This window comes from uncultured Azonexus sp., from assembly GCF_937982035.1.
GTDB lineage: Bacteria > Pseudomonadota > Gammaproteobacteria > Burkholderiales > Rhodocyclaceae > Azonexus.
Window position 1 is genome coordinate 1 of the sequence record NZ_CALJNI010000015.1, and the last position, 57,051, is coordinate 57,051.

The following is a 57,051-nucleotide window of genomic DNA, read 5'->3' on the forward strand; positions in this document are numbered from 1 at the left end:
GAGCTTGATCTGGGCAGCCTTGGCGACCAGTTCGTCGAGCTTGGCCTTGCCTTCCGGACGCAGGACAGCCTTGTTGAAGTCGAACAGGGCATCAGCGGCGACGGTGATCTTCTCACCGGTCGGCTTCGGGCCGGCGACAGCCGGGGTTGCAGCAGCGCCAGCCTTGCCATCGCAGGCTTCCTTCGGCAGCAGGTCCTTGTCGCATTCGCAACCGGCCTTGTCGGCAGCGGCGCCGGCCGGGGTCCAGTAGCCGGTGCGCCAGCACAGGCCAGCACCCGACTTGGCGACGACGTCGCGCTGGTCGATGACATAGACGCGTTCCTGGGCAATGGCGGAGAAGCCGATGCCGGCCAGCAGGGCAACAGCGATGGATTTCTTGACGAGGTTCATGGTTCTTCCTGTGGAAAGGGTTGTTATTGATATTGCAGCCCGCATTCTATTACGAATCGTCACCAAGACAACAGGCTGGAAAGGACGGGTTTCACGCGCCACGGGATATCATGGTACGACCTGAACCACCGGGCAAGCCCGTTTGTCCCGACAATGCCTTTGAAAACACTGATCCACCGTCTGACCCGATACTTTGGCGATTACCGCCCGACCGGCGACCAGCGCCTGCTTGCCGCACTGGAGGACTTCCGCAATCCAGAAGCCTGCGAGCTTGAACTGCTGCGCCGGCTGATCGCCGCCCTGCGCCCGGAAAACGCCGGCGACGACCAGAGTAACCGTCGCTACGCGCTGATGCTCGAACGACTGGAAGACGATGCGGCATTGCGTGCCGGCTTCCGGCATCACGTCATCCATTTCGTCGGCAGCCGTCGCCTGCTGAGTTTCTTCACCGACAGCGGCATCCTGCCCGGCACCGGTTTCTTTTCCGAATGGTGGCGCATCCTCGGCAACCGCCTGCTGCCCGAAGTGCCCGACGAAAGGCGGATGAAGGACTGCCTGCACCTGATCTTCTCCGACCGCAACGACTGGCGCTGGCTGGAAGCCGTTCCGGCCGAGCTGGCGCACCGCTTCTGGGAAATCCTGGCGCCGCCCGAAACCTTCCGCGAAATGGACCGGCGCGGCGTGCAGGAACAGATGCTCGACGCGCTGCTGCTGCTCGCCCACCGGGTCAGCGGCCTGGGCCTGGAAGGCGAGCTGATGCGTGCCTCGCCCAACCTCGAGGACGATTCGCCGCGCTTCGTCGCGCTCTCGGCCGAAGCGCTGGAATTCGTCCGCAGCTTCCGCGCCGGGCTCGACGGCGACGACAGCAGCTTCGACAACGGCGACCAGTTGCTGGTCATTGTCGACCAGTGCCAGGACACCCTCAACCGGATCCGGAAGCGGGCGCTCACCATCGGCACCAGCCTGCATCTCTCGTACATCCTGACTCGCAGCGAACAAAGCCTGCAGCGCATCACCGAACTCACCCGCATCCTCACCGCCGGCCTGCGCAATGCCCCGCACGAGGTTGCCATCCGCGACTGGACGACCTTCGCCCGCGAAGTTTTCCTGGCGGAAAACCGCCGCCACAGCCTGCGTCACTACATGCAGCAACTGTCCGGCGTGCTGGCAGTGCGCGTCACCGAAAACGCCGCCCGCTCCGGCGAACACTACATCTGCGAAACCCGTACCGACTACCGCCGGATGTGGCGTTCGGCGGCCGGCGCCGGGGTCCTGATCGGCATCATGGCCCTGCTCAAGATCAAGGCGGCGGCACTCGGTGCGCCGCTGTTCGTCGAGGCCTTCCTGTTCAGCATGATTTACGGACTGGGCTTCGTCACCATCTTCCTGCTCGGCTTCACCGTCGCCACCAAGCAGCCGGCCATGACCGCGCAGACGCTGGCCGGGCTGCTCGACGGACTCAAGCCGAACCGCCAGGCCGATCTCGAACGCATTGCCGACGTCGCGGCAGCGGTCAGCCGCAGCCAGCTGGCGGCGATCGGCGGTAACGTCATGGTCGCCCTGCCGGTCGCCGTCCTGGTCAGCCTTGCCGCCGCTTTCCTGTTCGGCGGGCCGGCGGTCGATGCCGCCAAGGCGGCGCACCTGATGGCCGATCTCGACCCGCTGTCGTGGGCCATCCCGCACGCGGCAATCGCCGGCTTCTATCTGTTCCTGTCCGGCCTGATCAGCGGCTATTTCGACAACCGGGCCGCCTACGCCAACATCGGCCCGCGCATCGCCCGCCTCGGCTGGCTGCAGCGCCTGGCCGGCAAGGAACGGGCCGCGCGCACCGGGGACTACATCGAAAACCACCTCGGCGGCATCATGGGGAACTTCCTGTTCGGCTGCATGCTCGGCTCGACCGGCATGATCGGCACCCTGCTCGGCCTGCCGCTGGATATCCGCCACATCGCCTTCTCCTCCGCCAACTTGGGTTACGCCTTCGGCGGTTTCGAGTTCGCCATGGCCTGGCAGGCTTTGCTCTGGGGTGCACTCGGCGTTGCCCTGATCGGGCTGACCAACCTCGGCGTCAGTTTCGCGCTGGCCTTGCGCACAGCCATGGGCGCCCGGCGCATCGCCTTCGCCCACTGGGGGACCTTGCTGGCGGCACTCGGCCGGCGCTTCCGCCAGCAGCCGCGCAGCTTCCTGCTGCCGCCCGAAGAACCACGGGAGGATGGGAGCCACTGATGCACCGCGCTCGCCCCGCCCTGCCCCTGCTGCTTGCCTGCCTGGCGCTGCCGGCGGCGGCGCAGTTGCGGACCGAGGCACCGGCAGCGCTGGCCAGCCGCCTGTCGGCTTTCCTGCAGGCGGAAGCCGGCCCCCAGCGGCTGCAAGCCCAGGCCCGCGACATTCTCGCCACCGAGGGCTACTTCTCGCCGGACATCAACATCGTCGACCACGACGGACTGCAACTGCGTGTCGATCCGGGGCCGCGGACACTGATCGAGCGTGTCGACCTGAATGTCGATGGTCCCATCGACCACGAACGTCGCCAGGCACTGATAACCGGCTGGCGACTGCCGGCCGGCCAGCCCTTCCGCCAGGAAGACTGGAATGCCGCCAAGCAGCAAGTGCTGGCCGAACTGCTGGCCAACGAACATGCCGACGCCCGGCTGGTCGACAGCCGCGCCGACATCGATGCCGAATCGGCGCGCGCCGTGCTTAGCGCCCGCTACGATGCCGGCCCGCGCTACCGCTACGGCGAACTGGAATTCAGCGGCCTGCACCGCTACACGCCGGAACTGGTCGCCCGTTACAACCGCCAGGTCAGGCCGGGCGAGCCCTACCGGGCGGCCGACCTGCAGACCCTGACCGGCATCCTGCAATCGACGCCGTACTTTGCCAGCGTCCGTGCCGAACTCGATACCGCTGCCGCAGAAATCGACGCCGACGGCAACGCCGTCGCCCCGGTCCGCCTGCGGGTCCGCGAGCGCCCCGGCCATCGCGCCGGCTTCGGTATCGGTGCCAGTTCCAATACCGGCGCCCGGGTCGAGGCCAATTACAACACGCCCGACCTCTTCGGCCAGGCCTGGGAATTCGATACCGGCTTGCGTCTCGAACAGAAACGGCAGACCTTCTACAGCGACGTGATCCTGCCGCCCGACGACAAACAGCGCCGGCACAGCATCGGCTTTGTCCGCGAAACCAGCGACATCGAGAAGCTGCGCACCGAACGCCACGCATTGGGCATTCAAAGCGTGCAGCAGCGCGGCAGCGTCGAGCAGCGCCTGTCGCTGAACTGGCAGCGCGAAACCCGCTGGCCCGACGGCAGTGCCGACATCACCAGCCGGGCGCTGGTGCCCAATGCCATGTGGACCTGGCGCCGGATCGACAACCTGCTCGACCCGCGCGCCGGCACGGTACTCCAGTTGAGCGTCGGCGGCGGCGCCAGGGCGGCGTTGTCGGACCAGAATTTCGTCCGCCTGCACGGGCGCATCCAGCACTACCTGCCGGTTGGCCCCCGCGACACCCTGGCCCTGCGCGGCGAACTGGGGCGGACCTTCGCCGACTCGCGCCTGCGCATTCCGCAGGACTACCTGTTTCGCGCCGGCGGCACCGGTTCGGTCCGCGGTTACGCCTATCAGAGCCTGGGCATCAAGGAAGGCGAAGCCACCGTGGGCGGCCGTTACCTGGCGGTGGCCAGCGCCGAGTACACGCACTGGCTGAACGACCACTGGGGCCTGGCGCTGTTTGTCGATGCCGGCGACGCCGTCGATGGACTCAAGGACATCCGCCTTGCCGCCGGTTACGGCCTCGGCGTGCGCTGGCGCAGCCCGGCCGGCCCGATCGGCGCCGACCTCGCTTACGGCGAACGCGAAGGTCGCCTGCAACTGCACTTCTCGCTGGCCATCCCGTTCTGACATGCGCCGCCTGCTACCACTCCTGCTGACCCTGGTCGTCGTCACCGGCGCCGCCGGCTACTGGCTGTTAAATACCGGCGGCGGACTGCAATTCGCCCTGAATCTGGCCGGCATGCTGAGCAGCAATCGCCTGCAGGTCGAGCAGGCTGACGGCCGCCTCGGCGGCCCGCTCACGATCGGCGAACTGCGCTGGCAGGATGGCGACACCACCATCGTCGCCACCGACCTCGCGCTGGCCTGGACACCCGGTGCCCTGCTGCAGCAGCGCCTGCAGATCGAGTCCCTGAGCACGAGCAACCTGAGCATCACGACCCCGGCCAGCGACACCCCGACCGTCGAGCCGGCCGACCTGCAGCTGCCCCTGGCCGTCCATGTCGGGGAATTGCGCATCGCCCACCTGCACCACGGCGGACAGGAAATCGCCCGCGAACTGGTGGCGCGGATCGACAGCGACGGCCGCCACCATCGCATCGACGACCTGCGCCTGCACAGCGGCGATGTCGCCGTACGCGGCCAGGTGCAGCTCGACGGCCAGGCCCCCTTCCCGCTCGAGGGCAGCGGCGAGATCCAGGGGCAACTGGAAGACAAACCGCTGGCGCTGGCGTTTCAAGCGGCGGGGCCGCTGGCCGGCTTCACCGTCAAGCTCGATGCCCGCGCCGGCATCGAAGGCCATGCCCGGGTCAGCCTGAACCCGTTCGCGGCGATGCCGCTGATCGAGGCCGACATCAAGCTCGCCAACATCGACCCGGCGGCCTGGCGCGACGGACTGCCCGACGCCCGCCTCGACCTCGATCTCAAGGTGACACCGGCGGCCGGCGGGGTAAGCGCCCGCTTCGACCTGAACAACCGCCAAGCCGCGCCGCTCGACCGACCGGGATTGCCGATCGAGCGCCTGCAGGGGCAAGCCACCTGGCTGGACGGACAACTGGCGTTTCCCGAACTGCAGGCCCGCCTGGGCGGCGGCGAACTTTCCGGACGCGGCGTCTGGCAGGGCGAACTTGACGACGGCGCGCTGCAACTGGAACTCGCCGTCCGCCAGCTCGACGCCATCCGCCTGCACAGCAGCCTGCGGCCGACCCGGCTGGACGGCCGGCTGAGCGCGACCCTCGGTCAGCAGCGCCAGGACATCCGCGTCGACCTGCGCGACCGCCGTTTCACCTTGCGCGGCACCGCACAACACGCCGCCGACACCCTGACCCTGACGGACGTCGAAATCGCCGCCGGCCAGGCCCGCCTGCTTGCCGCCGGCAGCCTGCAGCTGGCCGAGCAGGCATTCACGGTCGACGCCCGCTTGCAGGAATTCGATCCCGCCCGCTTTGCCGAACTGCCGGGCGCCCGCATCAACGCCAGGCTGCAGGCCAAGGGACGACTGCAGCCGAAACCCGTCATCGACGCCAGCTTTGCCCTCGGCGACAGCCAGTTTCGCGGCCAGCCGCTGGCCGGCCAGGGCGAATTGCGGGTGGACTGGCCGACGCTCAGCGGCATCGACCTGAACCTGGCGCTGGCCGGCAACCGCCTGACCGCCAAGGGCGGTTTCGGCGCCCCCGGCCAGCGGCTGCAGCTCGCCATCGACGCACCCCGGCTGGCCGCCCTCGGCGCCGAAGGCGACCTGAAGGCCGACCTGAATGTGAGCGGCAGCGTCGCCCGACCGCTGGTCGACGGCGAATTGCGCGCCGGCCGCATCGGCCTGCCCGGCGTTTTCCGCGCCGACGGCGTGCATCTATCGGCCAGCCTCGCGGAAGCGGCCGATGCGCCGCTGCAACTCGGGCTGACGCTGCAGCGCCTCGAATCCGGCGCCGGCCAGCGCCTGTTCGCGCCGCTGACCATCCGTGGCGACGGCAGCCGGCGCCAGCACCAAATGACCATCGACGGTCGCCTGGCCGCCGGCGAACGCCTGCAACTGCAGGTCGACGGCAGCGAGCAGGATGGGCGCTGGCAAGGCATGCTGACGCAACTCTCGTTGCTCGCCGACAGCGCCGCCCGCAACCTGCGCCTGCGCAGCCCGGCCGCGCTGCGGGCGAGCGCCGACGGCTGGTCGGTCGGCCCTCTGCAACTGGCCGGCGAGCCCCTCGACTGGCAGGCCACGATCCAGGCCAACGCCGACCGTAAAGCGCTCAAACTCGACCTGCAGGCCAGCGGCTCGCGGATCGGCCGGGTCCAGGCCGGCCTGACCGCCGGCGTGGACGGCCCCTGGCAACTGGCCGCCAGCGCGCCCTGGCAAGGCCAGGCCACGGCCGAAATCGCCGACCTCGGCTGGCTCGGCGAACTGCTCGGCGAGGACTGGCAAACCGGTGGCCGCATCGACGCTCGCCTGCAGCTTGCCGGCAGCCCGGCCCGACCGGCGCTGGCCGGCACCCTGAACGGCCAGGCCCTCAGCCTGCGCCTGCCGGCCCAGGGGCTGGCGCTGGTCGACGGCGAGCTGGCCGCCGACATCGCCGACAATCTGCTGAGCATCCGCCGGCTCAGTTTCAGCAGCGCCCGCCAGCGCGCCCCCCGGCCGTTGCGCATGGCGCTCGGCGAACAGGCCGGCAGCCTGGAAGGACCGGGACGACTCGATGTTTCCGGCGAACTGCGCGTCGCCCCCGGACAGGCCGACGGCCAGGCGGCGCTGACCGTCCGCCTCGACCGCGTCGGCGTCTGGCAACGCCAGGACCAGTGGGTCAGCCTGTCCGGCGAAGGAAAATTGCGCTGGCAGGAAGCCGCGCTCGGCATCGACGGTCGCCTCGCCATCGACGCCGCCTACTGGCAACTGGCGCCGGCCGGCGCCCCGCGACTGTCCGACGACGTCGTCATCCATCGCCCGGGCGACCAGCGATCGCCGGGCCTGCGCCCGAACCTGGCACTCGATGTGCAGACCGATCTCGGCCGCCATTTCCTGTTCGAAGGCGCCGGCCTGAGTACCCGGCTGGCCGGTCAGGTCCGGCTGAGCGCCAGTGGTCGGGACCTGCCCCGGGCCACCGGCACGATCCGCACCCGCGACGGTCGTTTCGAGGCCTACGGCCAACGGCTGGAAATCACCCGCGGCATCCTGACTTTCCAGGGACTGCCCGACAACCCGGCGCTCGACGTGCGCGCCGTGCGTAAAGGCCTGGCAGTCGAACCCGGCGTCCAGTTGTCCGGCACCGCGCAGCGACCGGTGGTGCGCCTGATCTCGGACCCGGACCTGCCGGACCCGGAAAAACTGTCCTGGCTGATCCTTGGTCACGGCCAGGACAGCATGAGTGCCGGCGACGCCAGCCTGCTGCTGTCGGCGGCCGGCGGCTTGCTCGGCAACGACTCGGGCAATCTCGTCCAGCAACTGAAACGCACTTTCGGCATCGACGAATTCGGCGTCCGCCAGGGCAATCTCGACGGCAGCGGCGGCCGTCAGCCGGGCAGCCGCGTCGTTGCCGCCGGCGTCGACACCGGCGCAACGACGGGCAACCAGATCCTCAGCATCGGCAAGCGCCTGTCGTCGTCGGCCACCCTGAGTTATGAGCAGTCGCTGGGCACGGCCGAAAGCATCGTCAAGCTGTCGATCGAACTGACCCGCCAGATCACGCTGATCGGGCGGGCCGGCAGCGACAATGCGCTGGACGTGTTCTACACGCTTACCTGGGGTCTTCCGCCGACATCACGACGTCAGAGTTCTCGGCGTCAGCCGTCGGCAGATACAGAACCAGAAGATTGAGCGCCGGAAAGCGACGGGCAACGCGCTCCGGCAAGGTGCCCAGCGAAGTGCGCCAGGCATAACCGCCGGGACGCACACCGACGAAAAGCAGCAACTGATCCGGCGTCGCCAGTTCGTTCAGGGCGCGCAGCACGCCGCTCCAGGCATCAACCGTCTGCACACGGAATTCGCACTGCGGCCGCAGCGCCAGCAGGCGGGCACGCAACGCCGCCTCGTGCCCGCGCTCGCACAACACCAGCAGCCCGACGCCCAGTTGCCGCGCCAGCCGCGTCACGTTAGCCATGCCGGCAAAGAACCCCTCTTCCAGCTCCGCATGCGGCGGCATGGCGACGATGATCCGGCGGCAGGTATTCAGCGGTGTCGCCAGGCGGGCAGCGAGCAGGCTGTATTGACGATCCTGCAGCAACTGTTCAACCAGCGAGCCGAAGAAGAACTCGGTCCCGGCACTGCGTTGTCGCCAGCCGACGATGGTCAGCGTCGCCCGCAACTCGCGCCGCGCCCGCAGGATGCCGGAGGCCGCGTTGAGGTCGATCCGGGTCAGCGGATGCGCCGGTACATTGGCCGACGACAACTGGCCGACGACACCGGCCAGCAATTTCTCGGAGGCGGCCACGGCTTCGCTCGCCCCTTCACCGTCATCGACCACCGCGACCGGGTAGATCGGCTGCCCGGGCACCGGGTCGCGGATCAGCATGGCCAGATCGAGCAGCGGCCGGGCCGAGCTTGCCGACGAACAGCCAACCAGAATGCGCTGCATGGACTCGGCCATTTCGGGCGGCTGCAGCGCTTCGAGCTGGGCCATGTTGCGGCCGTGCCGGTCGACCAGGATGGGCGCCACGAAACAACTGACCAGAATCATCACGATGGCGCCGTTGACCACCGCATCGTCGAACAGGCCGATCTCGAAACCGACCATGGTCGCCGCCAGCGTGGCCGCCGCCTGCGGGACGCTCAGACCGAACACCACGCGCGCCTGATCGCGGCTGTAACGTAGCAGCGGCCGGGTCGATTCGGCAGCCAGCCACTTGCCGACGAAAACGGTGGCAACCATGCTGATGGCCACGGCCCAGGCCTTGAAGCCGGCCAGAAAGACTCCGAAATCGAGCAGCATGCCGACCGACAGCAGGAAGAAGGGAATGAACAAGGCATCGCCGGTGAACTGGATACGGTTCATCAGCGTACTGTTATGGGGGATCAAGCGGTTGAGGGCCAGGCCGGCGAGGAAGGCGCCAACGATGGGTTCCGAACCGGCCAGATGCGAGACGGCGGCGCAGGTGAACACGGTGGCCAGCACGAACACGAATTCCGCCACGCCGTCGCGGGCGACATGGCGGAAGAACCAGCGGGCCAGCGCCGGTACGCCGAACAGGATCAGGGCGACGTACAGCGACAGCCCCAGCGCCAGGCGCTGACCGAACTGTTCATCGACCTCGCCGCGCGTCATCCCGGCGATCACTGCCAGCACCAGCAGCGCCAGGCTGTCGGTGATGATGGTTCCGCCGACCGCCGTGGTCACTGCCTGGTTGCGGGCGATGCCGAGGCGCGAGGCAATTGGGTACGTCAGCAGCGTATGCGAGGCGAACATGCTGGCCAGCAGGATCGCCGCCGGCCATTCGAAACCGAGCAGATAACGGGCGACCGGCACCCCCAGCCCCATCGGAATGGCAAAAGTCAGCAGGCCGAAGACCAGACTGTGCAGACGATAGCGCTTGAGCACCGCCATGTCGATTTCGAGGGCGGCGGTGAACATGATGTAAAGCAGGCCGACTGTGCCGAACAGCACGAAGGATTGATCCCGGGCCAGCACCCCCAGTGCATTCGGCCCAAGCAAGGCGCCCGCCGCCAGCAAACCGACCATGCCGGGCATGCCGCCAGCGCCCCATGACGATAGGCGCCAGCAGGATGAGGACGGCGACCAGGGCGAAGACGACGACGGGATTGGTGATCGGGAACAGCGCTGTCATTTCATGGTGCAGTGCAAAAACCAGCCCGGATAGTAACCCCATCCGGGATCAGCGCACCACCCTGCCGGCAGACGCCGGCCCTAACCCGTAGCCGAGCCGACGATGTCCGGTCGTAGATGCATCGGCGCATCGACGAAGATGCGCGCGTCCATGAGTCGGGGCGCAGTCGGCATCAAGGGCACGAAGTCCATGCGCGCCAGGATGTCGTGCTGCAGGTCCACACCCGGCGCGATTTCGGTCAGCACCAGCCCGGCCGCGGTCAGTTCGAAGACGCAGCGCTCGGTGATGAAGAGCACCGGCGTGCCGCGCTTGACCGCCTGCGGCCCGGAGAAGGTGCGGTGTTCGACCTGGTCGACGAACTTGACCGCCGAGCCGTCCTGGAGAATTTTCAACTTGCCGCCGTCGACCGCCACTTCAAGTTGACCGGCGGTGAAGGTACCGACGAAGACGACCTTGCGCGCCGATTGCGAGATGTTGATGAAGCCACCGGCACCGGCCAGTCGCGGGCCGAATTTGGAGACATTCAGGTTGCCTTCGCGGTCGGCCTGGGCCAGCCCGAGGAAAGCGAGGTCGAGACCGCCGCCGTCGTAGAAATCGAACTGGCTGGGCTGGTCGATGATCGCCTGGGTGTTGGTGGCGGCGCCGAAGTTCAGGCCACCGGCGGGCACGCCGCCGATGACGCCGGGTTCGGCGGTCAAGGTCATCAGGTCGACGATGCCCTCCTCGGCGGCGACGTCGGCCACGCCCTCGGGCATGCCGATGCCGAGATTGACCACGGCGCCCGGCGTCAGCTCCATCGCCGCGCGGCGGGCGATGATCTTGCGCTCGCTCATCGGCATCGGCTTCAGCGCCGACATCGGCACCCGGATTTCGCCGGCAAAGGCCGGGCTGTACGGCTCGGCGAAGGTCTGCATGTGGTATTCGGGCTTCTCGGCGACCACCACGCAATCGACCAGGATGCCGGGAATCTTGACCTGGCGAGGGTTGAGCGTGCCGCGTTCGGCGATGCGCTCGACCTGGACGATGACGATGCCGCCTGAATTCTTCGCCGCCATGGCGATGGCCTGCGCTTCCAGCGTCAACGCTTCCTTTTCCATGGTCACGTTGCCGTCAGGATCGGCGGTGGTGCCGCGGATGATGCCGACGTGAATCGGGAAAGCCTTGTAGAACAGGTATTCCTCACCGTCGATTTCCATCAGCCGGACCAGTTCGGCGGTCGTCCGTTCGTTCAGCTTGCCGCCGCCGAAGCGCGGATCGACGAAGGTACCGAGACCGGTGCGCGTGATCGTTCCCGGCTTGCCGGCGGCGATGTCGCGGAACAGGTGGGAGATCACGCCCTGCGGCAGGTTGTAGGCGGCGATGCGGTTGGCCACCGCCAGTTCCTGCAGGCGCGGCACCAGCCCCCAGTGACCGCCGATGACCCGGCCGACCAGGCCTTCATGACCGAGGTGGTTGAGCCCGCGTTCCTTGCCGTCGCCCTGGCCGGCGGCATAGACCAGCGTCAGGTCGCGCGGCGCACCCTGGCCATGCACGTCGCCTTCGCGCGTTTCGAGAAAGCGCTGCTCCAGCGCCACGGCGATGTTCTCGGGAAAGCCGATGCCGACGAAACCGCCGGTCGCCACCGTCGCGCCATCGCCGATGCGGGCGACGGCATCGCGTGCCGAAACGATCTTGCCAGCGGGGGAAAGGGATTGCGCCACAGTGCTCATCGAGTTCTCCGGGAAACGACAAACCCCAATGTTCGGGCAGAGCGCGGCATTGCGCCACGCTCGTTTACCCGCATGCGGCGTCAGTTGACCAGCGCTGCCTCGATTTCGGCGAAGGTCCGCGGCAGATCGAAGCCCAGCACCGGCACGCCGAGCGCACGACCGATCTGGGTGGCCGAGAACAGGCCGCGAACGCGCGGCAGGCCGGTGGACGGATCGGTATCCTCAACCAGCACGTGCTGACGACCGAGTTGCTTGAGCGCGTTGAGGATGTCGGCCACGCGGGCGCGCAACACGTCTTCCAGATACAGGGTGTCGATGCTGGCGATCGGCGTCATCAGGTCGGCCACACGCAGTTCATCGCGCTTGCCGCCGCGCGCCTGTGCCACCTGCAAAGGCTTCTCACCGAGGATGTCGCGGGCGGTGATCAGGCCGACGACTTCTTCGTCCTTGCCCAGCACCATCAGCAGGCGGACGCCGCGCGAGATCATGCGCGCATTGGCATCGTCCACCGAGGCTTCGGGACCGATGCTGACCACATTGACCCGGGAAAAATCGGTCATCGCTTCGATCGCCGGCGAATCGGCGGCAATCAGGTTGAAACCGGAAACGCACAGCGAGGCATTTTGCGACAGCTTGTGCGCACGAACGTTAACAGGATGGTTCATGGTGTCTTCCTCCATCAGGATTCTTATTTTTGCGGGGCAAACCGCTTGCCGGGAGTGTCTCGACCAACCCGCACTCCTTGTCCACAGTATTCCGGGAAGCGGGCCCACTTGCAAGCGATTGGCACATTCGCCACAACACCGCTGAAAAGCCTCCGGGCAACTGCGCTTTCGGCTACGCAGACGCGGTATGATTCGCCGCTTTCACCCAGCACCCGCCTACCCAAGCCACCAGCCATGAACCGCCCGACCAGCCGCCTGCGCTCACTGATTCCGACCCGGGAACAGATCATGGCCAATCGCTGGCTCGGCTGGCTGCGCCCCTTCCTGGCCCACCCGCAACTGTGGCGCTGGTCGCGCCGCGGCGTCGCCCTCGGCGTGGCGCTCGGCATCTTCTTCGGGCTGCTGATCCCGATCGCCCAGATCCCCTTCTCCGCCGCTGCAGCCGTCCTGCTGCGCGCCAATGTCCCGGCCGCCGCAGCCAGCACGCTGGTCACCAACCCGGTGACTTTCGGCCCCGTGTATTACGCGGCCTACCGTCTGGGCAGCTGGATATACGGCGACACGCCGCAGGACGAACCGCCGGTACATGAGGATGCCGACCATGAGACCAGTATCTGGGAACGCATCGGCAAACTCGGCCTGCCGCTGATCACCGGCCTGGCCGTCATGGCCACGCTGTTCGGCCTGCTCAGCTATTTCGTGATCAGCGCAGTATGGTACTGGCGGGTCAAGGCCAAACGACGGCGCATGATCCGCTATTACCAGACACGCGACGGCAGGAAGAACGGCGACCCGCAATAGGAAAAGCCCGGCGCGCGGCCGGGCTTTCGAATGATGGTGGAGACAGGCGGGATCGAACCGCCGACCTTCTGATTGCGAACCAGACGCTCTCCCAACTGAGCTATGCCCCCGAAGTGCCCGAATTCTAGCGCAATACTTCGGGCTTATCCATTCTCCGACACCCCGGCAGGTTTCTGGCCTGCGCCGACCGCGGCACGCCGGAGCCGGTCGGCGACGGCCACCCAGTCCGCTCCCGTCGGCAGGGCTTCGACAACGATCAGGTCGACGCCGGCATGATCCATATCGCGCAGCGCGGCGTAGAGGTCGTGAGCGTAGCCGACCGGGTCGGCCGGCAGCATCCGCCAGGCGTGCGGCATGCCGGCCTGCGGCGGCTGGTTGGGGCTGATCACGCCGCAGGTGCCGCCGCGATGGCGCTGGGCGTTGAGGAAGTCGAGCAGGCGCTCGCCAGTGACCACGCGTAGCGGCGTGATCGGCGCGTAATGCGCTTCCAGCGAGCCGGAAACGCGCGGCGCGCCGTGGCTGGTTTCGATCGCCGGCACACGACCGAGCACCGCTTCGAGATGCAACGGCGAGATGTGGCCGGGACGCAGCACCACCGGTTCGCCACGCGAGCAGTCGATGATCGTCGATTCGATGCCGACGGCGCAGGGACCGCCGTCGAGGATCAGCGGCACGGCTTCGCCCAGTTCCTCGGCAACGTGGGCAGCGGTGGTCGGGCTGATGCGGCCGAAGCGGTTGGCCGACGGCGCGGCGATGCCGGCGTGCTCACCTTTGGCGGCGGCAAAACGGCGCAGCAGTTCGAGCGCCACCGGATGGCCGGGGACGCGCAGGCCGACGGTATCCTGGCCGCCGGTGACGGCGTCGGGCACCCAGGCCTGCTTCTTCAGGATCAAGGTCAGCGGGCCGGGCCAGAAGGTTTCCATCAGCTCCCAGGCGACCGCCGGCACCTGCTCGGCCCAGGCCTCGACGGTATCGTGGCCGGCCAGGTGGACGATCAGCGGATGATCGGCCGGGCGGCCCTTGGCAGCGAAAATTTTCGCCACCGCCGCCGGGTTGGCAGCGTCGGCGCCGAGGCCGTAGACGGTCTCGGTCGGCAGCGCGACCAGTTTGCCGGCCAGCAGCAGGTCGACAGCGCGCTGGTAATCCGCTTCGGAAGGCGTCATCAGTCCTTGATGCCGATGGCGGCGCGGGCGGTCAGCGCGGTCTTCTGCACGGCTTCTGGATTGTCGCCGATGACCGTGAAGTGGCCCATCTTGCGGCCCGGGCGGGCGTGGTGCTTGCCGTAGAGGTGCAGCTTCAGGTTGGGGATGGCGTAGAGCACCGACCAGTCGGGTTCGCGGTAGGTATCGCCGTCGTACCACAGGTCGCCGAGCAGGTTGACCATCACCGACGCCGAATGCGCGCGCGGCTCGCCCAGCGGCAGGCCGCACAGCGCGCGCACCTGTTGCTCGAACTGATTGGTGACGCAGGCGTCGATGGTGTAGTGGCCGCTGTTGTGCGGGCGCGGCGCCATTTCGTTGACCAGCAGCTGGCCACGGCTGACGAAGAACTCGACGCCCATGGTGCCGATGTAGCCGAGCTTTTCGGCGATGCGCGCGGCGACGTCTTCGGCGTCGCTCTTCATGCAGCCGGAAGTGCGCGCCGGCACGATGGAGACATCGAGGATGCCGCGCGTGTGCTGGTTCTCGCCGGTCGGGAAGCAGGCGACCTGGCCGTTCTCGTCGCGCGCCAGCACGACCGAAACTTCGTAGTCGAGCGGCAGACGCTGTTCGAGCACGCATTGCTCGCCCTTGAACTGGGCGAAGGCGAGCAGCGCCTCCTCGATGTTGTTGACCGTCGCCTGGCCTTTACCGTCGTAGCCGAAGCGGGCGACCTTGAGGATGGCCGGGAACAGGCTGGCCGGCGCGGCCTTCAGGTCGGCGTCGCTGTTGACCTCGATGAACGGGCCGTGCGGGAAACCGTTGTCGCGCAGGAAAGATTTTTCGCTCACGCGGTGCTGGCAAATGGCCACTGCCGCCGCGTGCGGGCGCACCGGCACGAACTTGGCGAGGTAGTCGAGCGTCGCCGCCGGCACGTTCTCGAATTCGGTGGTGATCGCGGCACAGCCGGCGGCGAATTCGTCGAGCGCGGCGTAGTCGTCGTAGGCGACGCAGAAGTGGCGTTCGGCAATCTGCGCGGCGGGGGAATTCTTGTCCGGATCGAGCACCCAGACCCGGTAGCCCAGTTCGTGGGCGGCGGCAACGAAGAAGCGGCCGAGCTGGCCACCGCCGAGCATGCCCAGCGTGGCGGGCGGCAAGATCGTCGTCTTCATACTTCGGGCAGCTTCATCGCCAGGACCTTCTCGGTCTGGGCGGTACGGAAAGCCTGCAGCTTGGCGTTCAGCGCCGCGTCGCCGTTGGCCAGCATGGCGACGGCGAACAGCGCGGCGTTGGCGGCGCCGGCTTCGCCGATGGCGAAGGTGGCAACCGGGATGCCCTTGGGCATCTGCACGATGCTGTGCAAGGAATCGACGCCGGACAGCGCGCGCGACTGCACCGGCACGCCGAGTACCGGCACCGTCGTCTTGGCGGCAAGCATGCCGGGCAGGTGGGCGGCACCGCCGGCACCGGCGATGATCGCCTGCAGGCCGCGCGGAGCGGCGGTCTCGGCGTATTCAAAGAGCAGGTCGGGCGTGCGGTGGGCGGAAACGACGCGGGCTTCGAAAGCGACGCCGAAGTCCTTGAGGATGACGGCGGCGGCCTGCATGGTCGGCCAGTCGGAGTCGGAACCCATGACGATACCGACGGAGATTTTCTTGTCGCTCATTTGCGGATTCCTGCTTTGCGTTCGGCGGCCTCGATGGTGTTGGCCAGCAGCATGGTGATGGTCATCGGCCCGACGCCGCCTGGCACCGGGGTGATCTGGCCGGCAACGGCGAGGCAGTCGTCGAAGTCTACGTCGCCGCACAGCTTGCCGTCCGGCAGGCGGTTGATGCCGACATCGATGACGACGGCGCCCGGCTTGATCATGTCGCCCTTGACGAACTTCGGCTTGCCGACGGCGGCGACGACGATGTCGGCGCGGCTGGTGTGGAACTTCAGGTCGCGCGTCTTCGAATGGCAGACGGTGACCGTGGCGCCGGCATTGATCAGCAGCATCGCCATGGGTTTACCCACGATGTTGGAGCGGCCGATGACGACGGCTTCCTGGCCGGTCAGGTCGACGTTGCCCTTTTCGAACATCTTCATCACGCCGTACGGCGTGCAGGGGATGAAGCGCGGCGCGCCTTGCGACAGCGCGCCGACGTTCTCGGCGTGGAAGCCGTCGACGTCCTTCTCGGCGGAAATCGCTTCAAGGACCTTTTCTTCGTCGAAGTGCTTGGGCAGCGGCAGTTGCACCAGGATGCCGTGGATGGACGGATCGGCGTTCAGTTCGGCGATCTTGTCGAGGACGACCTGCTGATCGACGTCCTTCTCATAGACGATCTTCTCGGAATGCATGCCGATGGCCAGGCAGCCATTGACCTTGTTCTTCACGTAGACCTGCGAGGCCGGGTCCTCGCCAACCAGAATGACCACCAGACCGGGCTTGTGCCCTTTGGCCGTCAGGGTTTCCACGCGTGCCTTGAAGCTCTGCCGAAGCTCTTCCGCCAGCGCCTTGCCGTCAATGATTTGTGCCGTCATCGTCCATCCGTCAAAAAGAAAAGGGGAAAGGCGGTGGCCTTTCCCTTTGATTCGGCGCGGATTTTACCAGATTACGCGAGCGCTGCTTCAGCCGCGCCCACCGCCGCCCTTCCGGCCTCGAAAGCACGCCGGTTGAGTTCGACCAGTTTCTCGCCCTTGCGCGCAAAACGCTTGAGCACGCAATCGAGCAGGACTTCCGCGCCGAACGGCAGATGATCGGCGATGGCACCGAGCATGACGGTGTTGCCGAGGCGGATGTCGCCGAGTTCCTGGGCAATCGTCGTCGCGTCGAAGGCGACCACCTTGTTGCCGGTCTTGCGGATTTCGGCGAGCGGATCGTCGGGGTAATCGAAGAGGCCGAGTTCAACCACCGGCGGCACCAGCCGGGCGGTGTTCATCAGCGTGATGCCGCCTTTCTTCAGCATGTGCTGCCAGCGCATCGCCTCGGCCGATTCGAAACCGAGCAGCACGTCGGCGCTGCCCGGCGTGATCTGCGGCGACAGCACGCGCTCGCCGAAACGCAGGTGCGAGGAGACGACGCCGCCGCGCTGCGCCATGCCGGCGACTTCGGTTTTCTTGGCATCGTGACCGAGGGCGATGGCCGCTTCGGCGAGGATTTCGGTGGCGGTCATAACGCCCTGGCCACCGATACCGACGACGAGGATATTGGTCGTTGCGCTCATGCCAAACACCCTCCCTTGACGAACTGGATCGGCGCGCTCGGTACGTAGTGCTCGATAGCCTTGGGCGCACAGGGCTGCAGACAGAGGCCACAACCGGTACACACCGACGATTCGATACGGACGAAGGCCAGGTCGACCTCACGGCCGCTGGCCTTGACCTCCTTGCCGCGCCGGGTGACGTGAATGGCCGGACAGCCGACATCGATACAGTTGCCGCAACCGGTGCACTTGTCCTCATCGACTGCGTAGGGCTTGAGCTTGTGGTAGTCCTTGATCAGCACGCAGGGCTGGTCGGTGATGATCACCGACACATCCGGCACCTTGACCTCTTCGCGGATGGTCTTGAACAGCACCGGCAACTCGTACGGATTGACCACGTGAATGCGCTCGTCCTTGACCCCCAGCGCCGACACCAGCTTGGCGAAGTCGATGCGCGGTGCTTCGTCGCCGTGGATGTCGCGGCCGTTGCCCGGGTTGTCCTGACCGCCGGTCATGCCGACAGCGCGGTTGTCGAGCAACAGGACGGTGACGTTGCCTTTGTTGTACACCATGTCGAGCAGACCCTGCATGCCCATGTGCAGGAAAGTCGAATCGCCGATCACGGCGACCACGCGCTTGTCCTTGTCGGACTCGCCGCGGCCCTTGTCCATGCCCAGGGCGATGCCCATCGACGCGCCCATCGAGACGCAGGTATCCATCGCCTGCCAGGGGTGACCGGCACCCAGCGTGTAGCAGCCGATGTCGCCGGAGATGTTGAGGTTGCGCACCTGCGACAGCGTGTAATAGACGCCAAGGTGCGGGCAAGCGACGCACATCGTCGGCGGCCGCGGGAACAGTTGCAGGGCGGCCGTCGCTTCGCTTTCCGGCAGCACTTCGCCGAGCAGCCGGGCAATCGCCGGCCTGAGCACGGCCGGCGACAACTCGCCCTGCAGCGGCAGGATGTCCTTGCCGATGACGGCGATGCCCTGGGCCTTGAGTTCGGTTTCGAGCAGCGGCTCGACTTCCTCGACCACCACCACCTGATCGACCAGCGCCGCCAGTTCGCGGCACTTCTCGAACGGCGCCGGGCAAGAGAAGCCAAGCTTGAGCACCGGGGCATTCGGGAAGGCTTCCTTGACGTGCATGTAGGCCGGACCGGAAGTGATGAAGCCGACGCGGCGGTCGCTGCCCGGCTCGATGAAGTTCAGCGGCGAAGTCTCGGCCAGCGCGCGCAGGTCGCGGTCGCGCTGGAACATCAGCGGAATGCGCTTGCCGGCGTTGCCCGGGACCATCACGTAACGCGCCGGGTCCTTGCGGAAGCCGGCGCCGGTGTGCGGCACGCGCTCACCGACGGTGACGATGGATTTGACGTGATTGATGCGCGTCGTCATGCGCAGGATCACCGGCACCTGGAACTGCTCGGACAGCGCGAAGGCGTCGAGCGTCATCGCGTAGGCTTCCTGCGAATCGGCCGGCTCGAACACCGGCACATGCGCGAAACGCCCCCAGTAGCGGGAATCCTGCTCGTTCTGCGACGACGACAGGCCGACGTCGTCGGCAATGGCGATCACCAGACCACCACTGACGCCGGTCAGGGTCAGCGTCATCAGCGCGTCGGAGGCGACGTTCATGCCGACATGCTTCATGCAGCAGAAGGCGCGCGACCCGGCGTAGGCGGCGCCGATGGCAACTTCCAGCGAGACCTTCTCGTTGACCGACCACTCGGCGTAGAGATCCGGGTAGGTGGCGATTTCTTCCAGCATCTCGGTCGACGGCGTGCCGGGATAGGCCGCAGCCACCTTGACGCCGGCTTCCCAGACGGCGCGGGCGACAGCTTCGTTGCCGGAAAGCAAATGCCGGCTGGCGGCCGGTGCGGGCATGACTGCTGCCATGAAAGCTCCTGATTACAAAGACAAGAGCGGAAATTATAGGAAGGCGGCAGAACTTCGATTTGATACAACGCAAGCAAGGCTGCATTAGTTTTTTGTCTCATATCGGATTGCATAAAAAATCCCGCAAACCAATCGCGCAATATTGCACGATGCGAATTTTGTTTTTACAATGCGCAACAGAAACTAGGTGTAAACACGGGGTGTGATCCTCCGTGCAAAGCGTTAAAGTTGTCCTGCTGAGCCAGCAGGACAGAATGAAAACCCACGTAGGAGACAAACCATGGCCGACCAGCCGAACACCCTGCCCGCCGACCAGGACCCGCAGGAAACCCGGGAATGGATCGACGCACTCGAAGGCGTCATTAGCAACGAAGGCGCCGAACGCGCCCATTACCTGATCGAAACGCTGATCGGTCAGGCCCGCGAGGACGGTATCGACATCCCGTACTCCGCCAACACCGAATACATCAACACCATCCGCGCCGACCAGCAGCCCAAGTACCCGGGCGATCCGGACATGGAGATCAAGATTCACTCCTACATCCGCTGGAACGCCATGGCCATGGTCGTGCGTGCCAACAAGCACACCAACGTCGGCGGCCACATCGCCTCCTTCGCCTCCGCCGCCGCGCTGTACGACGTCGGCTTCTCGCATTTCTGGCGCAGCATCAACGACCCGTCCGGCGGCGACCTGATCTTCTTCCAGGGCCACTCGGTGCCGGGCGTCTATTCGCGCGCCTTCATGCTCGGTCGCCTGACCGAAGAGCAGATGGACAACTTCCGCCAGGAAACCGACGGCAAGGGCATCTCGTCCTATCCGCACCCCTGGCTGATGCCGGACTTCTGGCAGTTCCCGACCGTCTCGATGGGCCTCGGCCCGATCCAGGCCATCTACCAGGCCCGCTTCATGAAGTACCTGGACTCGCGCGGTCTGGCCAAGGCCGGCGACCGCAAGGTGTGGGCCTTCCTCGGTGACGGCGAGACTGACGAAGTCGAATCGCTCGGCGCCATCGGCATGGCCGGCCGCGAGAAGCTGGACAACCTGATCTTCGTCATCAACTGCAACCTGCAGCGCCTCGACGGTCCGGTGCGCGGCAACGGCAAGATCATCCAGGAACTCGAAGCCGAATTCCGCGGCGCCGGCTGGAACGTCATCAAGCTGATCTGGGGCACCCACTGGGACGCCCTGTTCAACCGCGACAAGAAGGGCATCCTCAAGAAGCGCATGATGGAACTGTGCGACGGCGAGTACCAGACCTTCAAGGCCAAGAACGGCGCCTACGTCCGCGAGCATTTCTTCAACACGCCGGAACTGCGCGAACTGGTCGCCGACTGGACCGACGACGACGTCTGGAACCTGAACCGCGGCGGCCACGACATCTTCAAGATATTCGCCGCCTACAACGCCGCCGTCACCCACAAGGGTGCGCCGACGCTGATCCTGGCCAAGACCATCAAGGGCTTCGGCATGGGCCAGGCCGGCGAGGCCATGAACATTTCCCACCAGCAGAAGAAGATGGACAAGGAGCAGATCGCCCGCTTCCGCGACCGCTTCGGCCTGCCGGTGCCGGACGACAAGCTGGAGGAACTGCCTTACCTGAAGTTCCCGGAAGACTCGGCCGAGTACAAGTACATGCAGGCGCGCCGCGCCGCGCTCGGCGGCTACCTGCCGCAACGCCGCCGCAAGGCCGAGCCGCTGGCGGTGCCGTCGCTCGACGCGTTCACCGCCCTGCTCAAGGCTTCCGGCGAAGGCCGCGAACTGTCGACGACGATGGCCATCGTGCGCATCATGAACATGCTGCTCAAGGACAAGAATGTCGGCAAGAACGTCGTCCCCATCGTCCCGGACGAGTCGCGCACCTTCGGCATGGAAGGCATGTTCCGCGCCGTCGGCATCTGGAACCAGGAAGGCCAGAACTACGTTCCGGAAGACCACGACCAGCTGATGTTCTACAAGGAGTCGAAGACCGGCCAGGTGCTGCAGGAAGGCATCAACGAAGCCGGTGCGATGAGCGACTGGATCGCCGCCGCCACGTCGTACTCGGTGCATAACGTCCAGACCATTCCGTTCTACATCTGCTATTCGATGTTCGGCCTGCAGCGCACGCTGGACCTGTGCTGGGCTGCCGGCGACCAACGCGCCCGCGGCTTCCTGATCGGCGGCACCGCCGGCCGCACCACGCTGAACGGCGAAGGCCTGCAGCACGAAGACGGCCACAGCCTGATCCTGTCGCAACTGATCCCGAACTGCATTTCCTACGACCCGACCTTCCAGTACGAAGTCGCCGTGATCGCCCAGGACGGCATGCGCCGCATGTTCCAGGAACAGGAAGACGTGTTCTATTACCTGACGGTGATGAACGAGAACTACGAGCACCCGGAAATGCCGGCCGGCGCCGAAGCCGACATCATCAAGGGCATGTATTCGTTCAAGCAGGGCGGCGATTCGGCCGGCCCGCGCGTGCAACTGCTCGGTTCCGGCACCATCTTCCGCGAAGTCATCGCCGCCGCCGAACTGCTCAAGCAGGACTGGGGCGTCGAGGCCGACATCTGGGGTTGCCCGAGCTTCAACGAACTGGCCCGCAACGGTCAGGACGTCGCCCGCTGGAACCTGCTGCATCCGCTGGAAGAGCCGAAGCTGTCGCACGTCGAGCAGAAGCTGGCTGGCGCCAAGGGACCGGTCGTCGCTGCTACCGACTACATCCGGATGTTCGCAGAGCAGATTCGGCCCTTCGTCAAGGCGCCGTACGTCACGCTGGGCACCGACGGCTTCGGTCGCTCCGACACCCGCGAGAAGCTGCGTCATTTCTTCGAGGTCGACCGTCACTGGGTGACGCTGGCTGCCCTCAAGGCGCTGGCCGACAACGGCGAGATCGCCCGTGAAAAGGTCGCGGCCGCGCTGGTCAAGTACAACCTGGATCCGGCCAAGCCGAATCCGATGTCGGTTTAAGAAGGGAGCGACGACATGAGCCAGATCATTGAAGTCAAGGTTCCCGATATCGGTGATTTCGACGAAGTCCCGGTCATCGAACTGTTCGTCAAAGTCGGCGACACGATCAATGTCGACGACGCCATCGTCACCCTCGAATCCGACAAGGCCACCATGGATGTGCCGAGCACGGTTGCCGGCACGGTCAAGGAAGTGCTGGTGCAAGTCGGTTCCAAGGTGGCCGAAGGCGCCCTGCTGATCAAGGTCGAAGCTGGCGCGGCTGCCGCTGTTGAAGCGGCTCCCGCCCCCGCTGCGACACCGGCCCCCGCCGCTGCGCCGGCCGCTCCGGCGGCTGCACCTGCCCCGGCTGCCGCCGGCGGCCTGGTCGAGGTCAAGGTGCCGGATATCGGCGATTTTGCGGAGGTCCCGGTTATCGAGTTGTACGTCAAGGTTGGCGACAGCATCAAGATCGACGATGCGATCGCCACGCTCGAATCCGATAAGGCGACGATGGATGTTCCGTCCACCGTCGCCGGCACGGTCAAGGAAGTGCTGGTCCAGATTGGCTCCAAGGTCGGCGAAGGCACGGTCCTGATCAAGGTCGAAACCGGTGCCGGCGCAGCTGCCCCGGCTGCCGCGGCGCAAGCTGCCACGCCGGCGCCAGTTGCTGCACCGGTTGCCGCAGCACCCGCTGCCGCACCGGCCGCCGCGCCCGTCGCACTGGCCCCGGCCCTGCCGGTCGGCGGCAAGGTGCACGCCTCGCCATCGGTTCGCGCCTATGCCCGCGAGCTCGGCGTCGACCTGACCAAGGTCAGCGCTTCCGGGCCCAAGGGTCGTATCGTCAAGGAAGACCTGACCAAGTACGTCAAGGGCGTGATGTCCGGCGCCACTGCCGCCCCGGCGGCTGCCGCCGGCGCCAGCCTGGGTGGCGGGCTCGACCTGCTGCCCTGGCCGAAGGTCGATTTCAGCAAGTTCGGCGAGATCGAGGTCAAGCCGCTGTCGCGGATCAAGAAGATTTCCGGCCAGAACCTGTCGCGCAACTGGGTCATGATTCCGGCCGTGACCTATCACGAAGACGCCGACATCACCGACCTGGAAGCCTTCCGCGTCCTGCTCAACAAGGAAAACGAGAAGGGCAGCGGCGCCAAGCTGACCATGCTGGCCTTCCTGGTCAAGGCCTGCGTCAAGGCACTGGAGAAGTTCCCCGAGTTCAACGCCTCGCTCGACGGCGACAATCTGGTGCTGAAGAAGTACTTCAACATCGGCTTCGCTGCCGACACGCCGAACGGTCTGGTCGTGCCGGTGATCAAGAACGCCGACAAGAAGTCGGTGTTCGAGATCGCCCAGGAATCCGGCGACCTCGCCAAGCAGGCCCGTGACGGCAAGCTCAAGCCGGCCGACATGCAGGGCGCCTGCTTCACCATCTCGTCGCTCGGCGGCATCGGCGGCACCTACTTCGCGCCGATTGTGAACGCCCCGGAAGTCGCCATCCTCGGCGTCAACAAGTCGACGATGAAGCCGGTCTGGGACGGCAAGCAATTCGTGCCGCGCCTGACCCTGCCGCTGTCGCTGACCGCCGACCACCGCGTCATCGACGGCGCGCTGGCGACCCGCTTCAACGTCTATATCGCACAACTGCTGGCCGACTTCCGTCGCGTCGCGCTGTAAGGGGGAATGACCATGAGCAATCTGGTTGAAGTGAAAGTCCCGGACATCGGCGATTTCGACAGCGTGCCGGTCATCGACCTGTTCGTGAAGGTCGGCGACACGATCAAGGTGGACGACGCTATCGTCACCCTGGAATCGGACAAGGCCACCATGGACGTACCGTCCACGGTCGCCGGCACGGTCAAGGAAGTGCTGGTGCAGGTCGGTTCCAAGGTCAGCGAAGGTGCGCTGCTGATCAAGGTCGAGGCCGGTGCAGCCACCGCCGCCAGCGCCCCGGCGCCGGCCGCGGCAACCCCGGCAGCGGCCCCCATGGCCGCACCGGCTGCCGCCAGCCACGGCGGCAGCGCCGACATCGAGTGCGAGATGCTCGTCCTCGGCGCCGGCCCCGGCGGCTATTCCGCCGCTTTCCGTTCGGCCGATCTGGGCATGAAGACGGTCATCGTCGAACGCTATTCGACGCTCGGCGGTGTCTGCCTGAACGTCGGCTGCATCCCGTCCAAGGCACTGCTGCACGTCACCGCCGTCATGGACGAAACCAGCCACCTGGCCGACGCCGGTGTCACTTTCGCCGCGCCGCAGGTCGATATCGACAAGCTGCGCGCACACAAGGACAAGGTCGTCGGCAAGCTGACCGGCGGTCTGGCCGGCATGGCCAAGGGGCGCAAGGTCGACATCGTGCGCGGCTACGGCCATTTCCTCGACCCGCATCACCTTGAAGTCGAGGAAACCACCGGCAGCGGCCAGGACAAGACCGGCAGCAAGAAGGTCATCAAGTTCCAGAAGTGCATCATCGCCGCCGGTTCGGCAGCGGTGCATCTGCCCTTCATCCCGCGCGACCCGCGCATCGTCGATTCGACCGGCGCGCTGGAACTGCGCTTCGTGCCGGAGAAGATGCTGGTCATCGGCGGCGGCATCATCGGCCTGGAAATGGCCACCGTCTATTCAACGCTGGGCGCCAGGGTCGATGTCGTCGAAATGGGCGACGCGCTGATGCAGGGCCCGGACCGCGATGCGGTCAAGGTCTGGGAAAAGCAGAACCTGTCGCGCTTCGACAAGATCATGCTGAAGACCAAGACAGTCGCGGTCGACGCCAAGGACGACGGCCTCTGGGTCAAGTTCGAGGGCGAAGGCGCGCCAGCCGAAGCGGTCAGGTACGACCTGATCCTGCAAGCGGCAGGCCGCTCGCCGAACGGCAAGAAGTTCGCCGCCGACAAGGCCGGCGTGATTGTCGACGAGCGCGGTTTCATCCCGGTCGACAAGCAGATGCGGACCAATGTCCCGCACATCTTCGCCATCGGCGATCTGGTCGGCCAGCCGATGCTGGCGCACAAGGCGGTGCATGAAGCGCACGTCGCCGCCGAAGTCGCCGCCGGCCACAAGGCCGCTTTCGACGCCCAGGTCATCCCCGGCGTGGCGTATACCCATCCGGAAGTGGCGTGGGTCGGCTACACCGAGGATCAGGCGAAGAAGGAAGGCCGCAAGGTCGAAACCGCCAAGTTCCCCTGGGCGGCCAGCGGTCGCGCCATCGCCAACGGCGCCGACTACGGCTTCACCAAGCTGATCTTCGATGCCGAAACGCACCGCGTCATCGGCGGCGCCATCGTCGGCCCGTCGGCCGGCGACATGATCGGCGAAGTCTGCCTGGCGATCGAGATGGGCTGCGACGCCGTCGACATCGGCAAGACCATCCACCCGCATCCCACCCTGGGCGAAACCGTCGGCATGGCCGCCGAAGTTGCCCACGGCTCCTGCACGGACGTTCCCGCGCCGCGCAAGAAGTAAGGTCCTCTGCGTTACGCTAAGTTGTTGTATTAGCGTTCGTCTTCGGCGACGGCTCACCCCGTCGCCTTTTTTTTGTGTTGTCGCGGCAACTGGACGTTTCACAGGGTTGAGCCAGCGAAAGCCACAGGTGATGAACCGTAATCATGCCTGCTGGCGTCGAACCACCCTGCAGGCAGAACATTCGTTCATGTGTTGACTGATAGACCGGATCGCCCGAGGCCGTTGGGATTAGCGCTTGAAGCATGCCATGTAGCGCTAACTCAGTGGCAAGCTGAGCATCGCTCAAGCATGTCGCCAACCCACCCGGCAGCGAGCAAATATTACGCACGTAGCCAACCATCATGGACCTGTCCACCGCCCAAGCATAATCGCCGTTTACGAAGCGGATCAAACCCGCTCGGCAATAAATGCTCGGTAAGGGATGGATGCTGTCGATCGGTTTGCATTCGATGAAGATGGCTGCTGGAACCGAATTGGCTGTCGGAATCTGGCCGCGCAGGGGGCGAAAGGCAAGATCGGGCTGTTTATCCAGATGCCGGCCATCAAAATTCCGCATGTTTCCCTCTCTGACAGAGGTTTCGAATTTCGATAATCCGGGAATAGCCGCTTCGCCGGCGGCATGAAACTCCCCAAGAATCATGTAAAGGCGCTCGGTAATTTCGTCCTCGGTTGCGGCACATATCGAGAAAGTGCCGGCCTGCACTTCTTGCTGCAAGAGCCGCCAGGCCATGGAGAGGGCATTCTGAACAACGACAAGCAGGGATGGAGCAATCTGTGCGGGAGAGTCTGGGGCTGCTGGTCGCGACCAGTTCCGGGTCATCAGGCCACTCATCGTTTGGCACGCTCCTCAAGCAAGGCTCCGTGCGCCCACAGGATATCGGAGGCCAGCAGTCTGGTCTGGGTGTGGGTCCAGTAGCGTCGCTGATCGAGCAGGCCGATGACAATCAGCGGCTGATGAGCGTCAACGACGGTGATACGGCTGACGGCAAGGTCGTCGGCATGCTTGATCCATGTGGGTGGCAAAGCCTCTGGCAGCGTGCATTGCCCGAGGCAGACAGCGATGAATTTCCAGGGAAGTCGGCTATCGCCCGCAAGTTGCTGGACATGGACCTGATATCCACTTGCAGCCAACACGCTGGATAGCTCCTCGGCCAGACGAGCGCGGAATTGCTCGGCGCAGTGCTGACTTACCGGGCTGGAAGCGAACTGTTTGATTGCAGGGAAAGGCGAACGCGTCGCGAGCGTGTCTCCGATGGTTTCCCGATCGTAATGGCCGAGACCATAGATCGCAGCAACCGTCTGATCCAGTTCAGCCCAATCGGGTTGGCGATCAAGCAGGGCGACCGCGCAGCGATCGATTTGCTCGCGGCAGCTTGCGTTGAAGCATTCCGGCGCGACAAACGGGAAACTCTCGATATCGCGCAATTGTAAGGATTCACGCTCAACGCCAAATTTGGCGCTGGTCATTAGCGCCCAATATTCGAATAGCTGGCTGTGCATCAGCACAAGCAGGTACTTGGCCAGGAATTCGCCATCAGGGTGATTGGCGGCGGAGAAACCGTAATACGATTCCGAATAGGCGATGTTCGAAAGGCTGAGCAGTGCGCGACCTTGATTGCGGTCTGATTTGTATCCTTCGCGGACCAAAACTAATGGTGCCCGATAGATTTCCGGGCTCCGTGGCCATTGCAAGCCGCCAGGCTGGTAGGGCGTCAGCGTATCAGTCTGGACCACAAAAGGATGCCTCTCATAGCGGGCACCCAGCGTCGGGTAACCCTCAAGAAACGAGTCATCATCTGTTCGCTTGGCGACTTGATACCCCTGCCCACGTAGCAATCCGTGCTCGTGATTCCAGTATTCACCGAGGGAAGTCTTTGCCCGTTCGTGAATGCGCTGAACAATAGCGGCATCAAGCACGGAACCCCGATACAAGGTCTTGATCAGCGCCGCTTGTTTGGTAACCAGATCAAGTGCGATCGGCACAGCATCACTGGCATCAATCCGCATGCGTCCTTTTTCGCTGAGTCCGGGTTGATCGTCGGGGCTGACCAGAACGAACTGATCTCCAGCCTGAGGCACTTGATTGTCCGCAAACAGCAGACAGAAAGGCTGATCGACATTGGGCCAAACCCGGGTCTGACGAACGGATGCGCCATTCAGAATACCGGTGATGGACAAAGCCCGGAAAATCGCGCTACGGGCAGAAAATCCGGCTGGCGACATCTTGAACAGCCAACGCCCCGCCAAGGCCAGTGCGATACGTCCACCCGGCCTTGCCCAATCCATGGCCCCCCATATGAAGGGCAGGTCGGTCACCTGATCCGGATTTTTATAGGTACGGTAGAGATCGAGCAGACCCCGTTGTGCGGCGATGGCACGGCAGCGTTTTGTAAACGTCCGGTCTATCGCGGCATAGGCGGGCTTGAGGCTGGTCCAAGGTGGATTGCCGATGACCAGATCGAAGGCTGAACGATATTGCGCCGACACATGATCGCCCATGCTACCGGCCATGGGGCGGATAGAGCACGGATCGGCATCAGGATCGGCAACGTCAATCAAGACCTTGCCCTCCAGTTTGCTGAAAGTCAGTTCTTCGACCGGGGCTGGGTCGGGGTCGAGCTCCAGCGCGGTGAGATACAAGGCCAAGGCGGCAAGCATGCGCGCGTGGGCATTGATGTCAAAGCCGACCAATTGCTCATTCAATATGTGCCGCAAGGCAGCGCGTTCAGGGCGTCGCCCAGTTTCCGCAAAATACAGTTCTGCGAGCTTGCGGAAGCTCGCAACCAGAAAGACACCCGCGCCGCATGCCGGGTCGAGCACCCTTGCCGCCGCACCGGCCGGATGCCGATGGAAAGCTTCGTCAACCATGTATTCGGCAATATGCGCCGGGGTGTAATAGACGCTGGTATCGTGCCGAGTCTCTGCATCGAAGCGGCACATCAACTCTTCGTAAGTTTCGCTCAGGAGACCGATTGGCAGATGGTCAAAATCCAGGTCTCCCCAGTTCAGCGACCGTTGTGAAGCACCGGGAGCGCGCGGCATGTCCAGACCGAGGATGGCCTCAAGGGGACGACTGAGGCCTTGCCCAAGCTGCAGAAAAAGATAGCGAAAATATTCCCGGTAATTCTGCGTGGGCAGTTTCAGCAGGTCGCCATTGAAGGTCTGGTCCAGCCAGGCGTTGGTTTCAACCAGGCAATCTTCACTGGCGAAACACATCTCCAGTGATTGCGCACTGGGTGAAATGGCGCTCAGATGATGTTGCTTGATAATCCCGCGCCCTATCAGGTAGCGGAAAAACAGGGCTCGTCCGGTCAACGCGATGCTTTCGCTGGTCGACATGCCCATCTCTTTCAATTCCTGACTGGCGTCCGTCATCAGCCCGAAGAGCACGCTACGCAGCAGCAGTTCAGACGGCTGGGCCAGATTTTCACCGTAAGCGAGCCTGGCGAGGACACCGAGGGCATCGGCTTGGTCGGCGAAAAAGGAGACAGGCTTGGAATCCGGTACGGGACGGAGATCCGTTGCGTAGATATCCAGGCGACCGAGGCGCAGCACGCCAAGCCAAGCGGGGTCGCCACGCATGGCCAACTTGCGGCGTAGCTCGGCGATATAACGAGCGCTGTCGGCCAAGCCGCTCAGTCGTGCCACATCAACGACATAGAGCAGCGCTTGCGCTTTGTTTTCTATAACCGTGTCGACCATGGGAGATGAGCCACCGCGAATGAGGTCGACATAACGCAGCAGACGAGGATCGTCCTGGCGGTGCAGTTCGACACAATCAACCGGACGTGCGCCGAAGTCTCCGAGTCGGTCGAGGGTTGTTCTCATCTAGCTTGGACAAGCACATCAGCAACCAGCGGCAATTCGCGCTGGGGCGGAGCGATACCGAGGTATACATTGATACGGTTACGCTCTTCCGCCATATCCAGAACCCAACCAGGTTCGCAAATCGGCGCGGCATCAATTCTGCGCGTCATTCCGTCCTCAAGGCGAATGAAAACCCATTCCTCAACACTTACAGCCTTTGGCTCAGACAGGTAACGATGAATACCGCCGGATAATCGCCCCAGCAATCGGCTCTTGACGCAAAAGCGATCTTCCAGCGTTTGCAGGACAGCCATGGCGAGCAAGTCGGCAATGTCGAAGCGACGCGCGCTCCGCTCCGTAGTTTCAATCAGGGAAAAAGGAGGCAACTGAGTCCACGCATGGGCGCGCGATCGGCATAGACCACCCAGAGCGCTACACACATCCTTGACGGTAAAGGAAAGGGACCGAGCCATATCTGCCTAAAATTCCATTCAAATCTGTCAGAATTCTAAAGCAGTTTACATTACCCGTACAGCGTTCCATGTCAATGACAAATTTATCGTCGATACCAAGCGAGACCCCCGGAGCCCCCCCTTGAGTGTGACAGTCAGGAATGGGAGCTCTTCAGAGCGTTTGTTCAACTCAACCATGAAGTTCAAAAATTGCACTCTGGAGAGGGTCTGGAGATAATACTTTTCCCCGGAGCCCAAAAACAACCATGACGCCTGTAGCACTGACCCCACGCCGCTCCGCCGCAGAGCAGCAGCGACTCGAAGCCACGCTGCGCGAGATGTTCGAACACCGCATCAGTTTCAACGAAGTGCTCGGCCTCAAGGTCGCTTCCTTCGATCCAGCCGCACCGCAACTGGTTTTCGACATGCGCCCCGAACTGGTCGGCCATTACCTCTACGGCCGGCTGCACGGCGGCGCCATTGCCGCCGTCCTCGATACCGTCGGCGGTTTTGCAGCCGTTGTCGGCATCGCCGAGAAGTTCGCCGGCGAATCCGCTGAGCAGGTGGCGCACCGCTTCGGCCGCATCGGCACCATCGACCTGCGCACCGACTTCCTGCATCAGGGCATCGGCAAGCAATTCACGGCCACCGGACGGATCACCCGCCTCGGCGGGCGCATCGCCTCGATCCAGATGACACTGGAGAATGAAAGCGGGCTGCTGATCGCAACCGGCAGCGCCGCTTACGTGGTCAGTTAAATCAGCGCCACCGACTGCTCGCCGCGTTCATAGACGACGTTGGCACGGCCGACGATCAGCGGGTCGAGATTGCCGATCCGCGACGTGTCCTTGTTCGTGTACGGCAGTTTGTGCAGCACGTAGCGCAGGGCATTCAGGCGTGCGCGCTTCTTGCAGTTCGACTTGATCACCGTCCACGGCGAATCCGCCGTATCGGTGTGGAAGAACATCGCTTCCTTGGCCTTGGTGTAGTCGTGCCACTTGTCGAGCGAAGCCATGTCGATCGGCGACAGCTTCCACTGCTTGAGCGGGTGCACCTTGCGCTCGCGGAAGCGACGGCGTTGTTCCTCCTGGCTGACCGAGAACCAGAACTTGATCAGGTGGGTGCCGTTGCGCACCAGCATGCGTTCGAACTCCGGCGCCTGACGGACGAATTCACCGTACTCCTGGTCGGAACAGAAGCCCATCACGCGCTCGACGCCGGCCCGGTTGTACCAGGAACGGTCGAACAGAACGATCTCGCCGTTGGTCGGCAGATGCTGCACGTAACGCTGGAAATACCATTGACCGCGCTCGATTTCGGACGGCTTCTCCAGCGCGACGACGCGGGCGCCCCGTGGATTCAGGTGTTCCATGAACCGCTTGATGGTCCCCCCTTTGCCCGCCGCGTCGCGGCCTTCGAACAGGATCACCACCTTCTGCCCGGTTTCCTTGACCCAGGCCTGCAGCTTCAGCAACTCGACCTGCAGCCGGTATTTCTGGCGCTCGTAATTCGCCCGCTGCATCAGGTTCTTGTACGGATAACCGCCTTCGCGCCAATCCTTGGCCAGTTCCTCGTCGGGATTGACGATGCCGTCGTCGACGGCAATGCGCTGCTGCTTGAGCAGGCTCTTGAGCATCGTCAGCGCTTCCTCGGCCGGCGAATTGGCGAGAATATCGCGCATCGCCGCCATTTTGGCTTCCTGGGCCGCATCGACGGCGTTGTGCACGGAAAAGCCCTCGATCCCGGCCGGCGTTTGCACCGGCGGCACGTCGCCGCTGGCGACCGCGCGTTGACGGGTGGTACGGGTGCGCGTTGCTGGTGCTGCGGCCGTGGTGGTAGTGGCCGTCTTCTTTTTCGCTGTAACCATGGATGCCCCTTGTCTGGATTGCCAAAGGGTCTATTTCACGCCGATGGGCGGCGCTTGTCTAGTCCAGCAATTCGACCGGTATCACCGCGCGCAGCACGGTCTGCGTTTCGCCCTGGCGCAGGCGGTTGCTCAACCACCAGACCGCCCCCTTCTTGATGCTCCAGTCAGCCTCCTGCCCGGCCAGCAGCAGCGAGGCCAGCCGCCCGAGCGAGGGCTGGTGGCCGACGATCAGCACCGAACCGCGCGCATCGGGCCAGCCCGACGCGGCGATCAGTTCCGACACACAGGCATCGGGGCCGATCTTGCGCTGGGTCTCGAACGGCAGCTTCAGCGCCTGCGCCGTCTGCTGGGTACGGACCGCCGGACTGACGACGATGCGCAAATCCTTGGGCATGTTTTCATGCAGCCAGGACGCCATGCGCCTGGCCTGCTTTTCACCGCGTTCGGTCAAGCGGCGTTTCAGATCGTCTTCACCGTCCTCGGCTTCGGCGTGGCGCCACAGCAGCAGATCCATGGTCATCTCCGGAAAAGCCGGCATCATGCCAGCGCAATGTTACGTCGGCATTGCACCGGGCAATCAGACGAACAGATCGGGCTGCGGCTCGCGCAAGCTGTCGCGACTCACCGTCAGGCGTACATTGACGCCTTTGCGCCCGATGGCATCGACCACCATCCGCCCCGCCCTCGCCTCGGCGACGACGATCACGTTGCGCGTCTGCGCCCGCGTCCTGCCGACGTAGAGCGCCAGACTGCCGGGTTGCGGATTCCACTTGATCATGGCTGCATCATAGCGAGGGCAAAACCCGCTGTCAGCCCCCCGGCATCGAGCGGGGAAGCCGCTAAAGCAAAAGCCCCCGACTGCAGGGCAATCAGGGGCTTCTGGAATTCTGGTGGCCAATCGCGGAATCGAACCACGGACACGCGGATTTTCAATCCGCTGCTCTACCAACTGAGCTAATTGGCCTAAAGAGCGCGCATTATAGCGATAGCCCCGGGGCTCCGCAAGGGCGTTTCGCAGATTTTCAGGACTCCCGGCGTCAGGGACCGAGGGGTGGCGACTGCCGGTAGAGTTCGGCGTAGTCTTCCGGCGGGTTCGGCGGCGGCAGCGGCGGGTACCAGGTGGCGAAGGCCACCCGGGCGACCGCGCCCTTGCCGCGCGGATTCGGGCGCAGCGTGGCGCGGGCATCGTGCTGGTTGGCGATTTCCTGAACGATGGCCAGGCCCAGGCCACTACCCTCGCCAGCGGCGTCGTCGACGCGGTAGAAACGCTCGAACACCAGTTCCGCCTGTTCGGGCGAAATCCCCACGCCGTCATCCTCGACTTCAAGCAGCACGGTCTTGCCGGTATCGATGATGCGGCAGGTCACGTGGCCGCCCGGCGGCGTGTAGCGGATGGCGTTGTCGATCAGGTTCTTGGCCAGCTCACGCAACAGGAAGGGATTGCCGGTGATCATGGCCTTGCCGGGCGACTCGAAACCCAGGTCGATGCTCTTTTCCAGCGCAACGATGACCCAGTCCTCGACCACCTCGCGAACCAGCAGGGCCAGGTCGGTCGGTTCGTGTTTCTGCTGGCCGATTTCGCTGCCTTCGGTCCGCGCCAGCGTCAGCAACTGGTTGACCAGGCGACCGGCCCGGTCGACGCCGGTGGCGATCTGGCGCAAGGCGTGGCGCAGGGCGGCCGGGTCGGTTTCGCGGACGGCAAACTGGGCCTGGGTCTTCAGCCCGGTCAAGGGCGTACGCATCTGGTGGGCGGCGTCGGCGACGAAACGCTGCTGTGCCTCGACGTTGCGCTTCATCCGCTCGAGCATTTCGTTGAACGCCTCGACCAGCGGCTCCAGCTCTTCCGGCACCCGGCGCGTGGCAATCGGCGACAGGTCGCCCGGATCGCGGTCCTCGATGGTGTTGCGCAGCCGGGTCAGCGGCCGCAGGCCGCGCGACAGGCCGAACCAGACCAGCATGACGGCCAGCGGGATGATGATGAATTGCGGCAGGATCACGCTGGCGACGATGCGGTTGGCCAGTTGCGTGCGCTTCTCGGTCGTCTCGGCGACCTCGACCAGCACCCACTCCTCGACCGGGGCCTGCGGCTCGGCGATGAAGGAATAGGCGACGCGGATATCCTGGCCCTTGTACTCCATGTCGCGGAAGTAGATTTCGCCGGGCACCATCTCGGCTTGCCTGGGGAATTCGGGCACCGGCAAATCGAGGTCGCCGGCGAGCAGCTTCTTGTCCTGGGTCAGGACGTGGAAATAGACGCTGTCGAGTTCGTCGGCCCGCAGCATGGCGCGCGTTGTCGCATGCAGCGACAGTACCGGCTTGCCATCGACCAGTTGCACCTGCCGGCTGATGGTGGCGACGTGCTCGCGCAGGGACTGGTCGTAGGGAAAGTTGGCGACGTTGTTGGCGAAGTAGTGCGTGAAGGCGATGCTCAACGGCCAGACGAACAGCAAGGGCGCGAGCATCCAGTCGAGGATCTCGCCGAACAGCGAGCGCTCGGTCTCCGGCGACAGCGGACCGCTGGCGCCGGGCGGATTACTCGCCTTGCGGTCGTTCAAGGCAATAGCCCAGGCCACGCACGGTGGCAATCTTGACGCCACCGGGTTCCAGCTTCTTGCGCAGGCGATGGACGTACACCTCGATCGCGTTGTGGCTCACTTCCTCACCCCAGCCGCACAGGTGATCGACCAGCTGATCCTTGCTCACCAGTCGCCCCATGCGCGACAGCAAGACTTCGAGCAGACCGACCTCGCGCGCCGACAACTCCAGCGGCGAACCGTCGATATTGGCCACCCGGCCGACCTGGTCGTAACTCAGCGAACCGCACTGGATGGTCGGCGCCGTCCCTGCCGAGCGCCGCGTCAGGGCGCGGACCCGGGCTTCTAGTTCGGCCAGCTCGAACGGCTTGACCATGTAATCGTCGGCGCCCAGGTCGAGGCCCTTGACCCGGTCGTGGGTGCCGTCGAGCGCGGTCAGGATCAGCACCGGCAACTGCGAGTTGCGCGAACGCAGGCGCTTGAGCACTTCCAGGCCGGACAGCTTGGGCAGGCCGAGATCGAGGATCAGCAGGTCGTATTCGACGGTCAGCAACGCGGTGTCGGCATCCACTCCGTTGGCCGCCCAATCCACCGCATAGCCGGCCTGGCGCAAGGACCGGCTCAGGCCGTCGGCGATGATCGCATCGTCTTCGGCAATCAGAATTCGCATGTTCGACACTCCCCCCAGGAGGCGTAAGCATTTTGTAAGCCTGCCCCATTAATCTGGACGGGCTGTTCTCCTTTTATGGTCTTAGGAGTTCGAGGCGCAAGCCCCGACTCAGGGGGTGGTCCGATCCTGCACTGGACAGCCCCCTACCGTTTTTTTCCGGCGACCGGAATCCCGACAAGTCTAGCAAATAACAAAAGCGTCGGGATCGCCGCTGCGTCGAATTGACGCGGCTACTGATGCGGCCGCAAGGCAACGTGACCGATACCGGTTTCCGAACGGATCAGCTGATCCTGGAACAACAGCCGCTCGCGCGCCGCCTGCGGCGAACGATCAAGCAGCGACAGCAGCCAGATGGCCACGAAGGCCAGCGGCATCGAGACAATCGCCGGCGAAGCATACGGGAACGGTGCCGAGCCGACCGGGTTGTGCAGTGCACTTTCCCAGACCACCGGCGACAGCAGCGTCAGTACCACCGCCGTGGCCAACCCGAGAAAACCGCCGACGGTCGCCCCGCGCGTGGTGCAGTCCTTCCACAGCACCGCCATGAACAGCACCGGAAAGTTGGCCGAACAGGCAATCGAGAAAGCCAGCATCACCAGGAAAGCGACATTCTCGTGTTCGAAGACAATGCCGAGGATGACGGCAACCACGCCGAGGGAAAAGGCGGTCAGCTTGGAAACCCGGCGTTCGTCGCTGGCCCGGACATTGCCCTTGCGCCACACCGTGGCATAGAGATCGTGCGACACGGCCGAGGCGCCGGACAGGGTCAGACCAGCCACCACCGCCAGGATCGTGGTGAAGGCCACGGCCGAAATGAAGCCCAGGAAAAGATCGCCACCCAGCGCGCTGGCCAGGTGCACCGCCGCCATGTTGGCGCCCCCCTGCAAACCACCGGCAACCTTGCCGCCGACGAAATACGGGCCGGGGTTGCCGATCAGGCTGACGATGGCGCCAAAGCCGATGATGAAGGTCAGCACGTAGAAATAACCGATCCACAGCGTCGCCCAGGCCACCGACTTGCGCGCCTCGCGGGCATTGGCGACGGTGAAGAAACGCATCAGGATGTGCGGCAGACCCGCCGTACCGAACATCAGCGCCATGCCGACGGAGATCGCCGACACCGGATCCTTGATCAAGCCGCCGGGTGCCATCAGCGCGTCCTTCAGCACATGCAGGTCGCTAGCCCGGGCAAACAGGGCCTCGGGGTTGAAGCCGACATGGAACATCACCGCCAGCGCCATCAGCGTGGTACCGGCGAGCAGGAAAACCGCCTTGTTGATCATCACCCAGGTCGTCGACGTCATGCCGCCGAGCAGCACGTACATCATCATCACGATGCCGACCATGATCACCGCATAGGCGTACTCCAGCCCGAACAGGATTTTCACCAGCTGGCCGGCCCCGACCATCTGTGCGGTCAGGTAGAAAAGCACGACGACCAGCGAACCGACCGCGGCGAAGGTGCGCACCGGACGTTGCGCGAAACGGTAGGCAGCGACGTCGGCAAAGGTGAACTTGCCCAGGTTGCGCAGGCGCTCGGCCATCAGGAAGGTGATCACCGGCCAGCCGACCAGCCAGCCGACCGAGAAGATCAGCCCATCGAAGCCGCTGACGAAAACCAGGCCGGAAATCCCCAGGAAGGACGCCGCCGACATGTAGTCGCCGGCAATCGCCAGGCCGTTCTGGAAGCCGGAAATCCCGCCACCAGGGGAATACAGGTCGGCCGAAGAGCGACTGCGCACGGTCGCCAGGCGCGTCATCCACAAGGTGGCGCCGACGAAGAAGATGAAGGTGGTGATCGCCGACCAGTTGGTCGGCTGGCGCGGCCCGAGGCCGACCGAGGGCATGGCCAGCGCGGCACCGGCAGTTGCCAGTGCGCAGGCAGCAAGAATCAGGAAACGGACGGACGGGCTCATTTCAATGCCTGGCGGCGGATTTCGGTCGTTTCGGCATCGAACTCCCGGTTTGCCCGGCGCACGTAGATGGCCGTCAGGACGACGGTGAGCACGATGATCGCCAGCCCGAACAGCACGCCGGTGTTGGTCGCCATGCCGTCAAATAGCGGCAGCGCCAGCCATTTCGGCGAGAAGGCCAGCACCAGGATGTAGGAAAAATAAGCCATGACGATCAGGGCTGCCAGGAAAAAAGCGAAGCGGTTCCGTTTTCTGACCAGGGCCAGAAATCGCGGATTTTCACGGATATGGCCGCAACTCGCAGCTTGCTTCTGCATGAAACCGACTCCATCGGACCACCGGCCCGGCGACGCAAAGGCCGCAAGAATAGCGCATTCCGGCGCATGTTGCGATGCCGCAAAAAGCGGGCGAAAAAAAGCCCCGCCGAAGCGGGGCCTTTGACTGGCGCGAGGCCGGCCGGGTATTACATACCCATGCCGCCCATGCCACCCATACCGCCCATGCCGCCCATGTCGGGCATGCCGCCGGCCGGCTTGTCTTCGACCAGTTCAGCCACCATGCACTCGGTGGTCAGCATCAGGCCGGCCACGGAGGCGGCGTTCTGCAGTGCGGTGCGGGTCACCTTGGTCGGATCCAGCACGCCCATTTCGACCATGTCGCCGTACTCGCCGGAAGCGGCGTTGTAACCGTAGTTACCCTTGCCGCGAACGACCTTGTCGACCACCACGGACGGCTCGTCGCCGGCGTTGGCAACGATTTCGCGCAGCGGGGCTTCGATGGCCTTGAGGATCAGCTTGATGCCGGCGTCCTGGTCGTGGTTCTCGCCCTTCAGGGTCTTGACCGCGGAACGGGCACGCAGCAGGGCAACGCCGCCGCCAGGAACGATGCCTTCTTCAACGGCGGCACGGGTGGCGTGCAGCGCGTCTTCGACACGGGCCTTCTTTTCCTTCATTTCGACTTCGGTGGCAGCGCCAACCTTGATCACGGCAACACCGCCGGCCAGCTTGGCCACGCGTTCCTGCAGCTTTTCGCGGTCGTAGTCGGAGGTCGCTTCCTCGATCTGCACGCGGATCTGCTTGACGCGGGCCTGGATCGAAGCTTCGTCGCCGGCGCCGTCGATGATGGTGGTGTTTTCCTTGGCGATCTCGACACGCTTGGCCTGACCCAGATCCTTCAGGTCAGCCTTTTCCAGCGACAGGCCGGTCTCTTCGGAGATCACGGTGCCGCCGGTCAGGATGGCGATGTCTTCCAGCATGGCCTTGCGACGGTCGCCGAAGCCCGGGGCCTTGACGGCAACGGTCTTCAGGATGCCGCGGATGTTGTTGACGACCAGGGTAGCCAGCGCTTCGCCATCGACGTCTTCGGCGATGATCAGCAGCGGACGCGAGGACTTGGCAACCTGTTCCAGCACCGGCAGCAGATCGCGGATGTTGGAGATCTTCTTGTCGAAGAGCAGGATGAACGGGTTGTCGAGCAGGGCAACCTGCTTGTCCGGGTTGTTGATGAAGTACGGCGACAGGTAGCCGCGGTCGAACTGCATGCCTTCGACGACGTCGAGTTCGTTGGCCAGGGACTTGCCGTCTTCAACGGTGATGACGCCTTCCTTGCCGACCTTTTCCATGGCTTCGGCAATGATGTCGCCGATCGAGGAATCGGAGTTGGCCGAGATCGAACCGACCTGGGCGATTTCCTTGGTCGTCGTGCACGGCTTGGAGATGGCCTTCAGCTCTTCGATGGTGGCGGCGACAGCCTTGTCGATGCCGCGCTTCTGGTCCATCGGGTTCATGCCGGCGGCAACGTACTTCATGCCTTCGCGGACGATGGCTTGAGCCAGCACGGTGGCGGTGGTGGTACCGTCACCGGCGATGTCGGAGGTCTTGGAAGCGACTTCCTTGACCATCTGCGCGCCCATGTTGGCGAACTTGTCCTTCAGTTCGATTTCCTTGGCGACGGAAACGCCGTCCTTGGTCACGGTCGGGCCGCCGAACGAACGCTCGAGCACGACATTGCGGCCCTTCGGGCCGAGGGTCACCTTGACCGCGTCGGCCAGGATGTTGATGCCTTCGACCATACGGGCGCGGGCGGAATCACCGAATTTGACTTCTTTGGCTGCCATGTGAATAGCTCCTGAAAATTGTTCTGTTGAAAGGTCGGATGCAGGAATTACTTCTGCAGCACGCCCATGATGTCTTCTTCACGCATGACCAGGACTTCCTGGCCATCGACCTTGACGGCCTGGCCGGCGTACTTGCCGAACAGGACACGGTCGCCGACCTTGACGTCGGGAACGATGTACTTGCCGGCGTCGTCACGCTTGCCCGGGCCGACGGCCAGCACTTCACCCTGATCCGGCTTCTCGCCGGCGGAATCGGGGATGACGATGCCGGAGGCAGTGGTACGCTCGGCTTCGACGCGCTTGACGATCACACGGTCGTGCAAAGGACGGATGTTCATGGATATCGCTCCTGTAGTTTTATCTGCAAAACACTGAAATTGGCCGGGCACGCGGCTGCGGCACCGGGACCGGCGCGGGCATCTGTTAGCACTCGTCGCCGGTGAGTGCTAATAATAGTGACGCCCTTGGCCGATTTCAAGGGCAGGGCGGAAGTTTTTTCTTTTCCGGCTTCCGCCCGCCTGGCGATTTACCAGCTCGGTTCGCGCTCCGGCGTCGCCGTGATGCGGTGGATGCTCAAGTCGGCACCCTGGTATTCCTCTTCCTGGTCGAGACGCAGGCCGAAAGCGCGCTTCAGGCCGCCATAGACGGCAAAACCGCCGAGCAGGGCGACGCCGATTGCCAGCAGGGTCATCAGCAGTTGCGACATGAAGGCGACGCCGCCGGCGCCGCCGAGCGCGGTGCTGCCGAAGATGCCGACGGCGATGCCGCCCCAGGCGCCGCACAGACCGTGCAGCGGCCAGACGCCGAGGACGTCGTCGATCTTCCAGCGGTTCTGGGTCAGCGTGAACAGGATCACGAACATCGCGCCGGCGATGGCGCCGATGACCAGCGCGCCCATCGGATGCACCAGATCGGAACCGGCGCAGATGGCGACCAGACCGGCCAGCGGGCCGTTGTGGACGAAGCCGGGGTCGTTCTTGCCGAGCACCAGCGCCGCCAGCGTGCCGCCGACCATGGCCATCAGCGAGTTGATCGCGACTAGGCCGGAAATGTTCTCGATGGTCTGCGCGCTCATCACGTTGAAGCCGAACCAGCCTACCGTCAGGATCCAGGCGCCGAGCGCCAGGAAAGGAATCGACGAAGGCGGATGCGCCGACATCCGGCCGTCCTTGGTGTAACGGCCATAACGCGCACCAAGAAGAAGCACCGCCGGCAGCGCGATCCAGCCGCCCATCGCATGCACCACGACGGAGCCGGCGAAGTCGTGGAAGGGCGCACCAAAAGTGGCCGTCAGCCAGTCCTGGATGCCGAAGGCACCATTCCAGGCGATCCCCTCGAAGAAGGGGTAGACGAAGCCGACCAGCATGAAGGTGGCCGCCAGTTGCGGGTAGAAGCGCGCGCGCTCGGCGATCCCGCCCGAAATGATGGCCGGAATCGCGGCGGCGAAGGTGAGCAGGAAGAAGAACTTGGTCAGTTCATAGCCGTTCTTCTCCATCAGCGTCTCGACACCGCTGAAGAAATGAACACCGTAGGCGATGCCGTAGCCGATGAAGAAGTAGGCAATCGTCGACACGCCGAAGTCGGTCAGGATCTTGACCAGGGCGTTGACCTGATTCTTCTTGCGTACCGTGCCGACCTCGAGGAAGGCGAAGCCGGCGTGCATGGCCAGCACCATGATGCCGCCCAGAAGAATGAACAATACGTTGCTGCCAGAGTGCAAAGTTTCCATGGGACCCCCAGAAAATAATCTGGGAGCCGGAAAAGCAAGCACCATTCCAGTGCATGAAATCCGTTTCAAATCAGTGCATTGGAAAATGCACCAAAACAAAACGCGCACCGCAAGCGTGCATGACGCGGGGCAAACGCCCCGGTATCGTGCATCAACTCAGTCGAGCGGATGTCCCGGCGGCAGCAGAACCCACATCCGGCCGTCCTGTTTCATGCGGCCGGCCAGGGCGCCCGGCTCCTTGCCGAAGCCCCAGAAGAAATCGGCGCGCACTGCACCACGGATGGCACCGCCGGTGTCCTGCGCCATCACCAGCCGGTTCAGCGGCTGCGCCGAATTGGGGCGCGTCGTCGCCAGGAAGACCGGCGCTCCCAGCGGAATCGAGCGCGGATCAATGGCGATGCTGCGCTCGGGCGTCAGCGGTACGCCGAGGGCGCCGATCGGACCGTCGTCGCTGGCCGGCATCTCGCGGAAGAAGACATAGCTCGGATTGCTGTTGAGCAACTCGTCGAGACGCGCCGGATTGGCCCGCGCCCAGGCCTGGATGCCCTGCATCGACGCTTCTTCCAGCTTCAGGTCGCCGCGCTCGACGAGCAGGCGGCCGATCGAACGATACGGATGACCGTTCTGGTCAGCGTAATTGACCCGCATCGTGCTGCCATCGGGCAGACGGATGCGGCCGGAACCCTGGATCTGCAGGAAGAACAGTTCGATCGGATCATCGACCCAGGCCAGCGTCTTCGCCGGCAATTTGTCATTGGCCAGGATGTCGCCGCGCGTCCAGTAGGGCACGACCTTGTTGCCCTCGACCCGGCCGCGCACGCGCTTGCCCTTGAGTTCCGGAAAAAGGTCGCCCAGTTCGATGGTCAGCAGGTTCTCCGGCACGCCATGCACCGGGAACGCAAAGCGCTTGCCCGGCGTGCGGCTGCCCAGCAGCAGCGGTTCGTAATAGCCGGTGACCATGCCGCTGACCGCCGACGTGTCGGCCGTCGACACCGCGTAAGGTTGCAGGCGGGCCTCGAAGAACTGGCGCACGGCAGCATCCGACTTGCCGTCGACCGCATCGATCCCGGTGCAGATCTCGCGCCAGAACTGACCGGTATTGCGCCGCTGCAATCCGCGACAGGACTGGACGAAGGCCGGCCAGGCCGCCGCATGCTGATCGGTCTTCCAGCCCGGCAGATCGTCCCAGCTCGCCGGCGAGAACACGCGCGAGAAGGCCGGCGGCTGCACCGGCGTTTCGACGGCCGGACACGCCGGGCAGGACGCGCAGGGCGGACAGGCCGGCGCCTTTTCTCCGGACGGCGCGGACAGGCCGGGCAGGGTCGAACACCCGGCCAGCAGCAGGGCGAGAGCAAACAGGACAACTTGGCTTTTTGACATGGCTTTGGTTAGAGTGGGCAGCTTTGCCGCACAGTATACCTGCCACCATGATCGACTCCGCCCAACTCGAACGCCTGCTGACCCGCGCCGAGCATGTGCTCGGCCGCCTCGAAGCCACGCTGCCACCGGCCCCGCCCCTGCCCGACTGGCACGCCGCCGTGGCATTCCGCTGGCGCAAGAGCGGCGCCCGCGGCTGGTTGCAGGGCGTCGGCAAGCCGCACCCGATCCGCCTCAGCGACATCGAGACCGTCGACGACCAGAAAGCCCGCATCGTCGCCAACACCCGCCAGTTCGTCGCCGGCCAGGGCGCCAACAACGTGCTGCTGACCGGCGCCCGCGGCTGCGGCAAGTCCTCGCTGGTCAAGGCCGTGCTCAACGAATTCTCGGCCGACGGCCTGCGCCTGATCGAGGTCGACAAGCACGACCTGATCGACCTGCCGGACATCGTCGACCTGGTCGACGGCCGGCCGGAAAAATTCATCATCTTCTGCGACGACCTGTCGTTCGAAGCCGGCGAAACCGCCTACAAGGCCCTGAAATCGGTACTCGACGGCTCGGTCGCGGCGCCACCGGACAACGTCCTGATCTACGCCACCTCCAACCGCCGCCACCTGATGCCCGAATACATGTCGGAAAACCTGGAAACCCAGCGCGTCGGCGACGAAATCCACCCCGGCGAGGCGGTCGAGGAGAAAGTCTCGCTGTCCGAACGCTTCGGCCTGTGGATTTCCTTCTACCCCTTCTCGCAGGACGATTACCTGGCCGTCTTCGCGCATTGGGCGCGGCAGTTCGGCATTAGCGACGCAGTGATCGCCGCCAGCGAACGCGAAGCGCTGAACTGGGCACTGTCACGCGGGTCGCGCTCGGGCCGCGTCGCCTGGCAATTCGCCCGCGACCTGGCCGGGCGCCAGCCGGCATGAGCGCCATCGTCGAAGTCGCGGCCGCCGTGATGCTGCGCGCCGACGGTCGCGAATTCCTGCTCGCCCAGCGTCCGGAAGGCAAGGTCTACGCCGGCTACTGGGAGTTTCCCGGCGGCAAGGTCGAGGCCGGCGAAAGCGTGCGCGACGCACTGGTGCGCGAACTGCACGAAGAACTGGGGATCACCGTCACCGTCTGCCACCCCTGGCTGACCCGCGTGTTCACCTACCCGCATGCGACGGTCCGCCTCAATTTCTGGCGCGTCACCGCCTGGACCGGCGAAATCGGCATCACCGCCCCGCTCGAACACAGTGCCGTGGACTGGCAGGAACGTGGCCGCCCGGCCACCGTGGCGCCCGTGCTGCCGGCCAACGACCCCATCCTGAAAGCCCTGGCCCTGCCCGACACGATGCTCATCTCGATGGCCGAGGAAAGCGGCACCGAGGCCTGGCTGGCCCGCCTCGAACGGCGACTGGGCGTCGGCCCGGCGCCGCTGATCCAGGTCCGCGACAAATCCCTGCCGGCCGCGCAGCGGGCGGCTTTCGCCGCTGCCGTGGTCGACCTCGCCCGGCGCCACGGCGCACCGGTGGTCATCAACGACGATATCGAACTGGCAAAGCTTTGCGGTGCCGACGGCGTGCACCTTTCGGCGGCAGCGCTGGCCGCCTGCGCACAACGTCCGGATTTCGCCTGGGTCGGCGCTTCCTGCCACACGGCAGAGGAAATTGCCCGGGCCGGCGAACTAGAACTGGATTACGCGCTGTTCGGCCCGGTCCTGGCGACGCCGACCCACCCCGAGCATCCCGGCATCGGCTGGCGCCGCTTCGCCGATTACCGCGCCGGCAACCGGCTGCCGGTGTTCGCCCTGGGCGGCATGCGCGAAACCCTGCGCGACAGCGCCATACACCACGGCGCCCACGGCATTGCGCTGATGCGCGGCTGGTAGGTCAGCGTTTGCTTTCGAGGAAATCGACGCCGGGCGCGGCGGTTTCCTCGTCGGTCGGCTGGCCGGGAATGGTGTAGCTGCCGCTGGCCCAGGCGCCCAGATCGATCTGCTTGCAGCGCTCGGAACAGAACGGGCGCCACTTGTTCTCGGGCGCCCACAGGGAATCCTGGCCGCACTGCGGGCAGCGGACGATACGCGGCTTGGTCATGGGTGGAAAATCAGAGGTTGCAGAAGGTCAGGTCGAACTCGACATCGCGGTCGCAGCCACGGGCCTTCAGCTCGTTGAGCGGCGGCTTGGTGAAGCGGATGTTGAGGAAGTACTTGTTGGCGCTGACTTCGGGGACGGCGGCCTCCTCGGGATCGACTTCGACGCGCACCATCTGCGCCGAGGTCCCGCCGAGATTGAGCTGGAATTGCCCATGCACGGCGACATGGCGCTTGGGTCGGCCGCTCGAACGCAACAGACGCAGGACGATGGCCGAGGCGTCGCGCAGCGCGAACATCGGCTTGCTCCAGCCTTCCAGCGCCGCCCGCCGGGTTTGCGGGTCGCGGTGCAGCCACCAGTGATACGAGGGCAGGTCGAATTCGCAGACGCCGCCGGGAATGGCGGCGCGGCTCTTGATGCTCATCAGCCAGTCGTTGTCGCGCAGGTACTGGCCGATCTTGCCGTTCATGCCGAGCAGCGCGGCCGACGACTGCTCGATCTCGTAGAGCGCGCCGGACAGGGCTTCTTCGGAAATATCGGGGTTGTTGCGAAAGGCCAGCAGGGTCTGCCGCTGCCGTTCGAGTTCCTGGATCAGGTCCATCTTGAGGTCGGCACGCCCCGATGCCTCGAGGATTTCGAACAGGGCGACAAGCGCCGCATGGTGTTCGTGCTGACCGTCCGCCCGGGCGAAGTAAGCCGTCTTCTCGAAGAGGTCTTCGAGACGCAACAGCGTGCGGATGCGCTCGTTGAACGGATATTCGTAGGTAATCACTCGGCCCGGTTCCGGATATCGGAAAATTGTGCTGAATTCTGAGCCATTTGCATGCAAATCTCAACAGTTTGCATTAGGTTTTTTCAGGGCAGAGGCGAGATATTTCCGATGCAGGGCAGCGATCTGTACGTCGAGATTTGCCTTGTCACCGCCGTTGTCGATGACATCGTCGGCAATCGCCAGGCGCTGCCGGCGACTGGCCTGGGCCGCCAGAATGGCTTCGACCTCGGCCCGCGACAGCCCGTTGCGCGCCATGACGCGTTCGATCTGCAGGCTTTCCGGACAATCGACGACGGCGATGCGGTCGCAGCGTTCGCGGTACTGCCCCGACTCGACCAGCAGCGGCACCGCCAGGATCACGTAGGGCGCCGTCGCGGCGCGGCAACGCTGATCCGACAGCTCGCGGATCAGCGGATGGAGGATGGATTCGAGGCGCGTGCGCGCCGAGGCGTCGGCAAAGACCAGACGGCGCATCGCCGCCCGATCCAGCGCCCCGTCCGGAGTGGCGATAGCGTCGCCGAAAGCCTGCCGCAGCAGCGGCATGGCCGCGCCATCGGCAGCCGTCAGTTCATGGGCGATGGCATCGGTATCGACCAGCGCCGCCCCCGCCTCGACAAAGCGGTCGGCCACCGTCGTCTTGCCGCTGCCGATCCCGCCCGTCAGACCGACGACGTAATGACTCACTCGCAGTCTTTCGGCGGATTCTTGGGCAAGGCTTCGGCCAGCGCCGCCAGCAACGCATCCTTGCGCCCGGCCGGGCCGCGCAGTTCGACCTGCAGGTTGCCCTCCTTGTCCGGCCGCGCGCCCACCCGCGCCGACCGCACGCCCTGTGCCTTCAATTTGGCCAGATGTTCCTGCGCCCCCTTCTCGGTACTGAAGATGCCGAGCGAAATGGCGTTGCGCGACGCCCCTTCCTGGACAATGAAATACTCGCTGACGCCCAGCGCCTTCAATTCCTGCGCCTTCTTCTCGGCGGCAGCACGATTGGCCAGCGGCGGCATATGCACCCACCAGCCGCTGCCTTCGCCGGCAACCGCAGCCTGCGCCAGCGTGAAGTCGGCAAAGCCGCCACCGACAACCCGCCCGACGCGCTCCGCCTCAACCTTGGCCAGCGAAGCCCAGCGCAGGCAGATCGGCGCCACCACCTCGGTCGTGGCAACTTCGACCGGCACCGGCTCGACCGGCGCCGCCTGAGGTGCAGCAGGCGCCGGCGGCTCGCCGCTGGCGACGATGCGGATCCGCTCGGGATGCAACTGCAGCCCGACCCGGTTGCTCTCGCTGCTCCCGCCCGTATCGATCAACCCCGTCGAAAACGCGTAGAACAACAGGTTGGCGAGAACAAGGAGGAAGACGAGGATTTTCACGATTTCAGCCGACCTTGGGCAGGTGCTTCAGCGATTCGACGATGGCTTCGGCCGGATACTCGTAGTCTTCCAGCTTGCCGGAGAAATACTTGTCGTACGACGCCATGTCGAAGTGGCCGTGACCGGTCAGGCAGAACAGTAGCGTCTTGGCTTCGCCGGTGGCCTTGCAGCGCAGCGCCTCGTCGATGGTCGCGCGAATCGCGTGGCAGGATTCCGGCGCCGGGATGATGCCTTCGGCGCGGGCGAACTGGACGCCGGCCTCGAAGGTGCCGACCTGCGGCACGGCGATGGCGTCGAGCAGTTTTTCATGGAACAGCTGCGAAAGCAGCGGCGAAGCACCGTGGTAACGCAGGCCGCCGGCGTGGATGCCGGGCGGCATGAAGTCGTGGCCAAGCGTGTACATCTTCATGATCGGCGTGTAGCCGGAAGCATCGCCGTAATCGTAGGTGTAGGCGCCCTTGGTCAGCGTCGGGCAGGAAGTCGGCTCGACCGCGACGCAGCGCAGGTTGGCCGCCCGCTTGTCGCCGGCCGCCTTGTCGGCGAGGAAGGGGAAGGCGATGCCGCCGAAGCTGGAACCGCCGCCACAGGGCCCGAAGATCACGTCCGGGTAGAGGCCGATCTTGTCGAACTGCTTCTTGGCTTCGAGACCGATCACGGTCTGGTGCAGGAGCACGTGGTTGAGCACCGAACCCAGCGTGTAGCAGGTGTTCGGGTCGGCGGCGGCTTCCTCGACGGCTTCCGAGATCGCCAGGCCGAGCGAGCCCTGGCAGTCCGGGTCGGCGGCCAGCGCGGCGCGGCCGGCATTGGTCAGGTTGGTCGGCGAAGCGAAGACCTCGGCGCCCCAGGTCTGCATCATCGAGCGGCGGAACGGCTTCTGCTGGTAGCTGACGTTGACCATGAACACGCGCACCGGCAGGCCGAACATCTGACCGGCATAGGAAATCGACGAACCCCACTGGCCGGCGCCGGTTTCGGTGGTCAGCTTCTTGGTGCCGGCGAGCTTGTTGTAGAAGGCCTGCGGCACGGCGGAATTGGGCTTGTGCGAACCGGCCGGCGACACGCCTTCATACTTGAAGAAAATTTTGGCCGGCGTGCCCAGCATCTGCTCCAGACGCAGCGCGCGGCACAGCGGCGCCGGGCGCCATTGCGCATAAATCTGGCGAACTTCCTCGGGAATCGGAATCCAGCGCTCGGCGCTCATTTCCTGTTCGAGGATGGGGTCGGGGAAGATCGCTCCCATCGCCTCCGGCGGCACCGGGTTGCCGTCCGGCCCGAGCGGCGGCGCTGGCGGGTTGGGCATGTCGGCGACGACGTTGTACCAGTGGGTGGGGATTTCTTCTTGTTCTAGGTTGATGCGCAACGGTGTCATGTTTTTTCTCTCTCCCTGCGGTCTGTGCCGCAAAGGCGCTAAATTACTCCAAAACCCCGCCCGGACCAAGGGCACAAGGATTAAAGTAGCGCCTGTTTTCGCCCTGCAATTTCGCTGTCCATGAACCTCGAATCCCTGCGCTGCCACCCCGACGGCACCCCGCCCGACGGCCTTGCCGTCGCGGTCGCCATCCGGCGCACCGACGATGGCGGCTTGCGCCTCGATTACCGGCTGACACGGGCCTTCGTGAACCTGCTGCTGCCGGCGACCACAACACCCGCACGGACCGACGAACTGTGGCGCCACACCTGTTGCGAAGCCTTCATCGCCCCGGCAGGCGGCAGCACTTACCGCGAATTCAATTTCTCGCCCTCCAATTGCTGGGCCATCTACGACTTTGCCGATTACCGCCAGGCCTCGGCCTTGCCGCCAATCGACACGCCCCCGCGCATCGCCTGCCGGCGCGACGGCGACGACCTGTGGCTGTGCGCCGAACTGCCGGCGACCCTGCTGCCCGTCGGCGCCGCCCGCCTCGGCCTGACCGTCGTCGCCGAAACCCTGGCCGGCGACAAAAGCTACTGGGCGCTCGCCCACGCCGGTGAACGCCCCGATTTCCACCTTGCCGCCAGCTTCACGCTGCCCCTGCCATGACGCAAAAACTCCTGTTCGGCATCGACCGCCTGATCACCGACCGCGAACTGCGCCGCCCGCTCGCCGGCCGCCGCCTCGCCCTGCTCGCCCACCCGGCCTCGGTCACCGCCGACCTGACGCACAGCCTCGACGCGCTCGCCGCCCTGCCCGACCTCAAGATCACCGCCGCTTTCGGCCCGCAACACGGGATCAAGGGCAACAAGCAGGACAACATGGTCGAGTCGCCGGACTTCGTCGATCCGCAGCACGGCATTCCAATCTTCAGCCTGTACGGCGAAGTGCGCCGGCCGACCGAGGCGATGATGGACACCTTCGATGTGCTGCTGGTCGACCTGCAGGACCTCGGCTGCCGCATCTACACCTTCATCACCACGCTGCGCTACGTGCTCGAAGCCGCCGCCGCACACGGCAAGAGCGTCTGGGTACTCGACCGCCCCAACCCGGCCGGCCGCCCGGTCGAGGGCTTCACCCTGCGCGCCGGCTGGGAGAGCTTCGTCGGCGCCGGACCGATGCCGATGCGCCACGGCCTGACCATGGGCGAACTCGGTCACTGGTTCATCGCCCAACTCAAACTCGATGTCGATTACCACGTCATCGAAATGCACGGCTGGCAGCCCGAGGCGGCGCCCGGTTACGGCTGGCCGCTCGGCGAGCGGACCTGGGTCAACCCCAGCCCGAACGCGCCCAACCTCTCGATGGCCCGCGCCTACGCCGGCACGGTGATGCTCGAAGGCACGACGCTGAGCGAAGGCCGCGGCACGACCCGACCGCTCGAGTTCCTGTTCGGCGCCCCGGACATCGACGCGGCGGCGGTGCTGGCCGAGATGCGAGCGCTCGCGCCCGACTGGCTCGACGGCTGCAAGCTGCGCGCCTGCTGGTTCGAACCGACCTTCCACAAATTCCACGGCCAGCTCTGCCAGGCGCTGCAAATCCACACCGAAGGCCCGTATTACGACCACGCCGCGTTCAAGCCCTGGCGCCTGCAGGCGCTGGCCTTCAAGGCGATCCGCCGCCTTTACCCGGACTACCCGATCTGGCGCGATTTCGGCTACGAATACGAATTCGAGCGTCTGGCCATCGACCTGATCAACGGCTCGCCGCTGCTGCGCGAATGGGTGGACGATCCGGCCGCAACCCCGGCCGACCTGGACGCCGCCGTACTGGCCGACGAAAACGCCTGGCTGGCCGAGCGCGAGGCTTTCCTGCTTTATCGTTGACCATCGTGATTGCTGCACTAAAAGCAATCAGCCCGTAGATGAGTTAAATTCTGCGCATGGCACCTACCGTTTTCCGCTCGGGGCAATTCCGGTTTTTCTTTTTTTCCCGCGAAGAACCCCGTATCCACGTTCATGTCGCCCATCCCGATGGCGAGGCAAAGTTCTGGCTGACGCCGACGGTCCATCTGGCAACATCCATGGGCCTTAGCTCGATGCAGATTCGCGAAGCGCAAGCCCTCATCGAAACCCGTCTAGAGGAGATCCAGCATGCCTGGCACAGTCATTTCGGCGCCTGAAGTCACCCACATCTCGCGGCACGGTCTGTGGCTGCTGTTGGGGGACGAAGAGCTCATGCTTCCCTTCGAGCAATTCCCCTGGTTTCGCCAGGCCTCCGTCGAGCAGATATCACAGGTCGAAGCGCCGACGCCCGAGCACCTCTATTGGCCGGCACTGGACATTGACCTCGCTGTGGCCTCGATTCGCCACCCGGAAGCTTTTCCGCTAATCGCGAAATAGGCTTTTGACCCCCGAACTCGCCGCCCCGCTGCACGCCATCGAGACGCATCCGCTGCAGACGGCCATCGTCGCCGTCTTTGCCGTCGTCTACCTCGGCATGTTCCTCGGCGGCCTGCCCAAACTGAAGCTCGACCGCAGCGGCGTCGCGCTGCTCGGCGGCATCGCCGTCGTCGGCATCGGCGCGATGAGCACCGAGGAAGCGGCGCGCGCCGTGCATCTGCCGACCATCCTGCTGCTGTTCGCCTTCATGGTCGTTTCGGCGCAGATGCGCCTGGGCGGTTTCTACACCGAAGTCACCCGCCGCGTCGCCGCGCTGCCGCTCGCCGAACCCTGGCTGCTCGGCGCCCTGATCTTCGTTGCCGGCGCGCTGTCGGCGGTGTTTTCCAACGACATCGTCTGCCTGGCGATGACGCCGGTGGTCGCCCGCCTGTGCATCGAACGCCGGCTCGACCCGGTGCCTTTCCTGGTCGGCCTGGCCTGCGCCGCCAACATCGGCTCGGCGGCAACGCTGATCGGCAATCCGCAGAACATGCTGATCGGCTCGGTGCTGCAACTGCATTTCGCCGACTACCTGATCAAGGCGCTGCCGCCGGTCGTCCTCGGCCTGCTCGCGCTGTGGGCCTGGCTGGTCTTCGCCCCGCGCCGCGCCACCGAGGCGCCCACCGCCGCCCCGGCCGACGAGACCCTGCCCGCTTTCGACCGCCTGCAAACGGCCAAGGGTCTGACCGTCGCCGGCTGCCTGCTGTTCATCTTCCTGTTCACCGACTGGCCGCGCGAAGTCGCTGCCCTGGTCGGCGCCGGCCTGCTGCTGCTCTCGCGCCGCTTCCATTCCTCGCACGTGATGGGCTTTGTCGACTGGGAACTGCTGGTCCTCTTCGTCGGCCTGTTCGTCGTCAACCACGCCTTCGAAACCACCGGCCTGGCCGCCGCCGCAGTTGCCTGGCTGGGCGGCCACGGCATCCACCTCGGCGACACCGGCCCGCTGTTCGCCATCGGCGTCGGCCTGTCCAACCTGGTCTCCAACGTCCCGGCGGTGATGCTCCTGCTACCGCACCTTAAAACCCCGGACGCCGGCCTCACCCTGGCCCTGGTCAGCACCCTGGCCGGCAACCTGCTGCTGGTCGGCTCGATCGCCAACCTCATCGTCGTCGACCTCGCCCGTAAACAGGGCATCGCCATCGACTGGCGCCAGCACGCCCGCATCGGCGTCCCGGTCACCCTGCTGACGCTGGCGATTACCTGGGGCTGGCTGAGCCTGTAGACGCCGTTCCGCATGATGCTGGCCTATCCCCGGCAAATATTGCAGAATCATCCCCGTCATCCACACCATCGCCTGGCGACAGCACTGCCGGACGAACCACCGGGGAAGCACCGCATGGACTACACACCCGCCACCGGCGATGCCGACAAGTCGGCCAAGACGCTGACCACCGTCATCTACGCCCTCTACGCCGCCTCCTTCCTGATCGGCATCACGGCCATCGCCGCCATCGTCATCAACTACATCAAACGCGGCGAAGTCGCCGGCACCTGGCTCGAAAGCCACTTCCGCTGGCAGATCCGCACCTTCTGGTTCGGCCTGCTCTGGGGCATCATCGGCGCCATCCTCTTCGTGGTCGCCATCGGCTGGTTCATCCTCGTCGCCAACGCCGTCTGGATCATCTACCGCATCGTCAAGGGCTGGCTGAACCTGAACGACGGGAAGCCGATGTATTGAAGCCGATGGACAGCCTGTTCACCAGCAACGCCATGTCCACCAGTATATGCGGCGCCACACAGGCAACACCGCGTTTCACAGCCATCCATGCTTCGAGCTAAATCGCGTATGCGTTCGGTAGCTACGTGTGGAGAGACTCTTCGGCAGACATGTCACCCAGGATATCTGGCGCAATCCCAGGATGCTTGGCGGATATGACGTCGACTTTAAGTTAAGACCTATCTATGGAACGTTTGCTATGACGGCAGATAATATTGCCTTGCTAAATGCAGTATTGACCCTTGCATTGGTTCTGCTCACAGGAGTGTATGTTTTTCTTACGCACCGCTTAGTTGTCCAAACAAAGGAGACGAGCCGAGAAAACGCCGCAATCCAGACACTTCAGGCTCGCTTGGCATATTTCCCAAAGCTCTCCTGTCGGACAAATTGGATAAGCGACCGCATCGTAGTGACGATTTCCAATCCTTGTGACCATCCAGCCTACGATGTCGAAGTATTCGCCATCCACTGCTACGACGAAAATGACATTGATATCGCGACGTTTTCAGTCAAATACATAACTGAGGAAGGCCGCAGGCTCGGGATTTCTCCCACAGAAGAGGGCTTTTATGGTGTTTTCAATACCATGGCTTACGCAGACTTTCCGGGGCGAAAGAAAGTTGAAGTTATCCTCGACACACCGATGATGCCCCCCTGTTTCCATATCCTTATTCAATTCAAGGATGTCGTCAGCTATAACTACGCTCAAACCTATTGGTTTTTCTCGGACCCGCCAAACGATCCACACAGCTACAAACTTGGCTCGATGAGACCTTCTGTCCCGATGCCAATTCCTAGGATAGATAGAGATTGGGATAATTTTTCGACGTTTGTAATGGCCGACAAGAGCAACGTTGAGCACCATGTCGACCGTGAGTTTCTTGATTTTTTCAAGGCAAGCTTTCCGTCAGGCTATTTAAAGAACACAACACACGGCATTGAAGATAGGGGGCGCTGGCATGATTTATAAGGCACCTAACAATTCGTTCCAGCAGACGATCAGCCAGCTATGCTGCCTGACCGCCGCTGAACTCCGCCGTTTCCCGCCGCATAGCTGATCGCCCCACATCGCCTCCGGACCGCACCGCCCGATTGTCGTCCTTCCGGCAGTTCGGCCATAATGGGCCACCTCCCGGAATCGAGACGATGGAAGCCCAGCGCAGCAATCCCGCCCTGCATCGCGTGCCCCGCTACATCCGCCAGCGTCGCTGGTGGCTGATCCCGCTGTTGCTGTGGATCGGCGGCAGCGCGCTGTATTTTCAGGGGCACATGCACGACATGCGGCAGCAACTTACCGCTGTCGGGATCGAGGGGGCGCGCAACATGTTCCGCATGGTGGTGCTGACGCGTAACTGGAATTCCTCGCATGGCGGGGTCTATGTGCCGGTCACGCCGCAGATCCAGCCCAACCCCTACCTCGACCATCCGCGCCGCGACGTGACGACGACCGACGGGGTGGCGATGACGATGATCAATCCGGCCTACATGACCCGCCTGATCGGCGAGATGGCGGCGGCGGACGATTCGACGGTATTCCGCCTGACCAGCCTGAAACCGATCCGCCCGGCCAACCAGGCTGATCCCTGGGAGAGCCGCCAGTTGGAACGCTTCGAGCAGGGAGTGAGTGAAAGTTGGTCGGTCGAGAACAGCGAAGGCGGCAGCCGGCAATTGCGTTACATGGCGCCGCTGGTGGTCAAGGAAAGCTGCCTGGCCTGCCATGCCGTTCAGGGCTACCGCGTCGGCGACATCCGGGGCGGCATCAGCGTGACCCAGGATTACACGCCAATCGACACCGCGATCGCCCGGCATCGTGGGGAACTGATCAAGACCACGCTGGCCGCCTGCCTGCTGATCTCCCTGCTCGGCTGGGCGCTGCTGGAGCAGTTGCGCCGGCGCTGGATCGAACTGGCCGGCAAGATCGACGAGGTGGAATCGACCCACCGGCAACTGCTGCAATCGGAAAAGCTGGCGGCCATCGGTCAGTTGGCGGCAGGCGTCGCGCATGAAATCAACAATCCGGTCGGCTTCGTCAATTCCAACCTCGGCACGCTCGGCAAGTACGGCCAGCAGATGATCGACCTGCTCGACAAGTGCCGCAGGGGCGAAGCCGGCGAGGCCGATTTCGCAGCCTTCGACTACGACTACCTGCGTGGCGACCTGCCCGCCCTGCTGCAGGAATCGCGCGACGGACTCGAGCGCGTGAGGCGCATCGTCGCCGATCTCAAGGATTTCGCGCGCATCGACCAGAGCGACGCGGAGGACTTCGACCTCGACCGGGGGCTGGAGAGCACGCTCAACGTGGTCTGGAACGAACTGAAGTACAAGGCGACGGTGACCCGCGAATTCGGCAAACCGCCGCCCGTGCGTTGCATCGGCGCGCAGATCAACCAGGTGGCGCTCAACCTCTTGGTCAATGCCGGCCAGGCGATTGTCGAGCACGGCACGATCACCGTGCGTAGCGGCTTCAACGACGAAACGGTGTGGTTCGAGGTGATCGATAGCGGCTGCGGCATGTCGGCCGAGGTGTTGCCGCACATTTTCGAGCCCTTCTACACGACCCGGCCGGCCGGCAAGGGAACCGGCCTGGGGCTGGCCCTGGCCTACGACATCGTGCGCAAGCACGGCGGTCGCATCGAGGTGGACAGCGAACTCGGCCGCGGCAGCCGCTTCCGCGTCACGCTGCCGCGAACCGACCGCGCCTGATCAGTCGAAGCGACGCAGCGACAGGCTGACCGACAACTGCGCGCCGAGCCAGCCGAGAATGCCGCCGGCGGCGCAGAGCGCGGCGATTTCCCGCACCCCCGGCGCATGCAGCACGAAACTGCCGCCGTACAGCGCGGCCAGTTCGCCGACCGGACCGGCCAGCAGATGCAGGGCGGCGAATATCAGGCCGCTGGCCACCAGCCCGCCAAGCACGCCCTGCAGCACGCCGAAATAATGGAAGGGGCGGCGGATGAAGGCGTCGGTGGCACCGATCATCCGCGCCACTTCGATTTCGGCGGCCTGGGCCAGCACCTGCAGGCGGATGGTGTTGAAGGTCACCGCCACCAGACCGGCGCCGAACAGGCCGGCGAGCATCAGCACGGTCAGCTTGCCGAGCCGCAGGAAGGCGTCGAAGCGCTTGACCCAGGCCGAATCGAGCTGGGCATGCGCGACCTTCGGCCAGCTGGCGAGTTCCTGACGCAGTACGTCGAGGGCTTCCGGCGAGGCGTCGGCAGGCTCGACGATGAAGGCGTCGGGCAGCGGATTGCGCGGCAGGCTGGCAACGATTTCGGCCATTTCCTCGCTTTTCTGCAGGCGCTTGAGCGCTTCGTCGCGCGGCACGAAGGTGAAACGGATGCCGGACAGGGTCTGCAGGCGGCTTTCGATTTCGGCGATGTCCTTGCGCGCCGCGCCGACTTCCATGAAGACGCTGATTTCCTGGACGCCGGAGGCGCTGCGGCCGAGTTCGCGCAGATTATCGAGAACGACGTAGCCGAAGGCCGGCAGGGTCAGCGCAATGCCGATGGCGAGCAGCGACAGCAGGGTGTTGAACGGTGCCGCCAGCAGGCGGCGCACCGACAGCGCCAAGGCGGCGCGATGTTGTGACAGCCAGCGTCTCATACCACCCTCCCGTGATCGAGGCGCAGCGCGTTGCCCTGGCAATGCTGAATCCACGACTGATCGTGGGTGGCGACGACGATGGTCACGCCGACCCGGTGGAAATCGGCGAACAGCGTGCGGATGTCCTGCGCCGATGCGCTGTCGAGATTGGCCGTGGGCTCGTCGGCGAGCAGCACGGTCGGCCGGTTGACCACGGCGCGGGCGATGGCCAGACGCTGTTGCTCACCGCCGGAGAGGGCAATCGGGTTGGCTTTTTCGCGCGCCAGCAGGCCGACCTTGTCGAGCGCCGCCTGCGCCCGGCGAACGGCCTCGCGGTGCGGCAAGCCGACGATCTGCAGTGGCAGCATCACGTTGTCGAGGGCGCTGCGGTCGAACAGCAGTTTCTGGTCCTGGAAGATCATGCCGAAATGGCGGCGCACGTAAGGAATGGCGCTACGGCGCAGGGCCGAGAGATTCTGCCCGTTGACCACCAGGCTGCCGGAAGTCGGCCGCTCGATCGAGGCGATCAGCTTGACCAGCGTGGTCTTGCCGGCGCCGGAATGGCCGGTGATCAGCACCATTTCGCCGGCACCGATCTGGAAGCTGACCCCGGACAGGGCTTCGAAGCCGCCGGGATAGCGTTTGGTCAGGCTGTTGGCAACGATCATTGGTCGAACAGGGCATCCACGAAATCGCGCGCCGAGAACGGACGCAGGTCGTCGATCTGCTCGCCGACACCGATGAAGCGGATCGGCTTCGGGCACTGGCGGGCAATCGCCGCAACGACGCCACCCTTGGCGGTGCCGTCGAGCTTGGTCAGGACCAGGCCGGTGACGTTGATCGCCTTGTCGAAGGCCTTGACCTGCTGCAGCGCGTTCTGGCCGATGTTGGCGTCGAGCACCAGCAGGGTTTCGTGCGGGCCGTCCGGCTCGACCTTCTGGATGACGCGGCGAACCTTGGCGATTTCGTCCATCAGGTGCAGTTGCGTCGGTAGGCGACCGGCCGTGTCGGCCAGCACGACATCGATGCCGCGGGCCTTGGCGGCGGAAATGGCGTCGAAGATGACTGCCGCCGGATCGCCCGATTCCTGGGCGATGACGGTGACGTTGTTGCGTTCGCCCCAGGTCTGCAACTGCTCGCGAGCGGCGGCGCGGAAGGTGTCGCCGGCGGCCAGCAGCACGCTCTTGCCCTGGCTCTGGAAATACTTGGCCAGCTTGCCGATCGAGGTCGTCTTGCCGGCGCCGTTCACCCCGGCGATCATGATCACGTAGGGTTTGTGGGTACTCACATCGAGCGCCTGTTCGAGCGGCGCGAGAATCGTGTAAAGCGCATCCGACAGGGCCTGCTGGATGGCCTCCGGGGTTTCCAGCTTGTCGCGCTTGGCCGCCTTCTTGAGTTCGTCGAGCAGGTGGGTGGTCGCCTCGATGCCGACGTCGGAGGTCAGCAGCAGGGTTTCCAGCTCTTCGAGCAGTTCGTCGTCGACCTTGCCGCGCGAGAAGATGGACTTGAGCTTGCCGCCCCACTGGGCGCGGGTCCGGGCCAGGCCCTTGAACAGGCGTTCGCGCCAGGAAGCCGGGGCCGGGGTTTCGGTCGT

49 protein-coding genes, 2 tRNA genes and 1 pseudogene (1 of these 52 only partly in view) are annotated in these 57,051 nt (G+C 64.7%); 18 read left to right on the top strand and 34 right to left on the bottom strand.

All coding sequences use genetic code 11. The features are described 5' to 3' along the window. A pseudogene (locus tag Q0799_RS10770) lies at window positions 1-390 on the bottom strand (OmpA family protein); the annotation flags it as partial. A 159-nt stretch (window positions 391-549) separates the two neighbouring features. Here Q0799_RS10770 and Q0799_RS10775 point away from each other — a divergent pair. Genes Q0799_RS10775 through Q0799_RS10785 form a run of 3 tightly spaced genes read left to right on the top strand, consistent with a single transcriptional unit; the run spans window position 550 to window position 7,959 of the window. Continuing rightward, the gene (locus tag Q0799_RS10775) at window positions 550-2,616 is read left to right on the top strand and encodes a site-specific recombinase (protein ID WP_298398190.1); all 2,067 of its coding nucleotides are present in this window, start codon (window positions 550-552) and stop codon (window positions 2,614-2,616) included. After that, window positions 2,616-4,289, top strand: a complete 1,674-nt coding sequence (locus Q0799_RS10780) for an autotransporter assembly complex family protein (protein WP_298398192.1) — start codon at window positions 2,616-2,618, stop codon at window positions 4,287-4,289. The genes Q0799_RS10775 and Q0799_RS10780 overlap by 1 nt, the downstream gene beginning before the upstream one ends. 1 nt (window position 4,290) lies before the next feature. After that, entirely contained in the window at window positions 4,291-7,959 is a 3,669-nt protein-coding gene (locus Q0799_RS10785) for a translocation/assembly module TamB domain-containing protein (RefSeq protein ID WP_298398194.1), read from the top strand. On the opposite strand, the gene Q0799_RS10790 is transcribed toward Q0799_RS10785, so the two are convergent. From Q0799_RS10790 to Q0799_RS10800, 3 genes are all read right to left on the bottom strand, one after another. Then, a complete protein-coding gene (locus tag Q0799_RS10790; RefSeq protein ID WP_298398196.1) occupies window positions 7,880-9,826 on the bottom strand; it encodes a cation:proton antiporter in 1,947 nt (648 codons plus the stop codon). The genes Q0799_RS10785 and Q0799_RS10790 overlap by 80 nt on opposite strands. A 177-nt stretch (window positions 9,827-10,003) precedes the next feature. Further along, window positions 10,004-11,632, bottom strand: a complete 1,629-nt coding sequence (locus Q0799_RS10795; protein ID WP_298398198.1) for an acyl CoA:acetate/3-ketoacid CoA transferase — start codon at window positions 11,630-11,632, stop codon at window positions 10,004-10,006. 80 nt (window positions 11,633-11,712) lie between these two features. Next, window positions 11,713-12,297 carry a CBS domain-containing protein gene (locus tag Q0799_RS10800; RefSeq protein ID WP_298398200.1) on the bottom strand — a complete coding sequence of 195 codons (585 nt, stop codon included), beginning with the start codon at window positions 12,295-12,297 and terminating at the stop codon, window positions 11,713-11,715. 234 nt (window positions 12,298-12,531) lie between these two features. On the opposite strand from Q0799_RS10800, the gene Q0799_RS10805 reads away from it, so the two are divergent. After that, a complete protein-coding gene (locus Q0799_RS10805) occupies window positions 12,532-13,098 on the top strand; it encodes a DUF2062 domain-containing protein (RefSeq protein WP_298398202.1) in 567 nt (188 codons plus the stop codon). A gap of 34 nt (window positions 13,099-13,132) precedes the next feature. Here the strand turns inward: Q0799_RS10805 and Q0799_RS10810 are convergent. The 7 genes from Q0799_RS10810 to Q0799_RS10840 form a co-directional block, all read right to left on the bottom strand. Continuing rightward, window positions 13,133-13,208 (bottom strand) — tRNA-Ala (locus Q0799_RS10810). Window positions 13,209-13,241: 33 nt separating this feature from the next. Further along, a complete protein-coding gene (locus Q0799_RS10815; protein ID WP_298398204.1) occupies window positions 13,242-14,261 on the bottom strand; it encodes an L-threonylcarbamoyladenylate synthase in 1,020 nt (339 codons plus the stop codon). Further along, a complete protein-coding gene (locus Q0799_RS10820; RefSeq protein WP_298398206.1) occupies window positions 14,261-15,409 on the bottom strand; it encodes a 5-(carboxyamino)imidazole ribonucleotide synthase in 1,149 nt (382 codons plus the stop codon). The genes Q0799_RS10815 and Q0799_RS10820 overlap by 1 nt, the downstream gene beginning before the upstream one ends. Then, window positions 15,406-15,903, bottom strand: coding sequence for a 5-(carboxyamino)imidazole ribonucleotide mutase (gene purE, locus Q0799_RS10825; protein ID WP_298398208.1), 498 nt, complete (start codon window positions 15,901-15,903; stop codon window positions 15,406-15,408). Before purE ends, Q0799_RS10820 begins: the two co-directional genes overlap by 4 nt. Next, window positions 15,900-16,760 carry a bifunctional methylenetetrahydrofolate dehydrogenase/methenyltetrahydrofolate cyclohydrolase FolD gene (gene folD / locus Q0799_RS10830; protein ID WP_298398210.1) on the bottom strand — a complete coding sequence of 287 codons (861 nt, stop codon included), beginning with the start codon at window positions 16,758-16,760 and terminating at the stop codon, window positions 15,900-15,902. The genes purE and folD overlap by 4 nt, the downstream gene beginning before the upstream one ends. A 71-nt stretch (window positions 16,761-16,831) precedes the next feature. Continuing rightward, window positions 16,832-17,443, bottom strand: coding sequence for an indolepyruvate oxidoreductase subunit beta (locus Q0799_RS10835; protein ID WP_028994868.1), 612 nt, complete (start codon window positions 17,441-17,443; stop codon window positions 16,832-16,834). Next, window positions 17,440-19,314 carry a thiamine pyrophosphate-dependent enzyme gene (locus tag Q0799_RS10840; RefSeq protein WP_298398214.1) on the bottom strand — a complete coding sequence of 625 codons (1,875 nt, stop codon included), beginning with the start codon at window positions 19,312-19,314 and terminating at the stop codon, window positions 17,440-17,442. The genes Q0799_RS10835 and Q0799_RS10840 overlap by 4 nt, the downstream gene beginning before the upstream one ends. Window positions 19,315-19,594: 280 nt before the next feature. Here Q0799_RS10840 and aceE point away from each other — a divergent pair, with 280 nt between their 5' ends. The 3 genes from aceE to lpdA are packed head-to-tail and all read left to right on the top strand — an operon-like array spanning window position 19,595 to window position 25,693. Then, window positions 19,595-22,264, top strand: a complete 2,670-nt coding sequence (gene aceE / locus Q0799_RS10845; RefSeq protein ID WP_298398216.1) for a pyruvate dehydrogenase (acetyl-transferring), homodimeric type — start codon at window positions 19,595-19,597, stop codon at window positions 22,262-22,264. A 15-nt stretch (window positions 22,265-22,279) separates the two neighbouring features. Further along, on the top strand, window positions 22,280-23,911 hold the full coding sequence (aceF, locus tag Q0799_RS10850) for a dihydrolipoyllysine-residue acetyltransferase (protein ID WP_298398218.1): 1,632 nt from the start codon (window positions 22,280-22,282) through the stop codon (window positions 23,909-23,911). Window positions 23,912-23,923: 12 nt separating this feature from the next. After that, window positions 23,924-25,693, top strand: coding sequence for a dihydrolipoyl dehydrogenase (gene lpdA / locus Q0799_RS10855; RefSeq protein ID WP_298398220.1), 1,770 nt, complete (start codon window positions 23,924-23,926; stop codon window positions 25,691-25,693). A 16-nt stretch (window positions 25,694-25,709) separates the two neighbouring features. Here the strand turns inward: lpdA and Q0799_RS10860 are convergent, their stop codons facing one another. The 3 genes from Q0799_RS10860 to Q0799_RS10870 are packed head-to-tail and all read right to left on the bottom strand — an operon-like array spanning window position 25,710 to window position 29,814. Further along, a complete protein-coding gene (locus Q0799_RS10860; RefSeq protein ID WP_157272466.1) occupies window positions 25,710-26,525 on the bottom strand; it encodes a hypothetical protein in 816 nt (271 codons plus the stop codon). Beyond that, the gene (locus tag Q0799_RS10865) at window positions 26,522-29,521 is read right to left on the bottom strand and encodes an N-6 DNA methylase (RefSeq protein ID WP_298398224.1); all 3,000 of its coding nucleotides are present in this window, start codon (window positions 29,519-29,521) and stop codon (window positions 26,522-26,524) included. Before Q0799_RS10865 ends, Q0799_RS10860 begins: the two co-directional genes overlap by 4 nt. Next, complete coding sequence (locus Q0799_RS10870) at window positions 29,518-29,814, bottom strand: hypothetical protein (RefSeq protein ID WP_298398225.1); 297 nt, start codon at window positions 29,812-29,814, stop codon at window positions 29,518-29,520. Before Q0799_RS10870 ends, Q0799_RS10865 begins: the two co-directional genes overlap by 4 nt. A 404-nt stretch (window positions 29,815-30,218) precedes the next feature. Between Q0799_RS10870 and Q0799_RS10875 the strand changes: the two genes are divergently transcribed. Then, window positions 30,219-30,710, top strand: a complete 492-nt coding sequence (locus Q0799_RS10875) for a thioesterase family protein (protein WP_028994860.1) — start codon at window positions 30,219-30,221, stop codon at window positions 30,708-30,710. On the opposite strand, the gene ppk2 is transcribed toward Q0799_RS10875, so the two are convergent. The 12 genes from ppk2 to Q0799_RS10935 all read right to left on the bottom strand — a co-directional run bounded on the left by ppk2 (window position 30,707) and on the right by Q0799_RS10935 (window position 42,161). Continuing rightward, window positions 30,707-31,819 (bottom strand): polyphosphate kinase 2, encoded by a 1,113-nt coding sequence (gene ppk2, locus Q0799_RS10880; protein WP_298398228.1) that lies wholly within the window; start codon window positions 31,817-31,819, stop codon window positions 30,707-30,709. The two genes, Q0799_RS10875 and ppk2, sit on opposite strands and share 4 nt — an antisense overlap. A 58-nt stretch (window positions 31,820-31,877) precedes the next feature. Further along, window positions 31,878-32,333 carry a histidine phosphatase family protein gene (locus Q0799_RS10885; RefSeq protein ID WP_298398230.1) on the bottom strand — a complete coding sequence of 152 codons (456 nt, stop codon included), beginning with the start codon at window positions 32,331-32,333 and terminating at the stop codon, window positions 31,878-31,880. A gap of 63 nt (window positions 32,334-32,396) precedes the next feature. After that, window positions 32,397-32,597, bottom strand: a complete 201-nt coding sequence (locus tag Q0799_RS10890) for a hypothetical protein (protein WP_028994857.1) — start codon at window positions 32,595-32,597, stop codon at window positions 32,397-32,399. A gap of 110 nt (window positions 32,598-32,707) precedes the next feature. After that, a tRNA-Phe gene (locus tag Q0799_RS10895) sits at window positions 32,708-32,783 on the bottom strand. Between the two features lie 73 nt (window positions 32,784-32,856). Then, the gene (locus Q0799_RS10900) at window positions 32,857-34,374 is read right to left on the bottom strand and encodes a sensor histidine kinase (RefSeq protein WP_298398233.1); all 1,518 of its coding nucleotides are present in this window, start codon (window positions 34,372-34,374) and stop codon (window positions 32,857-32,859) included. Beyond that, window positions 34,352-35,023, bottom strand: a complete 672-nt coding sequence (locus Q0799_RS10905; protein WP_298398235.1) for a response regulator transcription factor — start codon at window positions 35,021-35,023, stop codon at window positions 34,352-34,354. Before Q0799_RS10905 ends, Q0799_RS10900 begins: the two co-directional genes overlap by 23 nt. Window positions 35,024-35,253: 230 nt before the next feature. Continuing rightward, on the bottom strand, window positions 35,254-36,939 hold the full coding sequence (locus Q0799_RS10910; protein ID WP_298398237.1) for a cation acetate symporter: 1,686 nt from the start codon (window positions 36,937-36,939) through the stop codon (window positions 35,254-35,256). After that, entirely contained in the window at window positions 36,936-37,253 is a 318-nt protein-coding gene (locus tag Q0799_RS10915) for a DUF485 domain-containing protein (protein WP_298398239.1), read from the bottom strand. The genes Q0799_RS10910 and Q0799_RS10915 overlap by 4 nt, the downstream gene beginning before the upstream one ends. A 146-nt stretch (window positions 37,254-37,399) precedes the next feature. After that, window positions 37,400-39,052, bottom strand: a complete 1,653-nt coding sequence (groL, locus tag Q0799_RS10920) for a chaperonin GroEL (RefSeq protein ID WP_298398241.1) — start codon at window positions 39,050-39,052, stop codon at window positions 37,400-37,402. A 47-nt stretch (window positions 39,053-39,099) separates the two neighbouring features. Further along, a complete protein-coding gene (locus Q0799_RS10925) occupies window positions 39,100-39,390 on the bottom strand; it encodes a co-chaperone GroES (protein WP_298398244.1) in 291 nt (96 codons plus the stop codon). A gap of 188 nt (window positions 39,391-39,578) precedes the next feature. Next, window positions 39,579-40,781 (bottom strand): ammonium transporter, encoded by a 1,203-nt coding sequence (locus Q0799_RS10930; protein WP_298398246.1) that lies wholly within the window; start codon window positions 40,779-40,781, stop codon window positions 39,579-39,581. Window positions 40,782-40,937: 156 nt separating this feature from the next. Continuing rightward, window positions 40,938-42,161, bottom strand: a complete 1,224-nt coding sequence (locus tag Q0799_RS10935) for a murein transglycosylase A (RefSeq protein WP_298398249.1) — start codon at window positions 42,159-42,161, stop codon at window positions 40,938-40,940. A 47-nt stretch (window positions 42,162-42,208) separates the two neighbouring features. Here Q0799_RS10935 and Q0799_RS10940 point away from each other — a divergent pair, with 47 nt between their 5' ends. Together Q0799_RS10940 and Q0799_RS10945 are read left to right on the top strand one after the other, a co-directional pair. Further along, window positions 42,209-43,081: an ATP-binding protein gene (locus Q0799_RS10940; protein ID WP_298398251.1), complete on the top strand. Its 873-nt coding sequence runs from the start codon at window positions 42,209-42,211 to the stop codon at window positions 43,079-43,081. Beyond that, window positions 43,078-44,025 (top strand): Nudix family hydrolase, encoded by a 948-nt coding sequence (locus Q0799_RS10945; RefSeq protein WP_298398253.1) that lies wholly within the window; start codon window positions 43,078-43,080, stop codon window positions 44,023-44,025. Before Q0799_RS10940 ends, Q0799_RS10945 begins: the two co-directional genes overlap by 4 nt. Before the next feature lies 1 nt (window position 44,026). Here Q0799_RS10945 and Q0799_RS10950 read toward each other — a convergent pair whose 3' ends face one another. From Q0799_RS10950 to Q0799_RS10970, 5 genes are read right to left on the bottom strand one after another with little or no spacing between them, the layout of a single operon-like run. Continuing rightward, entirely contained in the window at window positions 44,027-44,233 is a 207-nt protein-coding gene (locus tag Q0799_RS10950) for a DNA gyrase inhibitor YacG (protein ID WP_028994847.1), read from the bottom strand. A gap of 10 nt (window positions 44,234-44,243) precedes the next feature. Next, window positions 44,244-45,002: a cell division protein ZapD gene (zapD, locus tag Q0799_RS10955; RefSeq protein ID WP_298398256.1), complete on the bottom strand. Its 759-nt coding sequence runs from the start codon at window positions 45,000-45,002 to the stop codon at window positions 44,244-44,246. A gap of 60 nt (window positions 45,003-45,062) precedes the next feature. After that, window positions 45,063-45,686: a dephospho-CoA kinase gene (gene coaE, locus Q0799_RS10960; protein ID WP_298398257.1), complete on the bottom strand. Its 624-nt coding sequence runs from the start codon at window positions 45,684-45,686 to the stop codon at window positions 45,063-45,065. Further along, window positions 45,683-46,366: an SPOR domain-containing protein gene (locus Q0799_RS10965; protein WP_298398259.1), complete on the bottom strand. Its 684-nt coding sequence runs from the start codon at window positions 46,364-46,366 to the stop codon at window positions 45,683-45,685. Before Q0799_RS10965 ends, coaE begins: the two co-directional genes overlap by 4 nt. Before the next feature lie 4 nt (window positions 46,367-46,370). Further along, the gene (locus Q0799_RS10970; protein WP_298398261.1) at window positions 46,371-47,735 is read right to left on the bottom strand and encodes a TrpB-like pyridoxal phosphate-dependent enzyme; all 1,365 of its coding nucleotides are present in this window, start codon (window positions 47,733-47,735) and stop codon (window positions 46,371-46,373) included. 120 nt (window positions 47,736-47,855) lie between these two features. On the opposite strand from Q0799_RS10970, the gene Q0799_RS10975 reads away from it, so the two are divergent. The 8 genes from Q0799_RS10975 to Q0799_RS11010 all read left to right on the top strand — a co-directional run bounded on the left by Q0799_RS10975 (window position 47,856) and on the right by Q0799_RS11010 (window position 54,578). After that, window positions 47,856-48,386 (top strand): DOMON-like domain-containing protein, encoded by a 531-nt coding sequence (locus Q0799_RS10975; protein ID WP_298398263.1) that lies wholly within the window; start codon window positions 47,856-47,858, stop codon window positions 48,384-48,386. Next, a complete protein-coding gene (locus Q0799_RS10980) occupies window positions 48,383-49,603 on the top strand; it encodes a DUF1343 domain-containing protein (protein ID WP_298398264.1) in 1,221 nt (406 codons plus the stop codon). The genes Q0799_RS10975 and Q0799_RS10980 overlap by 4 nt, the downstream gene beginning before the upstream one ends. Window positions 49,604-49,659: 56 nt before the next feature. Continuing rightward, window positions 49,660-49,899, top strand: coding sequence for a DUF4160 domain-containing protein (locus Q0799_RS10985; RefSeq protein WP_298398266.1), 240 nt, complete (start codon window positions 49,660-49,662; stop codon window positions 49,897-49,899). Then, a complete protein-coding gene (locus Q0799_RS10990; protein WP_298398268.1) occupies window positions 49,871-50,119 on the top strand; it encodes a DUF2442 domain-containing protein in 249 nt (82 codons plus the stop codon). Before Q0799_RS10985 ends, Q0799_RS10990 begins: the two co-directional genes overlap by 29 nt. A gap of 4 nt (window positions 50,120-50,123) precedes the next feature. Continuing rightward, window positions 50,124-51,380 (top strand): anion transporter, encoded by a 1,257-nt coding sequence (locus Q0799_RS10995; RefSeq protein ID WP_298398270.1) that lies wholly within the window; start codon window positions 50,124-50,126, stop codon window positions 51,378-51,380. 114 nt (window positions 51,381-51,494) lie between these two features. Then, complete coding sequence (locus Q0799_RS11000) at window positions 51,495-51,836, top strand: membrane protein (protein WP_028994839.1); 342 nt, start codon at window positions 51,495-51,497, stop codon at window positions 51,834-51,836. Window positions 51,837-52,074: 238 nt separating this feature from the next. Next, complete coding sequence (locus Q0799_RS11005) at window positions 52,075-52,845, top strand: hypothetical protein (protein ID WP_298398273.1); 771 nt, start codon at window positions 52,075-52,077, stop codon at window positions 52,843-52,845. A 176-nt stretch (window positions 52,846-53,021) separates the two neighbouring features. Continuing rightward, entirely contained in the window at window positions 53,022-54,578 is a 1,557-nt protein-coding gene (locus Q0799_RS11010) for an ATP-binding protein (RefSeq protein ID WP_298398275.1), read from the top strand. Here Q0799_RS11010 and ftsX read toward each other — a convergent pair whose 3' ends face one another. The 3 genes in view from ftsX to ftsY are tightly spaced (each overlapping or abutting the next) and all read right to left on the bottom strand, a layout consistent with a single transcriptional unit that may run on beyond the window. Then, window positions 54,579-55,478 (bottom strand): permease-like cell division protein FtsX, encoded by a 900-nt coding sequence (gene ftsX, locus Q0799_RS11015; protein WP_298398277.1) that lies wholly within the window; start codon window positions 55,476-55,478, stop codon window positions 54,579-54,581. It abuts the gene before it with no gap. Next, the gene (locus Q0799_RS11020) at window positions 55,475-56,125 is read right to left on the bottom strand and encodes an ATP-binding cassette domain-containing protein (protein ID WP_298398279.1); all 651 of its coding nucleotides are present in this window, start codon (window positions 56,123-56,125) and stop codon (window positions 55,475-55,477) included. Before Q0799_RS11020 ends, ftsX begins: the two co-directional genes overlap by 4 nt. After that, window positions 56,122-57,051, bottom strand: partial view of a signal recognition particle-docking protein FtsY gene (gene ftsY / locus Q0799_RS11025; RefSeq protein ID WP_298398281.1) — the 3' portion only. It continues 48 nt past the right edge of the window; only the last 930 of its 978 coding nucleotides appear in the window; its start codon lies off the right edge, out of view; it ends in the stop codon at window positions 56,122-56,124. Before ftsY ends, Q0799_RS11020 begins: the two co-directional genes overlap by 4 nt.

What these genes read in the sequence shown, in the direction of transcription:
- ppk2 (WP_298398228.1), bottom strand. Translation starts at nt 31,819, where the DNA reads ATGGTTACAGCGAAAAAGAAGACGGCCACTACCACCACGGCCGCAGCA.
- ftsX (WP_298398277.1), bottom strand. Translation starts at nt 55,478, where the DNA reads ATGAGACGCTGGCTGTCACAACATCGCGCCGCCTTGGCGCTGTCGGTG.
- Q0799_RS10935 (WP_298398249.1), bottom strand. Translation starts at nt 42,161, where the DNA reads ATGTCAAAAAGCCAAGTTGTCCTGTTTGCTCTCGCCCTGCTGCTGGCC.
- Q0799_RS10950 (WP_028994847.1), bottom strand. Translation starts at nt 44,233, where the DNA reads ATGACCAAGCCGCGTATCGTCCGCTGCCCGCAGTGCGGCCAGGATTCC.
- groL (WP_298398241.1), bottom strand. Translation starts at nt 39,052, where the DNA reads ATGGCAGCCAAAGAAGTCAAATTCGGTGATTCCGCCCGCGCCCGTATG.
- aceE (WP_298398216.1), top strand. Translation starts at nt 19,595, where the DNA reads ATGGCCGACCAGCCGAACACCCTGCCCGCCGACCAGGACCCGCAGGAA.
- Q0799_RS10790 (WP_298398196.1), bottom strand. Translation starts at nt 9,826, where the DNA reads ATGCCCGGCATGGTCGGTTTGCTGGCGGCGGGCGCCTTGCTTGGGCCG.
- Q0799_RS10795 (WP_298398198.1), bottom strand. Translation starts at nt 11,632, where the DNA reads ATGAGCACTGTGGCGCAATCCCTTTCCCCCGCTGGCAAGATCGTTTCG.
- Q0799_RS10840 (WP_298398214.1), bottom strand. Translation starts at nt 19,314, where the DNA reads ATGGCAGCAGTCATGCCCGCACCGGCCGCCAGCCGGCATTTGCTTTCC.
- Q0799_RS11020 (WP_298398279.1), bottom strand. Translation starts at nt 56,125, where the DNA reads ATGATCGTTGCCAACAGCCTGACCAAACGCTATCCCGGCGGCTTCGAA.
- Q0799_RS10835 (WP_028994868.1), bottom strand. Translation starts at nt 17,443, where the DNA reads ATGAGCGCAACGACCAATATCCTCGTCGTCGGTATCGGTGGCCAGGGC.
- Q0799_RS10980 (WP_298398264.1), top strand. Translation starts at nt 48,383, where the DNA reads ATGACGCAAAAACTCCTGTTCGGCATCGACCGCCTGATCACCGACCGC.
- Q0799_RS10875 (WP_028994860.1), top strand. Translation starts at nt 30,219, where the DNA reads ATGACGCCTGTAGCACTGACCCCACGCCGCTCCGCCGCAGAGCAGCAG.
- Q0799_RS10885 (WP_298398230.1), bottom strand. Translation starts at nt 32,333, where the DNA reads ATGGATCTGCTGCTGTGGCGCCACGCCGAAGCCGAGGACGGTGAAGAC.
- Q0799_RS10820 (WP_298398206.1), bottom strand. Translation starts at nt 15,409, where the DNA reads ATGAAGACGACGATCTTGCCGCCCGCCACGCTGGGCATGCTCGGCGGT.
- Q0799_RS10780 (WP_298398192.1), top strand. Translation starts at nt 2,616, where the DNA reads ATGCACCGCGCTCGCCCCGCCCTGCCCCTGCTGCTTGCCTGCCTGGCG.
- Q0799_RS10925 (WP_298398244.1), bottom strand. Translation starts at nt 39,390, where the DNA reads ATGAACATCCGTCCTTTGCACGACCGTGTGATCGTCAAGCGCGTCGAA.
- Q0799_RS10970 (WP_298398261.1), bottom strand. Translation starts at nt 47,735, where the DNA reads ATGACACCGTTGCGCATCAACCTAGAACAAGAAGAAATCCCCACCCAC.
- Q0799_RS10805 (WP_298398202.1), top strand. Translation starts at nt 12,532, where the DNA reads ATGAACCGCCCGACCAGCCGCCTGCGCTCACTGATTCCGACCCGGGAA.
- Q0799_RS11005 (WP_298398273.1), top strand. Translation starts at nt 52,075, where the DNA reads ATGACGGCAGATAATATTGCCTTGCTAAATGCAGTATTGACCCTTGCA.
- Q0799_RS10890 (WP_028994857.1), bottom strand. Translation starts at nt 32,597, where the DNA reads ATGATCAAGTGGAATCCGCAACCCGGCAGTCTGGCGCTCTACGTCGGC.
- Q0799_RS10800 (WP_298398200.1), bottom strand. Translation starts at nt 12,297, where the DNA reads ATGAACCATCCTGTTAACGTTCGTGCGCACAAGCTGTCGCAAAATGCC.
- lpdA (WP_298398220.1), top strand. Translation starts at nt 23,924, where the DNA reads ATGAGCAATCTGGTTGAAGTGAAAGTCCCGGACATCGGCGATTTCGAC.
- folD (WP_298398210.1), bottom strand. Translation starts at nt 16,760, where the DNA reads ATGACGGCACAAATCATTGACGGCAAGGCGCTGGCGGAAGAGCTTCGG.
- Q0799_RS10785 (WP_298398194.1), top strand. Translation starts at nt 4,291, where the DNA reads ATGCGCCGCCTGCTACCACTCCTGCTGACCCTGGTCGTCGTCACCGGC.
- Q0799_RS10865 (WP_298398224.1), bottom strand. Translation starts at nt 29,521, where the DNA reads ATGAGAACAACCCTCGACCGACTCGGAGACTTCGGCGCACGTCCGGTT.
- Q0799_RS10930 (WP_298398246.1), bottom strand. Translation starts at nt 40,781, where the DNA reads ATGGAAACTTTGCACTCTGGCAGCAACGTATTGTTCATTCTTCTGGGC.
- Q0799_RS10815 (WP_298398204.1), bottom strand. Translation starts at nt 14,261, where the DNA reads ATGACGCCTTCCGAAGCGGATTACCAGCGCGCTGTCGACCTGCTGCTG.
- Q0799_RS11000 (WP_028994839.1), top strand. Translation starts at nt 51,495, where the DNA reads ATGGACTACACACCCGCCACCGGCGATGCCGACAAGTCGGCCAAGACG.
- Q0799_RS10940 (WP_298398251.1), top strand. Translation starts at nt 42,209, where the DNA reads ATGATCGACTCCGCCCAACTCGAACGCCTGCTGACCCGCGCCGAGCAT.
- Q0799_RS10985 (WP_298398266.1), top strand. Translation starts at nt 49,660, where the DNA reads ATGGCACCTACCGTTTTCCGCTCGGGGCAATTCCGGTTTTTCTTTTTT.
- Q0799_RS10945 (WP_298398253.1), top strand. Translation starts at nt 43,078, where the DNA reads ATGAGCGCCATCGTCGAAGTCGCGGCCGCCGTGATGCTGCGCGCCGAC.
- Q0799_RS10915 (WP_298398239.1), bottom strand. Translation starts at nt 37,253, where the DNA reads ATGCAGAAGCAAGCTGCGAGTTGCGGCCATATCCGTGAAAATCCGCGA.
- Q0799_RS10990 (WP_298398268.1), top strand. Translation starts at nt 49,871, where the DNA reads ATGCCTGGCACAGTCATTTCGGCGCCTGAAGTCACCCACATCTCGCGG.
- purE (WP_298398208.1), bottom strand. Translation starts at nt 15,903, where the DNA reads ATGAGCGACAAGAAAATCTCCGTCGGTATCGTCATGGGTTCCGACTCC.
- Q0799_RS10870 (WP_298398225.1), bottom strand. Translation starts at nt 29,814, where the DNA reads ATGGCTGTCCTGCAAACGCTGGAAGATCGCTTTTGCGTCAAGAGCCGA.
- Q0799_RS10860 (WP_157272466.1), bottom strand. Translation starts at nt 26,525, where the DNA reads ATGAGTGGCCTGATGACCCGGAACTGGTCGCGACCAGCAGCCCCAGAC.
- Q0799_RS10975 (WP_298398263.1), top strand. Translation starts at nt 47,856, where the DNA reads ATGAACCTCGAATCCCTGCGCTGCCACCCCGACGGCACCCCGCCCGAC.
- Q0799_RS10905 (WP_298398235.1), bottom strand. Translation starts at nt 35,023, where the DNA reads ATGCGAATTCTGATTGCCGAAGACGATGCGATCATCGCCGACGGCCTG.
- Q0799_RS10910 (WP_298398237.1), bottom strand. Translation starts at nt 36,939, where the DNA reads ATGAGCCCGTCCGTCCGTTTCCTGATTCTTGCTGCCTGCGCACTGGCA.
- Q0799_RS11010 (WP_298398275.1), top strand. Translation starts at nt 53,022, where the DNA reads ATGGAAGCCCAGCGCAGCAATCCCGCCCTGCATCGCGTGCCCCGCTAC.
- aceF (WP_298398218.1), top strand. Translation starts at nt 22,280, where the DNA reads ATGAGCCAGATCATTGAAGTCAAGGTTCCCGATATCGGTGATTTCGAC.